Source organism: Blautia sp. NSJ-175 (assembly GCF_022867815.1).
Lineage (GTDB): Bacteria > Bacillota > Clostridia > Lachnospirales > Lachnospiraceae > Blautia > Blautia celeris.
Map to the genome: position 1 here is coordinate 230687 of NZ_JALIFQ010000006.1, position 57671 is coordinate 288357.

Below are 57671 nucleotides of genomic sequence, written 5' to 3' on the forward strand. Positions count from 1 at the left end.
AAATACTGGAAGAAAATAAAAAATTTCCAAATAAAGACTTTTTTCGACGTAAAAGTTAGAAAATATAATTGACATAAGAATGTTGTTGTGATACCATGAAATTACATTACGGAAAACGTATTCCATGAACGAGAGGAAAAACTAAAAGGAGGATGAAAGTGTATGAAAGTAGGTTTTATTGGACTTGGCATGATGGGCAGCGGAGTATGTATGAATATTGTAGATGGTGGATTTGAAACTACAGTATATGACATGAATGAGGAAGCTATGGTTCCGTTTGAAGGAAAAGCCAGTCTGGCACAAAGCATTGAGGAAGTATTTGAGCATTCAGAGATTACACTGATGTCGCTTCCAAGTTCCGTACAAGTGGAAGCAGTAACTAATACATTTTTGTCGATGGGGGTAAAAGGTAAGACCGTGCTGGATATCAGCACCAGTTTTCCGCTTTCCAGCAGGGCCATTTATGAAAAATTTAAAAATGCCGGTGGTGAATTTGCGGATGCATCCCTTACAGGGACACCGGCACAATCTGCTGCGGGGGAACTTATTGTGACTTTTGGAGGTGATGAAGCAACTTTTGAAAAAGTAACACCGGTTGTAAATACTTTTTCAAAAGCATTTCAGTATATAGGCAAAAGCGGCGCTGGTAATATTGCCAAATTGATCAATAATTATCTGGCAATTATGTACGTAAACCTGTATGGCGAAATTTTCCCTTTGGTAGAAAAGCTGGATATTGATGTGGAGAAATTATTTGATATTATTGGAGAAAGCGGCGTTGGATGCCCTATGTATAAAGGTGCCGGTAAGAAGATAGTATCGAAAAGCTACGAACATGGTTTCGCATTGGATTTGGCACTAAAGGATGCAGGGTATGTAAAACAGCTTTTTGACAGTTATGGAAGTCCTTCCTTTATACTGGATGGCGGCTTGTCTGCAATGAAAATTGCGAGGCAGAAGGGCCTGGGGAAAAAGGATATCAGCGAAGTTGCAAAGGTGCAGCGCGAATTACTGAATCTGGAAGACTGAAAAGGTAGAATTATGGACAAAGCAGATATTCAAAAAGCAGAAAAATATTATGTGAGACATTTAAAAGAGGTCATTCTTCCGTTCTGGATTCCGGATTGTATTGACCGGAAATTTGGAGGCTATTTGAACTGTTATGATAATACCGGTAAAGAGTTATTGTCATATAATAAATTTACATGGTCTCAGGGACGTTTTCTTTGGGTATTTTCGGAATTATCTATGTGTGAAGACAGTGTTGTAACAAAAGAAGAAAAAGAAGTGTTTTTGGAATACGCAAAAATCGGTGTGGATTTTCTCAGTGAACATGTATTTCTGAATGAAAGTAAGGTATGTACTTATTTGATGGACAGAGAGGGAAATCCCATACCTGCAGATGAAAGCGGTATATTATCATCAAGTATATATGCGGACTTTTTTGTAGCAGCGGGATTTGCAAAATACGCAGATGCAGCAAAAGACTATAAAATATTTGAACTTGCCGAAAAGATGTACCAGAGTATCAGGAAGAGAATAGAGCAGGGAACGTATCTTACTTTGCCGTATCCCATACCAGAAGGACTGCGTATGCATGGGATACCGATGATATTTTTGAACCTATCAACCGAGATGTATGTTTCCGCGGCTGGACTTGGATTAAAAAATGATGTTTACAGCCGGGATATGCAGATGTTTTATACGGATATACTCACCAATTTTGTAGATCAGAAACATGTATTGAGAGAAATGATAACAACAGATAATTGTCAGGTGGATAATTATTTGGGAGAGTACTGTAATCCAGGACATACAATGGAAGATATCTGGTTTATTCTAAAAGCTGCCCATTATTTGGGAGACCGGTCAGTTCTTCCGCTTTGCACAGAAATACTGAAAAATGTATATAAAATTGGATGGGATAAGGATTATGGTGGTTTTCGGTTATTTGTCCATCACGATGGAGGAGTTCCTCATGGTAAATCAGCAGGTTTAGAGAAGGAACCCATGTTCAGGCAAATTGAAGAGAATCACAATAATAAGCTTTGGTGGCCGCATTCGGAGGCCCTTTACAGTTTCCTGCTTGCGTATTTTCAATCAGGGGATGAAGAATTACTTGCTATCTACAGGGAGGTATTTGATTATACGTTTAAATTATTTCCGAATCCTGACTCAAGTGTTGGAGAATGGATTCAAATCCGCCAGCGGGATGGCAGACCGGATGACAAAGTAGTGGCACTGCCTGTGAAAGATCCTTATCATATCACCCGAAATCTGATCTTGATCATACAGCTATTAAATGAGCAGGCACATAAAGCTGATTTTGAAGGAGAGGAGGAAAATTTTGCAGATAAGAAGATACGATAAAATAAAACTTAAAATATTTGAAACAAGAAAAGAGATGGGGCTCCATGCCGCAGAAGATGCAGCTTCCTGTATGAGAAGTTTGTTGGAAAGCAAAGATGAAATCAATTGCATGTTTGCAGCAGCACCTTCTCAAAATGAGTTTTTGGAAGCTCTTGCAGGTATTCAGGATATAGACTGGGGACGTATCAATGCTTTTCACATGGATGAATACATAGGATTTGAGATTGGAGATCCGCGGTCTTTTAACGGATACCTATCTAATAAGATCTTTGGAAAGGTTCCGTTCAAGAGTGTAAATTTGATGAATGGTAAAAATGATTTCCGAAAAGAGTGTATCCGTTATGAAGAACTGATTCGTAATCAAAAATTGGATGTAGTATTTTTAGGAATTGGTGAAAACGGGCATATTGCATTTAACGATCCGGTTAATGCCGATTTTAAGGATACAAATCTGATAAAAGTTGTGGAACTGGATGACGCATGTCGTAGACAACAGGTAAATGATGGGTGTTTTCCTGATATAGATGAAGTGCCAAAATATGCGTTGACTGCAACAATTCCGTGCCTGATGGGGGGATCATTCCTGTTCTGCATAGTGCCGGGTGAATTAAAGGCAGCTGCTGTCAAACATACCCTGACAGGGCCGGTAAATGAAACGTGTCCGGCCAGTATTATGAGAAAACATGAAAATGTTGTTATGTATCTGGATGATAAGTCTGCGAAAGATTTGTAGGAGGAATTTGTATGAAGAAGAAAAGAGTTAGTCTTTTACTGGCAGTTTCTTTGGTTGCTTCCTGTGTTTTTACTGCCTGTGGAGAAAAAGAAGATGTGGATAAGGCAGATGATGTACAAGATTCAAATAATACTAAGACGGAGAGCACAGATTCGGATAAGCCGTACAGCGGAACTACCATACGAGTATTGACCGCAAATCAGACCTGTGTAGAAAAAGTACTTTATCCCAATCTCAGTGAGTTTGAAGAGAAAACAGGCATTAAAGTTGATATGGAGATTATGGGGACTGATGATTATTCAAATAAAGCTACAGTAGAGCTGGCAGCTAAAAGTGATAATCTAGATGTTATTTTTCTAAGACCCCTCAATGAGTTGAAGCAGTATACACAAAATGGCTGGCTTACAGATCTATCCTATCTAAATGAAGATACAGAATTCGATATGGGTGATTTTTTTGAATCGTCGATTCAAAGCTGTACTTATAACGATGCTTTGTATGGAGTGCCCATACTGGCGGAAAGCCAGATTATGTATTACCGGAAAGATTTGTTGGAGGAAAAAGGAATAAAAGTGCCGGAAACCCTGGAGGAACTGGAAAGTGCTGCCAGTGAACTGCATGATCCGGATCATGATTTTTACGGAATTGCACTCAGAGGAAAAGCAAATGCATGCATTACACAGTTTTCAACATTTTTGTATGCCTTTGGCGGAAGATTTAATGATGAGACAAAGAGTTTGATGGGAACGGAAGAAGCTCTTGAGGCGGTGCGCTATTACGGCGGCCTATTAAATAAATATGGTCCTGCAGGTGCTGTGAATATGACCTGGACAGAATGTGCAGCGTTATTTGCACAAGGGAAAGTGGGATTTTTTATTGATTCTGATGCGATTTATGGAAATATAACAGGAGACAGCAGCCTTGCAATTACAGAAGACCAGGTTGGATTTGCAAAAGTTCCGGCAGGTCCGGCGGGAAATACACCGTTTTATGCAACAATTGGGGCATGGGCAATTCCGTCTTTTTCCAAGAAGCAGGAGGCAGCTGCAGAATTCATTAAATGGTCGTTATCTAAAGAAATGGATCTGAGAATGGCAAAGGAGGTACAGAATGCGAGCTGCAGAGCAAGTACATGGGAAGTACCGGATGTAGCAGAATCATTTCAGCCGGAAATGCTCAAGGCTATGACGGAATCCAGAGAAGTTGCGGTTGCCGGAGACCGTCCGACGGTAATCGGTGTTTCGGAGGCGCGTGATATTCTTAGTGTTCCTATACAGGAAGCAATTATGGGTAATGACCCCGAAGATGCTTTAAAAAAGGCGGATAAAGAGTTTCAGGAGCTGATTGACAGTGAACAGTCGGATTGATTTACTATCGGGCAGTTAATATACCAGGGGTTTGAAGATAATTCAAACCCCTGAGCCATATAGCGAGGAATGATGTTATGAAAAGTAATCGAATGGAAAAATGGGCCCATTATTTTATGGTGTTGCCATTGGTCATTTTTCTTATTTCCATGGTAGCGTTTCCCTTGGTATATACCATTTATTTAAGCTTTACAGATTGGACAATGGGAACTGCATCACCTAAAATAATTGGCTTTGAAAATTATAAGGATATTTTAACAGACAGTAGATTCTGGGCCGCAACTAAAAATACACTGGTGATTGCATTTGGTTCAGTAATAATTGAAACGGTTTTGGGAATAGCGCTGGCCTTACTGCTTAATCGGAAGTTCAGGGGGGAAAATTTGGTTAAGACACTTTTTCTCCTGCCAATGGTGGCAACACCTATAGCAATCGGAATGGTTTGGCAGCTTATCTATGAACCGACCATCGGTATCGCAAATTATATGCTTAAATCTGCGGGATTATCCCCCATCATGTGGCTGGTACAGAAGAACAGTGTGATTCCATCTCTGGTTATCATTGAAGTCTGGGAATGGACACCTATGATTATGCTGATAGTTTTGGCCGGTTTATCGGGTATATCTGATGACCTATTTGAAGCGGCGAAGATGGACGGAGCCAACCGCTTTCAGATTGTACAAAAAATTACACTGCCTCTTATCAAGCCCACGGTTGTAGTTGCAGCTTTGCTGCGAATCATAGATGCACTCAAGACTTTTGATATTATTTATGCCACAACAAAAGGCGGACCTGTTAAGGCTTCAGAAACTGTGAATCTTATGGCTTATGATTCTATATTCAGTTATTTCAGAATGGGTTACGGGGCATCTACTATAGTGATTTTTTTACTTGAAATTGGTATTTGTATAGCCTTTATATTTTATCTCAGGATGAAAGCGAGGGTTGATGAATAATGGAAAAAACTATAGATCAAGCAACAAATACAAAAAGAATTAAAAGAATTAAATCGGCGGGTGAAAGATTTATTTTCTATTTAGGAATCATATTTATAACCACAGTAGTTGTTTTTCCGTTTTTATGGATGGTTCTTGCTTCTATTAAAACGAACGCACAGGTACTTGACCCGGAGCAGTTTTTGTTTTTTGAGCCTTATTGGGGAAATTATAAAGATGTTTTTGGTAGATATGACTTTGTAAAACCAATTATCAACAGTACAATAGTAGGAGTAGGATCAACATTGATCGGCCTTTTGTTGGGGCTTCCGGCTTCTTATGCTATCGCAAGAACTAAAATGAATAAATTAAGTACAATGGTTTTGATTGTACGTTTTTTCCCGGGAATTGCATTTTTGCTTCCGTGGTATATGATATTTGAAAAAATTGGCATATCTGATACGCATTTGGCATTGATTTTAAGTCATTTATTAATTAATCTGCCATTTATTGTGTGGGTTATGATTCCTGCATTTGAAAGCCTTCCCGCCGATTTGGAGGAAGCGGCCAAGATAGATGGATGCTATACATTTCAGGCATTTATACGTATTATGCTGCCTTTAGCAAAGCCTGGAATTGTGACGGCTTCCTTATTATCTGTAATTTTTTCGTGGAACAACTTCATGTTTTCTCTTGTTTTGGCTGGAGGAAAAACAAAGACGCTGCCGTTGGCACTATTGAGTTTTATCTCTTATGCGTCTATTGACTGGGGGGCGTTGATGGCGGCTGCAGTGACAATTACTCTGCCAATATTAATTGCATCGATTGTTTTGCAAAAGCATATTATTGCAGGATTGACAGCAGGAGCAGTGAAAGGATAGGCAGAAATTACAATATGAGCCCGAAGCTGATATTAGACATCAGCTCCGGGTTTTTTAGCATAATCGGAAAGTACGTTAGCCCCCATCACAATCTCCGGACTAACGCATTCCCCGTCCTCCTGCACACATAAGAATATACTCTTCCGCCCAAGAAATGGCTGCAGATTCTTTTTTGTCCTCTCCTCATCCAGCACCACCGCGCCTGCGGCTGATCCTGTACCGAGCAGGCAGATTACCAGCTTAGATCTGGCGTGGAACCGTTTCAGGGTATCTGTAAGGGTGTCCAGGGATTTATTTCCGGGCAGGGATTCATAGTTTTCCAGCCCTCTCCCAAGCTGCAGCATGGAAATTGGCACCACCTGGTTTACAAGCACCTCGTTCTCCTTCCAGTGCAGAAGGTTGAGCCGGACATTCTGGAAGACCTGGCTGTGAGAGCGGAGCACAGCGGCAATCTCTTTTGTCATGGATACGGCACATTCTTTGGAAAGCGCATAATCCAACACAAAGGTCATTTCCAGAATACCGCCTGTATAGTTATGGGGAACATGAAGCACACGTTCCACTGCATTTTTAAAATTTTTCCGGAATATCAGATTCATTTTCACAAGACCTCCCGTGCAGTTTTATGATACAGTCCGGCATGGAAATCATCCGGACAGCCAGACACTATTATACTACATTTCCTGCAGCCTGCAAGCTATATATAGATTCCATACGCCATACCGGGTCATTGCTGTCTCATTTTATAAATACCCTTGTTGTATTTATATATTACCCATCGCACATCATCTGTTAGATATCAGAGTTCTGAATTACCTGGAAAGTAAGGACACATGTCGAATTTCCGGATTTACCTATAGATTATATGGCTGTCTTTAAAATTATCTGTAAAACAAGCAGAAGACATGGTCTGGTTCTTGAAGATTACCTATAAAAACTAAAGTTTTTTAATGAATTATCTGCAGAACAAGAAGAAATCATTGTCGGGCGCCCTAAGATTACCTACGAAAGCTAAAGACATCCTTCAAATTATTTGTAAAACAGACAGAAATCATTGCCAGGAGTCCTAAGATTACCTATAAAAACTAAAGCTTTTTAATGAATTATCTGCAAAACAAGAAGAAACCATTGTCGGGCGCCCTAAGATTACCTACGAAAGCTAAAGACATCCTTCGAATTATCTGTAAAACAGACAGAAACCATTGCCAGGAGTCCTAAGATTACCTATAAAAACTAAAGCTTTTTAATGAATTATCTGCAAAACAAGAAGAAATCATTGTCGGGCGCCCTAAGATTACCTACGAAAGCTAAAGACATCCTTCGAATTATCTGTAAAACAGGCGGAAACTATTGCCAGGAGTCCTAAGATTACCTATAAAAACTAAAAATTTTAATAAATTATCTGTAAAACAAGAAGAAAGTATTGTCAGATGCCCTAAAATCACCTACGAAAACCAAAGATTTCTCTAAAATTAGCCGTAAAGTGGGGAGAACTTGCTGCCAGGCGCTTAAGACTATCTACGAAAATAAGAGATTTAGATTCCTTTCAATTTGTCTATAGAGCAAGGAAGATCAGAGTCATCCCTCGCAGTTGCCCCTCCCATGTCATGCTATCATGCAGCCCCCGCCTACGGCCATTTTCCCGTCCCCATTTTCCCGTCCCTGCGAATAAAAACATTGCGGTTTTCTACCCCGTCCCTTATAATAAAAAAGAAGAAAATAAATTGCTAACCGTTCAGCCGTATCTGTACATTTACCGTGCTGAACTTGTATAAATCAGCGGCAACATCAGTAAAAATACTGACTGCACACAGAAAGGTCTTATTGCTGCCATGAAAAGTTTTAAAGAAGAGAAATGTGAAATCTACCTTTGGGGAGAGGAGATAAAAGAACCGGTTCCTGTTATCTGGTGCCACATTTTTTCCCGGGAGGAAGGGGAGAAGATATGGCAGCAGATCACGAGGCCGTGTGTCCTTGCGGGCGTTTCGGGAAGAGACTGGAACGGTGATTTTTCTCCCTGGAAGGCAGAGAAGGCTTTTGCAAAGAGCACGGATTTTACAGGCGGAGCCGGGGAATATCTGCGGTATTTTGAGCAGGAGCTTCTTCCCCGGGCGGAACAGAATCTTTCATTTGAAGTGAAGGACAGAGGAATCGTGGGATATTCCATGGCCGGATTATTCGCCGTGTATGCCATGTACCATTCGGACAAGTTCAACAGAATCGGCACCATGTCCGGTTCCCTCTGGTTTGACGGCTGGGCAGATTATGCCATGTCCCACAGTATGAAAGCCGAAAATCCATTGATCTATATATCTCTTGGCAGCAGGGAGCATAAAGTCCGCAATGTGAGAATGGCTTCCGTAAAAGTGTGCACAGAACGTCTGGCTGCCCACTGGGGGAAATTTTGTCCGGTTATCTGTGAGAGTAATCCGGGCGGTCATTTTGATGACCCGGAGGGACGCGTGGCAAGAGGGATTTCCCGACTTTTGGCTTATGGGGGAAAATCTCCCACAGAGTGTGACGTACAGCCGGCCAAAGAAATTTTCAAACACATTCTGTAAAGTCCATAAACAGAAATACATAAGACAGAGAGGTTTTATACATGGAGAGAGAAGTTCTTGCAGAGGACTTAAAGAAATTATATAAAGCGGGAGATATGGTGAAGGCTGACTGCGGGGGCTGCCAGGGATGTTCCGAGTGCTGCCGGGGCATGGGGGACTCCATTAAACTGGACCCCCTTGATGTCTACAGGCTGGAGACAAACCTGGGCCTCACTTTTGAAGACCTGATGAACAGCCACATAGAACTGCATGTGGCAGAGGGCAGTATTCTGCCGAATCTGCGGATGACAGGAGCAAAAGAAAAGTGTACCTTCTTAGATGAAAATGGAAGATGTAAGGTCCATGCCTTCCGCCCGGGGCTCTGCCGGTTATTTCCCCTGGGGAGATATTATGAGGAAAAAGGTTTTTTCTATTACCTGCAGAATCAGGAATGCCCGAAGAAAAATAAGACTAAAATAAAAGTGAGCAAATGGCTGGATGTGCCGGATTTGAAAAACTATGAAGATTTTGCTGCCAAATGGCATTTTCTTTTGAAAGACATCCGGAATCTTCTGGAAGAAAAAGAGGAAGAGCAGCTCACGAAAGATCTGAACATGTATGTCCTGAATCTTTTTTATACACAGCCGTTTGAAAGCGGAAGAGACTTCTATGTACAGTTTGAGGAGCGCCTGGGACAGATGAGGAAGCTGCTGTCAGTGCTCAGGCAGGACTGATGCCTCCCGGAAGAAATGCTGTGTACCGTATGGGAGCTCCCGGAGCCTGGCTGCTGCCGGGCTTTTTCCGACTCTCCCGCAAAGTAAGAGAACCGAAAACCGTGATCGCATAAAATTCAGGGAGGGATGTCAGCATGAATGATGAGCTTCAAAAATGGATACCAACAGACGAGGTGGCAGGTTTTCAGGTATGCCCGGGGCTGTACGGCAACTACGGTGCCACAGTTTTACAGACTGCCGTTAATTTTACCGTGCATTCAAAGGGTGCGGCGTTCTGTGAGCTGCTGCTTTTTCACAGGACAGAGGAGGAACCGTATGCAGTTCTCAGGTTTCCGGAGCATTTTAAGATCGGTGACGTGTACTCCATGATGGTGTTCGGTCTGGACATCGGAGAATTTGAGTATGCTTACCGGCTGGGCGGTGTCTGGGACAGGGAACAGGGCCTTCTCTTTGATGAGAACCACATACTCCTTGACCCCTATGCAAAGGCAGTGACAGGCCAGAGTGTATGGGGCAAAAAGGTGAATGAAAAAGGATATCGGGCCAGAGTGGTGAGAAATGATTTTTTCTGGGGAAAAGAGCGGCAGCCGAAGGTTCCCATGGATGAGCTGATCATTTATGAGATGCACGTCCGCGGATTTACGAAGATGGCAGAAGATGTTGAGCACCCGGGGACATTTGCAGGCATTAAGGAGAAAATCCCCTATCTGAAGGATTTGGGAGTTAATGCAGTGGAGCTTATGCCCATCTTTGAGTTTGATGAGCTGCGGGAGCGGAGAATGGTGAATGACCGGCAGGTCATCAATTACTGGGGCTATAATACCGTGGCATTTTTTGCCCCCAACACCAGTTATGCGGCCTCAAAAGAGTACAACCGGGAGGGAATGGAGTTAAAGGACCTGGTGCTGGCGCTCCATGAAAACGGAATAGAGGTCATTCTGGATGTGGTGTTTAACCACACGGCTGAAGGAAACGAGGAGGGGCCTTTTATATCGTTTAAAGGATTTGACAACAACATTTACTATCTTTTGACGCCGGACGGCCATTATTATAATTTCAGCGGCTGCGGCAATACACTGAACTGCAATCACCCGGTGGTGAGGAGAATGATTCAGGAATGCCTCAGATACTGGGTTTCCGATTACCATATTGACGGTTTCCGGTTTGACCTGGCGTCGATTCTGGGGCGGAACGAAGACGGTTCACCCATGGAACGGCCGCCTCTTGTGGAGTCTCTGGCCTATGATTCCCTGTTAAGCGGCACCAGGCTGATTGCGGAGGCATGGGATGCAGGAGGACTATACCAGGTGGGGCAGTTTCCGGCCTTCTGCCGCTGGTCAGAGTGGAACGGAAAGTACAGGGATGACCTGCGGGAGTATCTGAAGGGCGGACTCTGGTCAGCCCAGGCGGCTGCCATGCGCATCGCAGGTTCTACGGACATTTACAAGCCCAAGATACGGGGGAAAAATGCCTCCGTTAATTTCCTGACTTGTCATGACGGCTTTACACTCTATGACCTGTATTCCTATAACTGGAAACACAATGAGGCCAACGGATGGGAAAACCGGGACGGTTCCGATGATAACAGGAGCTGGAACTGCGGGGAGGAGGGAGAGACAGATGACCCTCAGGTCAATGCGCTGAGAATGCGTCTGATCAAGAATGCCTGCGCAGTCCTCATGTGCAGCAGAGGGACGCCTATGTTCTACGCAGGGGATGAATTCTGCAACACCCAGTATGGGAATAACAATGCCTACTGCCAGGACAACGAGATATCCTGGATTGACTGGAGCAGGCTTGAGACACACAGAGATGTGTATGAATTCTTCCGGTTCATGATACATTTCAGGAAGAGCCATAAGAGCATCAGCGGCAATCTGGGCAGCAACCGCTTCGGCCTTCCGGAGATCAGCTTCCACGGGGAAAATCCCTGGGTGGAGAATTTCGGGCAGGAGGCAAAGGTTACGGCAGTGATGTTCACAGGCTATGATGAGGATAACGGCAGGGATGACATTGTCTATCTCCTGGTGAATGCCTTCTGGGAACCTGTTTCAGTCAGACTGCCTGAGCTTCCGCGGCCCCTGCTGTGGCATGTATCCGTGAATACCGGAGAGATCGGTTCGGAGTGGAAAAAACAGCCTGTCCGCCTGGACAGTGACAGTATACTTGCCGGCCCCAGGAGTGTCATAGTCCTGACCGGGTGTGAGTTCTGTTCGGTTTACGAAAGAAATCAATAAGGAGACGCAATATGAGATATATAAAACCCGGCTATTATGACGATTTTGTCTGTATTGCCGGAGCTTGTCCGGCTACCTGCTGCGCCGGATGGCAGATTGTCATTGATGAGGAGTCACTGCAGACCTATGGAAATGTGCAGGGAGAGTTTGGCAGAAGGCTCAGAAATTCCATTGACTGGATGGAGGGATGCTTTTATCAGTATGACAGGCGCTGTGCGTTTTTAAACGAGGAAAACCTCTGTGACCTTTACAGGGAACTGGGCCCGAAGGGGCTATGTGCCACCTGCAGCATGTATCCCAGGCATGTGGAGGAATTTGAGGATCTGCGGGAACTTTCCCTTACGCTGTCCTGTCCCGAAGCTGCCAGAATGATTCTTTCCTGCAGGGAGAAGGCGGAATTTATCACCTGGGAGACAGAGGAGGAAGATGAGTTTGAGGACTTTGATTTTTTCCTTTTTACCCTGCTTTCGGATGCCAGGGATGTGATATTTCAAATCCTTACAGATAGGGAAAAGGACCTGCGGATCCGGATGCGGGAGGTGCTTTTTCTTGCGGAGGATTTCCAGGCATGCATAGACCGGGAAGAATTTTTCGCCATAGATCAGGTGATTGAAAAATACCGCCATCCCACCGGTGCAGAGATAGAAAAGGAAGGGCGGTACGCCAGAAGAAAGCAGGAATTTTCCGTGTTCCGGAAATTGGAGCGGCTTAGGAGCGAGTGGGGCACCTTGCTTTCGGATGCCTGGAAGAATCTCTATGAAAACGGGGAGGAGCATTATCTGGATCTGTGCGGGGAATTTGAACGCAGCTTTGGGTATGAGAGCAGCGTACGCGGGGAGTGGGAACGGATGGGAGAACAGCTTATGGTGTTCTTTGTATATACCTATTTCTGCGGTGCGGTGTACGACGATGCTGTCTATTCCAAGATGGCTCTGGCTGTATTTTCCACGGAATGGATTCAGGAATTTGTTATGCTGGTATGGCTGAAAAAGGGGAAAAAGCTGGAATTTCAGGATGTGGTGGAGACTGCGTACCGATATGCCAGGGAGGTGGAACACTCTGACATGAATCTGGAAGTGCTGGAGAGATGGCTGGAGGAACATAAGACTTGAATAAGACCGGGAGGAAGACAGAAAATACTATGAGATTTTATCTTGCGCCAATGGAAGGAATTACAGGATATATCTACCGCAATGCCCTGTATTCATGTTATAATAACATAGATAAATATTTTACCCCGTTTATCATGCCGAACCGGAACCGCTGTTTTAATTCCAGGGAGTTAAAGGATGTCCTGCCGGAAAATAACCGGGGAATGTACACAGTGCCCCAGATTCTTTCAAACAACGCAGAGGATTTTGTGAAGACAGCTCTGGAACTGCAGAGTATGGGATACGAGGAGGTCAATCTGAATCTGGGATGCCCTTCCCGGACCGTTGTGACGAAGATGAGAGGCGCGGGATTCCTGGGAGAGCAGAAGCTGCTGGAAAAATTTCTTGATGAGATTTTTGACACACTGGATCTGAAGCTTTCCGTTAAGACGAGAATCGGTATGGAGGATGCAGAAGAGTTTTACGAGCTGATAGAGATTTACAACAAATATCCCATGGAGGAGCTGATCATTCACCCGAGACTGCAGACAGATTATTATAAAAACAAACCGAATCTGGATGTTTTTGCAGATGCCCTGTCCCTGAGCAGGAACAGGGTCTGCTATAACGGGGATATTTTTACGAAGAAAGACTATGAGGCATTTACAGCACGGTTTCCCCAGGTGGAGACAGTGATGCTTGGCAGGGGAATGCTCACAGACCCGGACCTTGCGGGACATATTACGAAGGGCACACTGCCGGATAAAGAGAAATTTCGGGAATTTCACGACATCCTCTGTACTGAATATGAGAAAGTCATGTCAGGAGACAGAAATGTGCTGTTTAAGATGAAAGAACTCTGGTTCTACATGATACATATGTTTCCCGACAGCGCGAAATACGCAAAGAAAATAAAAAAGGCCCAGCATCTGAATGAATACAGGGCAGCAGTGGATGCCCTCTTTTGCGACAGAGAACTGCGGATGCCGGGCGGAAATGAGGGATGACTATGAAATTGAGACTGCAGCAGGCGATACAGGAAAATGAGTATTATTTCAGAGGGTTTGTCCGCATGGCAGACCTGGCAGAGCTTTTCAGGGAATATCCTTTTGAGGAGGAGACACTGGAGAAGGCTGCCATACACAGACGCAGTATGGAGCGTGGCATATCTTCCTTTACCGTTACGCTTCGCGCCATGCCGGATACGGGCCGGACGACAGAGGGGGAAGACCTGTTTTTTGCAGATGCCATGTGGGAGATTCGGGATGGAAAAAGCAGAGTGGCCGCTTTGAGCAGAATGACAGAGGAGGAACTGGACGGTCACGAGGCAGAGGTTAAGATTTTTCTTCTCACAAAGGAAAAAATGGAAAACATGGAGCAGAACCGTTTCTGACAGAATAAACAAAAGAAAAATGTGAAATACGCCTAGTTGTACAAGGAAATATGAGCGGAGGAAAGAGTATGGTACATGTATGACGAAAAAAAGGAAACATACACGGGCAGAGCAGACACTGTGGGTGTTTGCGGTATTGGCAGTTTTTCTTGCAGTGGCAGTGCTGAATTATAATCAGAAGACAAGCCGCAGGGTGAACGAAGAGATTCACGCGACCCTGGAAAGTTATGCGCAGCAGCAGGCGGATCATGTGAGAACTGTACTTTCCGGCCAGTTTGATTCCCTGGGCGCCTTTGCCAGTTATCTGGGGCAGGCAGGGATGGAGGATACAGAGACCTTCCTGAACGCAGCCGATGCCATCCGGCAGACCCAGGAGTTTTATCGCATTACCATGGCGGATTTGGATGGAAACGGAATGACCAATGAGGGAATACAGAGGAACATCAAAAATCTGAAAGAGTTCCAGGCAGCTGTGAAAGGGGAACAGACGATCTCAGAGCCGTTTATCTCCAGTATCGAAGACGGATACCTCTGTGTTCTGCTGGCTGTTCCCATCAAAAATCCTCAGGGGGAGATCACAGGCGTGCTCTGCGGCTCTTATACGGCAGAACAGTTCGGGACCCTGTTCCTGCATGACAATTTCGAGCGAAATGATGCCAGTGTTCTCATCAACGGACAGGGAGATGTCATAGTGGCCTCCAAAGATGAGGAGATGGTGGTAGGGGATAAGAGCCTGGAAAACATATATGAAAAGACAAAGAACGAAGCCTTTCTGGACGGTCATTCCGTGGAGGATATGCAGCAGGCAGCCAAGAACCAAGAGAAACTGGTATCCCTTATACAGGAAGGGGAACAGGAGTATTATGTGACACAGACACCCTTCGGATATAACGGATGGACACTTTTATCTGCCATGAAGCGGGGGGAGGTGGATTCCTCCTATGCTTTTGTCAGAACTTATGCGGCGAGGCTCAATATTGCCTTCGCAGTCTCTTTTCTGCTTGGTTTTCTGCTGATCTTTTATCTCTTCAGAACAGAGCGGAAAGCTTTGCGGGCACAGACACAGAAGCTTCTGGAGGAGAAGGAAAAGCTGGAAGTCTCGGAGGAGAGATTCCGGCTTTTGGCCAGGGATTCCGATGTGCTGGTATTTGAACTCAACAATTTGGACCATACACTGGAGTTCAACGAAAATTTTGAAAAGATACTCGGCATAAAGCCGGATTACCAGTCATTTCTGGACGGGAAATGGGTGTATCCGGATGATGTCACCGCCTTTTCCAGGATACTGCCTCAGTTCAGCAGCAAAAAAGGGGTTATGACGCGGAACATTCGTTTCTGTAACTTTGCAGGCGTCTATATCTGGTTTTCAGTGCTCACCAGTATCTTTGCGGATGACAGAGGAAGAGTTGTGCGCATTCTGGGCAAAATGATGAACATAGATGAAAATATGAGGGAAAAAGAGGCACTCAGGCTGCGTGCCGAGACAGATTCCATGACAGGACTTTATAACAAAATGGCCACAGAGGAACTTGTCACCCATGCCCTCAGAAAATACAAAGGCAGTGTCTGTGCGCTCCTCATTGTGGATATGGACAATTTAAAACGTATCAATGACACGCTGGGGCATACCCAGGGGGACAGGGCGATCGTCCGCTTTGCGGATGCTCTGCAGAGGACATTCCGTTCCACGGACATTGTGGGCAGAATCGGCGGAGATGAATTTATGGTCTTTCTCATCAATGTGCAGAGCAGCCATCAGCTCATCCTCATCCTGGATGCCATTGTAAAGAAGTGGGATTCCCTCTATACAGGGGAAAAGGATGACTATCCGGTACACGGCAGCATCGGAGCTGTCATGACTAATGGCAGCGAGAATTTCCACGAGCTGTACCGCAGGGCGGATACGGCTCTCTACAAAGCAAAACGGAGCGGAAAGGGCGGATATGCCCTCTATGTCCCTGAAACAGAAGAGAAAGAATAATACAGGCGCCGCAGATTCACATCCTATCTGCGGCGCCTGTGTTTTAACTTTCCTGCTTTTTCCTGCTGTCAAAATAAATAAAATGGTCGACAGCATCCAGGATATCCCTGAAGTCCTCCCTGGGAGCCAGATCTATATAGCGTTTCAGAAGTTCCTGTTCCTTCTCTTTGTAAGGTCCGTAGAAGATGTCAAAGAGATTATGGCCCCGCATATAGATCTTAAATTCCTCCATATGGTTTTTCAGGTCTTCTTCTGTCTGTATCTCAAATCCGAGCTCCTCTGTCAGATGGCGCCCGCTCTTTATTTTATAGAGATAGGCTTTCCATTTTTCCAGGAGGATTCTGTAAAAATCTTCTTCCTTTTCCAGCACGCCGATCTGAACCATGACAGCGGGGTTGAGAAAATAGTTCTCAAAAGAATAGTATTTGAGGATCAGCACATTTTTCGGGGTGACTCTCGGGAGATGGTCCACATCCTCCAGATTCCTGGCCTCATAGTAGCGGCAGAGCTGTGCAGCCAGCTCTGTCCTGTTTTTGCCGTCTCCGTCGCGGATCATGAGGAACTGGTCACGGAGATAGATCTGGTTCATATATTTCAGGTTGGCATAGGTCTTGATGTTGGTGCAGCTATTGGTGGTGATGATGGCGATTCTGGACAGTCTGCCGTCCGGGGCGGTGATCTCCGAGTAATATTTCCGGAGAAGCAGGGGGAGTCGGCTTTTATCCTGTTTGCCTTCCACAATGAAGACAAAGCTGACATTCATAAGGTCGCTGGCATTGAAACCCAGATCATCCAGTATCCGGTTCATATCAGTCCGCTCCCGTAAAATGGTATAATACTGTTCGTCCAGCACAACCTGCCGTATCTGGTGGCTGCTGAAGTTAAAGATCATGTCCGGCGAGTGGGTGGAGAACAGGATCTGATTCTTTTTGGACAGACGGTACAAAATTTCCCCGGCTTTTTTCTGCAGTTCCGGGTGAAGGAACGTCTCAGGGTCCTTGACCAGGATCACACTGGGAATCCTGTTGTTGTCCTGGGTGTAAGCCTCCAGAAGAGAGAGCATATAGATGCTGCGCATACCTTCTCCCATATGTTCCACCGGGGTGTATGTGCTGCGCTTGGTGTTGTAGGCTTCTGCCGTAACGGAGCACATTTCGTCGATGTTGCAGCGCATGGTGTAGCGGATCTCATCAAATCCGCCGTTTCTGTGGAAACTGGTATTGACACGCCTTGCAAAGTCCGTCAGATTCATCTGACAGAGTTTGTATTCCAGAAGCTTTGCGGTCTCAAAGGCGGTCAGATCCTCCGGGCGTTTCTGGTTGATCAGGCCGATGCACTGGAAACAGCGGCTGCAGTGCTTGCTGCTCTCGAACAGGCAGACATCAAGGCGCATTCTCTTTAACTGTTCATCCTCCTCAAAGGCCAGCAGATCTTTCTGAAGCTGCTCCAGCCGTCTGTCGGTTCCGATGTAGTAAATCTGGGGCAGTACCTGACGGATATATTTGTTGTGCTTTTCGCGGCCGTCGCTCAGGCGTTCCTGTCCCAGCACATTGACTGTGTAGGTAAAGGTCAGACTTCCGTTTTGGTAGGAGGGGAGCTTTTTGCAGAAATCCTCATACCAGGCAGTATATCTGCGGTACACGCTCACGCGTCCGTGGTGGTGCAGCATCTGCAGGTCTTCCCTGGAGATGGACAGAGTCATGGTAATCTCTATCCTCTGCTTTTTTTCATTAAAGTCACATTCACGTATCCGGTAAGAGCCGCTCACCGCCCGGACAGCATCCAGAACGGAGGTTTTTCCCGTATTGTTCTTCCCCACCAGAATCAGGGCGTTTTCAATGTTCCGAATCTCCATATCCCGTATGTATTTAAAATTCCTGATGTGAAGGCTGCTGATCTGCATAATAAAGTCTCCTTTTGGTTACTGTTCACGGCCAATGTCACGGGAGATGTTTTCTCCAAGGGGATGCTGCGCGATGCGAAGCAAAATCCCGAGTTAGCCAGCGCCAAAATGCAATTTATTGCATTTTGTGTGCATCTGCCCGTCTCTCTATTGCTATAAATCCATTCTATCACGGGAGGAGGGGTTCTGAAAGAGGTTTTCTTTTATTTCCTTTACGCATTTGCCGGACTCTGCTAGAATAAAAAAAGACAGATAGAGGAAAGCACGAGCATGCACAGGGATGAGCAAATGGAAAAGATATGGAGTAAAACGGCAGAGAGGGACTGCAGTCTGTCAGACTTTCTGCTTCATGATATGGAACTTACAAAGCGGCAGATAAAACAGGCAAAGTTCAGGAAGGACGGAATCCGGGTAAATAGTAACAGGGCGAGAGTTACCCATGAACTGAAAGCCGGGGATAAAGTGGAAGTAAAGCTGGAGGAGGCGCACACAGGCTCCTCCCAACTGGTGCCGGGAAAGGGAATACCGGATATTTTGTATGAGGATGAGGATCTGCTCTGTGTGAACAAACCGGCAGGTCTTGTGGTGCACCCCTCCCATGGGCATTACGCGGATTCCCTTTCCAATATGCTGGCCTTTTATTTCCGGGAAAAAGGAGTGCAGGCCAGGGTCAGAAGCGTGGGGCGGCTTGACAAGGACACCTCAGGCATTGTGGTGTTTGCCTTAAACCAGGCGGCAGCAGGGAGACTGGCAAAGCAGAAACAGCAGGGGGCATTTGAAAAAGAGTATCTGGCCCTTGTGGAGGGCGTTCCCAAAATGGATGAGGGGATCATTACGGAGAAGATAGACAAAGCGGAGGGAGAACTGATGCGCATGTGTGTCTCCCCTCAGGGAAAGACCGCGGTGACCAGATACCGCGTTGTGGAAAAAATGAGGGACTGTGCTCTGGTACATCTCTGCCTTGCAACAGGGCGCACGCACCAGATCCGGGTGCATATGGCCTGGATGGGGCATCCCCTTTTGGGGGACCGTCTGTACGGAGGAAATACGGAGCACATGAAGCGGGCTGCCCTGCATGCCTTCCGGGTGACACTTATCCAGCCCTTTACCGAAGAGGAGATACGGATACAGGCTGCCTTTCCCGACGATATGCAGAAGTGCCTTGAGGCAAAGAGGAGTGAGATAAAATGAGTGTTACGGTGGAAGACCTGTTAAAGCTGCCCTCCCTTGGAGGTGCCAGGGTGGCAGCGGGGAAGTCAGGACTTAAAAAAGTGGTCACATCCATTTCTGTCCTGGAATACGCCAATCCCCAGATGCTGAATGATGACCTGTTCCCCGGCGATTTTTACGGCGGTGAGATTGCCATTACGGGATTTATCAACGCAAGGGAGGATGTCCCGCTGCAGCTTGCCACCATACGGAGGCTATATGAGGGCGGGGAAGTGGGGCTGATCTTATACTATGTGGGAATTTTCTTAAAGGACATTGCTCCTGAGGTTGCGGCACTTGCGGACGAACTGGGCTTTGTCCTTATCTGTATGCCGAAAAACCGCATGGACCTGCGCTACAGTGAGGTGATCACAGAGGTTATGCACGCCATCATCAGTGAGCAGAAGCGGGATACCTATCTTGTGGGGGAGATGTTAGAGCGGTTCGGTTATCTTCCCGAGAGCCAGAGAACCGTGGAATCTGTGGTCAGGATGCTGAGTGACAGGCTGCGCTGTTCCCTCTTTTTAGTTGACAGCCGCTTCCGCCCTGTGAATCTGGCTGTGTGGCCTCAGGCGGGAGAATCCTCTATGGAGGAGCTGGAGCAGTTTTACGGCGGGGAGGCACCGGGCGCGTCAAAGGAGATGGAGCGGCTTCCCTCCGGGCGCTGGGTGTTCTGCGCGCCGGTGAAAGACGCTGACAATGCGGGGCTTACTCTTTTCCTTGTCCGTGAGGACAAAAAACTGCATGCCCAGCTCTGCCTGCAGGCCGCTGAGGCGGTAAGGCTGTTCATCGGTGTCTGGAGCAGAGGTTACGGCAATGTGGGAACTGGAGAACTTTTGAAAGCTATTTTAAATGACGAACCGGTGAAGATGCGCAGGCTGGCGGAAATCTTCCGGATTGATGTGAAATCCATTCACCACATGCTTCTCCTCCTGCCCAGGAAAAAGAAGGCGGAGCGGAATCTGGAAAAGGAAGTGAGGCACGCAAGCACATTTCTGGAACAGTATTATGATATCTGCATAGCGGGCATCCATCAGGGAAGGGGAGTTGTCTTTACGGGACAGGAGCGCACCAAAATGGAGCAGGAACAGATTCTGGAGGCTTTCTATGAGGAGGGGGACAAAGAGATACGCCTCATAAGCTGCCCCGGGCTTGAAAATACGGCACAGGTGCGCAGCGCTTTTCTTCTGTGCACAGAATACGCGGAGGAGGCGGGCTGCATCTTTCCCTGCCGCCATATTTTGACGGGGAGTGAGCTGGAGTTTGCAGGCGCCTGCAGGCAGATTCTGGACGCAGGGGAGAAAGCAATACTGGAGAAGACCGCCTGTCTGAAAGGACTGGAAGAGCAGGACGAGGAGCTTTATAAGACACTGGAAACTTTTCTTCTGGATGCAGACAGCAATATTGCCCGCACGGCTGACCTGTTATATGTACATAAAAATACCATCAAATACCGGGTGGGAAAGCTCCACGAGTTCTTCCGCTTCAGAATACAGAAAATGCCGGAAGCGGGGCGTCTCTATGAGGCGGCGGCAGTTCTGCGCCTGCTCCGTGACTCTTCTTTGTCCAAAAGGACAAAAGAGAGCGGGGAAGTTTAACCCAATCCATAATTACAACGGCAGAAAAAGCGTTTATAATAGAAAAAAACAAAACGCACGGCAGGTGATATGTGTGCCGCTGGATTGGAGATGGGATTTTGAGAAAAATAGGATTAGAAGAGATTGAGGATATCGCCATGGGTGCTGCCCTTTTAGGCGCGGGCGGCGGCGGAGACCCCTATATAGGCAAGCTGGTGGCTATGGGTGCGGTGAGGGAATGCGGCCCGGTCACACTGTTAGACCCCGGGGAGGTGCCGGATGACGCGCTGGTCGTGCCCATTGCCATGATGGGAGCCCCCACCATTCTGGGGGAAAAGGGAATCGGCGGCAAAGAGTACCGGGTGCTCTATGATATGGTTTCCAAGTTCTTCGGAAAAGAAGTCTATGCCTTTATGCCTATCGAGGCAGGCGGTGTGAACAGTATGCTTCCCATCGCGGCCTCCGCCAGAATGGGGCTTCCCATGGTGGATGCGGACGGTATGGGACGGGCTTTTCCGGAACTGCAGATGGTGACATTTACCATGGGCGGCATGAGCGCCAGCCCTATGGCTCTCACAGATGAGAAAGGAAATTCCGCAATTTTCAATACGATCACCAACAAATGGACAGAAGAACTGGCCCGGTCAGTGACCATGAGCTGCGGCGGTTCTGTTTCTGTGGCCCTGTACTGTATGAGCGGCGCGGAGCTTAAAAAATATGCTGTAAAGCATATCGTCACCAGAAGCCAGAGGCTGGGGGAGGCAATCCGCTGCGTAAAAGATATGGAGCAGGGGACTCCGGAGGAAAATTTCCTGCGGTTTTCAGAGGGCTTCAAACTTTTTAAAGGAAAGATTGGTGATGTGCTCCGGGAGACCAGGGGGGCATTCAACTTCGGAAAGGTGTGCCTAGAAGGGATTGGGGAATACAGAGGCAGACAGGCCTATGTGGAATTCCAGAATGAGAACCTGACAGCAGTGGTGGACGGGGAAATCCTGGCTACCGTGCCGGACCTTATCTGCCTTGTGGACACGGAAACTTTTGCCCCGGTCACCACAGATGCGCTGAAATACGGCAAGAGAGTCATGCTGGTGGGGCTGAAATGTTTTGAAATGTGGAGAAGCCAGGCCGGACTGGAGCTGGTGGGACCGCGGTATTTCGGCTGCGATACGGATTATATTCCACTGGAAGAACGCTGCAAAGGAGGACGCACAGATGTATAAGCTGGGAATAGATGTGGGCGGAACCAATACGGATGCGGTTCTGATCAATGAGGATTTACAGGTAAAGGCAGAGATCAAGCATCCCACTTCGGAGGATATCTACGACGGCATTGTGTGTGCCGTGCGTGAGATCTTACAGGTCTCCGGTGTGAATAAAGAAGAGATATCCATGGCTATGCTGGGAACTACCCAGTGTACCAATGCCATTGTGGAGAGAAAGCATCTGGCGCCTATCGGCATTCTGCGCATCGGAGCGCCAGCCACACTGGGGATTCCCCCTATGGTGGACTGGGCGGAGGATATCAGGGCCATTGCAAAGTCCGTGGCAGTCATAGGCGGCGGATTTGAGTATGACGGAAAGGAATTGGCTCCTTTTGATGAGGAGGCAGCAGCAGAATTTTTCCGTAAGATAAAGGGAAAGGTGGAGTCTGTAGCTATTTCCTGCGTATTTTCCACTGTGCGCAATGACCATGAACTGCGGGCGGCGCAGATCTGCAGGGAGATCATGGGGCCTGATGTCCGCATTTCCATATCCAGCGAGATCGGTTCCATGGGCCTTATTGAGAGGGAAAATGCCACGATCTTAAACGCGGCGCTCTGCAGGGTGGCGGAGCGGTTTACCGATGGGTTTGCCAGAAGTCTGAAGGAGGAGGGCGTGACAGGCGCGGCACTCTATCTGTCCCAGAACGACGGTACCCTGATGACCATGGAATATGCCAAAAAGTATCCGATCCTCACAGTGGCCTGCGGACCCACCAACTCCATCCGGGGCGCCAGTTATTTGAGCCGGATCCAGAATGCGGTGGTGATCGATGTGGGCGGTACGACCACGGATTTAGGCGTTATCCAGAACGGATTTCCGCGGGAATCCAGTGTTGCCGTGACTATCGGAGGCGTGCGGACCAACTTCCGTATGCCGGATGTATTTTCCATCGGCCTTGGCGGCGGTTCTGTCGTACATGAGAAAGAGGACGGCACGGTGACGGTAGGGCCTGACAGTGTGGGGTACCGCATTACGGAAAAGGCCCTTGTGTTCGGCGGTGATGTGATGACAGCCACGGATATTGCCGTGCGGCTTGGAATGGCCGAGATCGGAGACAGGGAGAAGGTATCCCATATTGACCCGGATTTTGCGAAAAAAGCTATGGATGTCATCAAAGAAATGGTGGAGGAAGGCATTGATGCCATGAAGGTATCCAGTCAGGATGTGGAGGTCATCATGGTTGGCGGCGGCTCCATCATTCTTCCAAAGGAGCTGGAGGGAACCAGCCGCAGTGTAAACCCGGAACATGCCCAGACAGCCAATGCCATCGGCTCTGCCATCTCTAAAGTGAGCGGAACCTATGAAAAGCTTCTGGACTTTGATGTGGTTCCCAGAGAGGAGGCGCTTGCACAGGCCAGGAAAGAGGCCATAGCCATGGCTGTGGATGCGGGCGCTGTGGAGGAGACTGTGGAGATCATTGATGTGGAGGATGTCCCTCTTGCCTACTATCCGGGAAATACCAACCGGGTGAAAATAAAGGCGGCAGGAGATCTGGGTTAAAGCTTCTGTACCTGTGAGCATTCTTTCATAATGCGTATAAAACTGCGCAGCACCGGATTATTCTGGAGGGTTTTGTAATAAAGCCCAAAGGAAGCCGGTGCTGCATTTTTTACGGGAATATAGCAGAGATCATCACTTCGCATGAGAGGCATATCCGGCAGAATGGTAAAGCCCAGGCCGGCCTTTACAAAAGCCAGGGCACACTCTATATTTTCACAGAAAAACATCTGGGAGGGAGGCCGTGTGCTGATGAGGCTTCCCTGCATTTCCGTGATCACGGGGGAGGATTTGTGAGGATCGCAGAGAACCAGGCGGCCTTCGTGCAGTTCGTCCAGGGTGACCGCGTCTTTTTTTGCCAGGGCGTGGTCACCTGCTGTCACGCACACCACAGGCGCTTTGATCAGTTCCACATAAGTGCCTGTTTTTTTCTTTTCTTTATCCTCCCCGAAGCCCAGCATCACATCCAGGGTTTCCTCCTGCAGAAGGTTTCGCAGGGCCTGAGAGGGGACCATCTTAATGTCAGGATGCACCTGGGGATATGCCTTGGTCAGCCGCCGCAGCGCCTCCGGGAGCATAGTCAGTTCAAAAGAGCTGTGGCATCCTATGATAAAAGGCTGTATCTGATCTTCAAAATGTCCGGCAAGTCTGTTTTTGGCCTGGGCTGTCTTTGCCAGGATATCCCTGGCGTATCCGAGAAAAACCCATCCCGGGGACGTGAGCTCCACTGTCCTGGTGGTCCGCTTGAACAGTTTGACATCCAGTTCGGTTTCCAAAGAATTGATCTGATGGGTTACGGCGGGCTGTGTTATATGAAGCTGTTCGGCGGCTCTGGCAAAGTTCAGGTTCTCCGCCACTGCCATATAGCATTCTAATTGTACGGTATTCATAAAAATTCCTTTCTCTGCAGATATTTCCCGTGTTACAGACCGGACAGATGTGTCTGCGTGTACCGGTCCGGCGGGCTGTGCTTCTTATAATAAAAAGAACCCAGATATATTAATTAATATACTTTATTAATGATAACATTTTTCTAATTCACATACAAGGAAAAATGGTGTAAAACTAGTTTGTAAGGAAACAGTCAGCAAGCGAACTTGTTTCAGATAAGGAGACAAAATATGCAGAAGGTAAAGGACGAAAATGTGATGCGTCTGCTGAAAAAGCTGAATCTGACGATGGAGTCCATAGGTAATTCCATGATGGTCAGGCACGGGATGTCGGCGGCTCAGTGCAATGTGCTGTGCTACCTGACAGACCATGCGGACCAGGATATCTGCGCCAGGGATCTTCATATCTCCCTGGGGCTGTCAAAAGCCAGCGTGTCATCTCTCCTGAAAAAGCTGAAAAATGCCGGATACATAGGTTTTGTGCCGGACCCTGCGGATGAGAGACTGAAACATATCCGTCTTACAGAGAGGGCAGATGAACTGAAAGGAGAGATCGATCAGGGGTTTCGTGACCTGGAGGAATGTATGTACCGGGGTTTTACAGAGGGAGAAAAACAGCTTTTGACGGAACTGCTGGAACGAATGCTGAGTAATTTAAAGCAATAAGGAGGCTTACAACATGATCAAGACATTACTTGCGCAGGTGAAGCAGTATAAGAAGGCTTCCCTGCTGACACCGCTTTATGCCGCCCTGGAAGTGGTGATGGAGGTTCTGATACCATTTATCACAGCGGCAATCATTGATAAGGGGATTGAGGCCGGCAGCATTGCCAAGGTATATCAGTACGGTGCACTCATGCTGGTGTTTGCCATGCTCAGTCTGCTCTTCGGAGTTCTGGCAGGCCGCTATGCGGCAAGCGCTTCCTCAGGTCTGGCCTGTAATCTGAGAGAAGCCATGTATGACAATATACAGACCTTTTCTTTTTCCAATATTGACAAATACAGTACAGCAGGTCTGGTCACCCGTATGACAACAGACGTGACTAATGTGCAGAACGCGTACCAGATGATCCTGAGAATCGCGGTGCGCGCTCCCTTTACCCTGATCTGCAGTATGTTCATGTGTTTTTTCATTAATGTAAGGCTGAGCCTGATCTTTGTGGTGGCTATTGTGATTCTGGCTGCAGTCCTTATCTTTGTCATGAGCAGGACAACAAAGATATTTGATGTGGTATTTAAAAAATACGATGCATTAAATGCCAGTGTACAGGAAAATGTCTCTGCGATCCGTGTGGTGAAAGCCTATGTGCGGGAAGAATATGAGAATGAAAAATTTACAAAAGCTGCAGACAATCTGTACCGTCTCTTTGTAAAAGCTGAGAAATTCCTTTCTCTGAACGGTCCGGTGATGATGTTTGTCATCTATTTCTGTATCATTGCGCTTTCCTGGTTCGGAGCAAAATTCATTGTTGTGGGGGATCTGACAACAGGTGAGCTGACTTCCATGTTCAGTTATATTATGGGAATCCTCATGTCCCTTATGATGCTCTCCATGATATTCGTCATGGTGACTATGAGTGCGGCAAGCGGCAGACGTATCGCCGAAGTCCTGAATGATCAGGCGGATCTGGTCAATCCGGAGAATCCTGATCCTGTGATACCGGACGGCAGAATTGATTTTGACCATGTGAATTTTTCCTACAAACACGGCAGCGGCAAAGAGACACTGACAGACATTGACCTGCATATCAAAGCAGGGGAGACCGTGGGAATCATCGGCGGAACCGGATGCGGAAAATCAAGTCTTGTGAATCTCATAAGCCGTCTCTACGACGTGACGGGAGGGACTGTATCCGTAGGCGGCAAGGATGTGAGGAGCTATGACATGGAGGAGCTGAGAAATCAGGTGGCTGTGGTGCTTCAGAAGAATGTCCTCTTCTCAGGCACCATACTGGATAACCTGAGATGGGGAAATGAACAGGCCACTGAGGAGGAATGCGTGGAAGCATGCCGCCAGGCCTGTGCAGATGAATTTATTGAGCAGTTCCCTGACAAATACGAGACCTACATCGAACAAGGAGGGACCAACGTGTCCGGCGGCCAGAAACAGAGGCTCTGTATTGCCAGGGCGCTGCTGAAAAAACCAAAGGTACTGATCCTGGATGATTCCACCAGCGCCGTGGACACTGCCACAGACGCGAAGATCAGAGATGCTTTTGCCAAGGCAATTCCGGGAACCACCAAGCTGATCATTGCCCAGAGGATTTCCAGTGTGCAGGACGCGGACAGAATCCTGGTCCTGGATGACGGAAGGGTAAACGGATTCGATACACACGAGAATCTGCTGGCCAATAACAATATTTATAAGGAGATTTATGAGACACAGATCAAAGGCGGCGGAGACTTTGACCAGGCCGGAAAGAAGACAGGAGGTGCAGCATAATGGCAGAAAATGTAAAGGCAGTAAAAGGCCCGGGCATGAACGTCCGCGGTCCCAGACCCAAGGTGGACAATGCGGGAAAGATCCTGAAGCGGACGCTGGGATATATGATGAAAAATTATAAATGGCTTTTCGCTGTGGTAGTGGTCTGTATTGTAGCTACAGCGCTGGCTACCCTGAGCGGAACCCTGTTTATGCAGAAATTGATCGATGAATATATCATTCCCATGACCAAAGCATCGAATCCTGATTTCGGGCCGCTGAAAAAGGCGCTTCTTACGCTGATCGGGATCTACGCGGTGGGGGTGCTGTGTGCATTTGCCTACAACCGGATCATGGTATACATCAGCCAGGGAACTTTGAGACACCTGCGTGTGGATCTGTTTACACATATGGAGTCTCTGCCCATCAAGTTTTTTGATACCCATGCCCACGGGGATATTATGTCTGTCTATACCAATGACGTGGATACCCTCCGCCAGCTGATCAGCCAGAGTATTCCCCAGGTGGTCAACTCAGCGGTGACGATCGTGATCACATTTACCAGCATGATCGTGTTGGATATCCCCATGACCCTCTTGACACTGGTGATGGTCGGGATCATGATGGTCACCACGAAAAAGTTAAGCGGCAAATCCGGCAAATATTTCGGTGAGCAGCAGAGGAACCTGGGCCGGGTAAATGGTTATATTGAGGAAATGATGGAGGGCCAGAAGGTAGTAAAAGTGTTCTGCCATGAGGAGAAGAGTGTAAAGGACTTCAGAAAGCTGAACGAGGAGCTTCGTGACAGTGCAGATAAGGCCAACACATTTGCCAATATCATGATGCCGGTGAACAGCAACCTGGGCAACATCAGCTATGTGCTCTGTGCCGTACTGGGCGCGGTCCTGGCCCTGAAGGGATTTACCGGGCTGACGCTTGGAACCCTGGTATCCTTCCTGTCACTGAATAAGAACTTTACACAGCCTGTCACACAGATCAGCCAGCAGATGAACAGTATCGTTATGGCCATGGCAGGCGCGGACCGTGTCTTCAGGCTTTTAGACGCAGAGCCGGAGGTGGATAACGGTTATGTGGAGCTGGTCAACGCAGAAGAACAGCCGGACGGCAGCCTTACAGAGAGCGAAAAGCGGACCGGTATATGGGCATGGAGGCATCCGCACAAGGCGGAGGGGACCGTGACATATCAGAGGCTTGAGGGGGATGTCACCTTCAACGATGTGGATTTCGGATATAATGACGATAAGATTGTGCTGCACAATATCAAACTCTTTGCCACACCGGGACAGAAGATTGCATTTGTGGGAAGCACCGGTGCCGGTAAGACGACGATTACCAACCTGATCAACCGTTTCTATGATATACAGGATGGAAAGATAAGATATGACAATATCAATATCAATAAGATCAGAAAATCCGACCTGCGGCGTTCTCTCGGCATGGTGCTTCAGGATACCCACCTGTTCACAGGAACCGTGATGGAAAACATCCGCTATGGCCGCCTGAAGGCTTCGGATGAGGAGTGCAGGGCAGCGGCAAAACTGGCAAACGCAGATGGTTTCATCCGACGTCTGCCGGATGGATATGACACCATGCTCACCGGGGACGGCTCCAATTTAAGCCAGGGCCAGAGGCAGCTTCTGGCGATCGCGCGGGCCGCTGTGGCTGACCCGCCTGTGCTTATACTGGATGAGGCAACTTCCTCCATTGATACCAGGACGGAGACACTGGTGCAGCAGGGTATGGACCGGCTGATGAAAGGCAGAACTACCTTTGTCATCGCCCACAGGCTGTCAACGGTGCGGAATTCTGACTGTATTATGGTCCTGGAACAGGGAAGGATCATCGAGAGAGGAACCCATGACCAGCTCATGGAGGAGAAAGGGAAGTATTATCAGTTGTACACAGGGAATTTTGCGGAGGAGACGGCATAAAGAATAGATAGAAGGGGCAGCATTTGACGTATCTGTCTTTGCTAACAGACGGATAGGGGATGTGCGGTGCACATCCCCTTTTGTAAGAAAGTCAGATAAGATGACTGCGGACTTCATCGAGCATTGTTGTCATCCGGCGAATATCATCCTCCTGTAACTGCAGTTCCAGGGCTTTGGCATTATCAAGAATCTGTTCCGGTTTCCGGGCGCCGCACAGGATGTTCAGGTTATTTATAGCAGAAGCGGTATAACGAATGACCAGGTTTGCCGGGGAACAGCCGTATTTTTCCGTAAGGGGCGTCCATTTCTCCATCATATCAAGAATGAGCTTTCTGTTTTCAGGTTTCCAGAAACGGTTTTTATTTCTCACATCCGTGGAAGAGAGCACTGTATCCATAGTCACCTTACCGGTCAGCAGTCCCTGTTCCAGAGGAGAGTAGGCCTGGATGGACACCTGGTTTTCTTCACATACAGGGACCAGTTCCGAGGCAATGCGGGTATCCACAATGCTGTATTTTTCCTGAATCACATCAAGCTGCCCAAAACGGCAGTATTGGCGGACGATATCCGCGTTTACATTGGAAGCTCCGATGGCACGGATTTTCCCTTCTTTTTTCAAATCCATCAGTACGCCTACGGTCTCTTCCAGAGGATAGAGGGCGAAGTCCGGAGACTGCCAGTGGGTGTAGTAGATATCAATATAATCTGTCTGCAGGCGGCGCAGGCTGTCCTCCAGATTTTTGCGGATGCCTTTGGGGGACAGGTCCCGGTATACCTTACGGCCTTCCATGACTTTGTGGAAACAGGGTGTTTCATAATCCCATTCCAGTCCGCATTTGGTAGAGAGCAGAACTTTGTCACGTTTTCCCTTCAGGGCTTTTCCCACAACCTCCTCGCTGTGGCCGATGCCGTAGACCGGAGCTGTATCAAACCAGAGAATCCCATGCTCCATGGCCTCCGAAATGGTACGGATGGAGAGGGCATCATCGTTTTCACCCCACCAGGTACCGCCGCCGATGGCCCAGGTTCCCATGGCGATGTATGGAGAGCATATATCTGATTTTCCAATAGAGAGTGTCTTCATATTTTCCTTCTTTCCCGCTGTGTGAAGCAGCGTATTGTTATATCTGTGCATCGGGGAGCGTATTGCCGGGCACAGTGTAAACAGTAACGTTATTATAAAAATTTCCTGAAGTCCTGTCAATGGGTATGGCTTTTCCGGTGAAAGAAAAGTATAATGGAGATAGTCAGCTGCAGGGCTGTTTTACGGAAATCCTGTTTACAACTGATAAAAAGTTTCAGTGATGATTGGGAGGAAAAAACATGTATAAAGCATTTAAAATGAAACTATATCCCGGCTTTGAGGAGGAATATGAGAGACGCCATAATGAACTCTGGCCTGAAATGAGAGAGATGATCCACACCCATGGAGGTAAGAATTACTCTATTTTTCTGGACCGTGAGACCCTTACCTTATTTGGGTACATAGAAATTGATAATGAAGAACTATGGGCAAAAGGGGCAGACACTGTGATCAATCGGAAATGGTGGGATTTTATGGCGGATATTATGGAGACAAATCCTGACAACAGCCCGGTTTCCGTGGACTTAAAACCTCTGTTCCATCTGGACTGATACAGCCTGCCGAAAGCGATTTTTTAAACACGCTCCGGAAGAAGCAGAAAATCCTGAAATCAGGGAATCATAAATGCGGAGGACACGCCAATGAATAACGATAAAGTATATCAGATGAGTTTTTCAAAGATTTATTCGCTTCTGGTCAATAAAGCACTGAAAAAAGGACGGCAGAAAGAAGAAGTGGATGAAATCATCTGCTGGCTCACAGGATACAGTCATGACGAAATCGATGCGATGACTGAGAATCCCATAACTTATGCCGCCTTTTTTGAAAATGCGCCGAATATGAATCCGAACAGAAAATTGATCAAAGGAACCGTATGCGGTATCAGAGTGGAGGAGATTGAGGAACCCCTTATGCAGGAAATCAGATACCTTGATAAACTGATCGATGAACTTGCAAGAGGAAAGGCAATGGATAAAATATTAAGAACATGAGGGGTTCTGCTGATCCCAAATGCCATACGGGAACTTTTGAGGTACAATTAGATATAATTTAAGGAGTTCCAGTACCCGCACATCAAATTTAACAAAAGGAGAAAACAGATCATGGCTTTTATCCAAATGAATTTATTATCACAAAATTTAATGCGTACAGTTCCGGTGAATGTGATCCTGCCGGCAGACAAGCAGCAGATGCCGGGAATGCCGGCCAGAGAGGAGAAACCATACAAAACGCTTTACCTGCTCCACGGAATCTTCGGAAACTATATGGATTGGGTGACAGGGACTAAGATCATGCGGTATGCGGAAGAGCACGATCTGGCGGTGGTCATGCCTTCAGGAGATAATTCTTTTTATGTGGATCACCCGGAAGCCATGAACAATTACGGGAAGTTTGTGGGAAAAGAGTTAGTGGAGATGACCCGGAAAATGTTTCCTCTTTCACGAAAAAGGGAAGATACCTTTATCGGCGGGCTGTCAATGGGCGGAGCCGGAGCTTTGCTAAACGGGCTGAAGTATCATGAGACATTCGGATATATTGTGTCTCTTTCCGGAGCGTTCCTGATAGAGGAGCTGCCCCACAGGACAAACGATACCGTAAATGTGCTTGAAAGAAGGGATTACGCGGAGAGCATCTGGGGAAATCTTGATCAAGTGGCTGAAAGTGAGAATAACCCCAAATATCTTGTCAGGCGAATAAAAGAAGAGAATGCAGAGTTTCCTGAAGTGTACATAGCATGCGGAGAACAGGACGGCTTGAGAGACGTTAATCTGGATATGTATCATTTTCTGAAAGAAAACGGGGTGAATGCAGTATATGAAAGCGGTGCAGGAGCTCATGAATGGGATTTCTGGGATACTTATATCAAACGTGCCATGGAATGGCTTCCCACAGAGAATACAGGGTTGGGAAGAAACAGCGGGAATGTCGGTATATAGCTGGCAGGGATAAGAAGATTTTTCTATTAAGAAGAAGCATGCCGGGAAATACCTGATGATACAGGAATCCTGACATGCTTCTGTTTTCGTTTGCGGACAGCCGTTCCTACTTATCTGTGAAATCCACATGCGTGCTGTAAAGGGCATGTTCCTCTAAATATTCCGCAAAAGTTTTCGTTTTCCGTTTTGTTTCGTAGTCCTCAGCCCAATAATACTGCACCAGCCCTGACCAGAATTGTTCGTTTTCAAAGAGAAAGATTGAGACCGTATCCGTATTCCGCTCATAAGTCTGGTATGTATTTCTTGTATTTTCTCCCTGGAAATCCAGGAAATCGCCGTTGGCGTCACAGATGACAAGAGCATAGTCGTATGCTTTCGTACCTTCCGGATGAACGTAAGTGGCAGTTATCTCGAAGGGCGTTTTAACAACCTCCTTAATGCCGACTCCTTTGTCATTCACGTCATTTAAAGTGACTGTCTGTATCTGTGCCGGGTCGATTTTAAGATCAAATTTGAAGTTCCAGTTACCCTTGTAAACTTTGGATTCCTGTCCGTCTAAGTGTCTGCAGATCCCTTCCTCCCCTGTCACGGGATCGATGTAGGTATCCTCGACCCAGCCACTGTAAATATAGCCGGATAAACTGCTGATATTCAGTTCATACTGGAAGGTTTCAGGCACCTCAGTATCCTGTTCCAGGCGGAAATTGGCAGCTCCGGTCTCTGCACGTATGATTCCTATAAAGGTATGCGCATCCTTATAATTCCCCTGTATCTGAAACGGTTCATAAGAACTTTTGGGACTGTCGAAACTGAAGGTGTCAATGCTGTCCATACGAAGTACATCATATCCGTCAATATAGTTTTCATCATATTTTGTAGCCATAAAGTCATCGGGAAATGCTTCTTCATTATAAATCTCCACAGCCAGGTAGACGGCCAGATTATTGCAGTATGTCTCAGTGACGGAGATGGTGATTCCATTGGATTCCTGTATATAAGGGGAGTCTGTCCGGCTGCCTTTATCCTCCGGCAGCAGAATATTGGCCTTGGAGCTGAAATTTCCTTTGTAGCTGACGTCCTTCTCGATTTGGGAGAACAAATGTCCGATGGCAGGCAGCTTACTGGCCATTACAGGATTTTTGAACCCCCATACAAGCAGAAGCGTAATGGCAGCGGCACAGGCACCGGCGGTGAGACAGACTTTGCAGAATACCTTTCGCCTGTGAATTTTCTTGACTTTCCGGAGACTGTTTTCAACAACCTGCCCCAGTTCTTCCGGTATTTTTATTCTGTTATCTTCATACATACAGGTAGTCCTCCTTCAGATATTGTCTGAGCTTTTCCTTAGCCCTGTGGGAATAAGCTTTTACGGAGCCTTCCGGGATGTCCAGGGCAAAGGCAATCTCACTTATTTTCAGGTTCTCAAAATACTGCAGGATAATGATCGTTTTGTAACGCGGCGGAAGAGCGTCCACTGCCTGGTATAAATCTATTTTTTCCTCCGGTGATATGCCCATATTCGGGCTTTCTGTTATTGCCAGACAGGCGTCTTCATATACGGCGCATACTGGGTTTTTCCTGTAATAGTCGTTTATGGCATTTAACAGGATTCTTGTCATCCAGGTTCGGAAGTATTTCGGTTCCCGCAGACGGCCTATGTTTTCGTAGCCTTTTATGATACATTCGGAAACCATGTCCAGTGCAGTCTGTTCATTTTTTACATGCAGAAAGGCGACACTGTATAAATATTCCTGATATAGATGAATCAGCTCTCCATAGGCTTTTGTATCTCCGCGCATGGCTTTTTTCGCCATTTTTTCTTTGTCCACACATTTTCCTCCCACGTCAGTTTTCATTCATGCATGATGATTATACTGATTAGACTTTAATATAACATAAATGGTTACAACAAAATAAGAGTTAAATCTTGCAAATGCTTTTAGTTAGAGATATGTTTTATCTGCATTTCCGAAAATACATTATGGACATTAGACTTAATTGGAATATAGATATAAAATATAGGTGTCCTCTAAAGGGATGCCTATATTTTTTCCAAAACGAAAATTTAAGACAAGGGCATTAACCTCTAAATAGAAATAATATCGTATAACTGCGAAGGGAGAAAATGATGCAATACACCAAATTGGGAAATTCGGATTTGAATGTATCCCGTATCTGTATGGGTTGTATGGGATTTGGCGAAGCGGGAAACGGTCAGCATTCCTGGACGGTTGATGAAGCGTATTCCCGCCAAATCATTAAGCGGGGATTGGAATTGGGTGTTAATTTTTTTGATACAGCCATTGCCTATCAAAACGGCACCAGTGAACAGTATCTCGGACGTACGCTTCGGGACTGTGCCAGACGGGATGAGATTGTCGTTGCGACAAAATTTCTACCCCGTACACAGGAGGAAATCGCCGCGGGCGTCAGCGGCCAGCAGCATATTGAGAAAATGCTGGATGCAAGTTTGACAAATCTGGGCATGGAGTATGTAGATCTGTATATTTATCATATGTGGGATTATCAGACCCCTCTTTTTCAAATCATGGAGGGCCTGAACCGTGTAGTAAAGGCAGGGAAAGTCCGCTATATCGATATTTCCAACTGCTTTGCCTGGCAGCAGATTGTCAAAGCGTCCGGGAGAAACCTCCAGGCGTCTTGCCGAGGACCATTACGCCCATTTTAAGTATGACAGGACAGCGCAGCAGGATCAGAAGATCATAGACCGTGTTGCAGAGCTGGCAGAAAAGCGAAACGTTTCCATGACGGAGATTTCCCTGGCGTGGCTGCTGACAAAAGTGGCAGCTCCCGTAGTGGGCGCTACCAAACTCCACTATATAGAAGGGGCAGTCCGAGCAGCAGAACTTGTCTTGACGGAGGAAGAAACCGCTTATTTGGAAGAACCCTATGTGCCTCATGCGCTGGTCGGAGTCATGGCGCAGAACACATAAGCTTTTCAGGAACTTTTTTCAGGGTGCTCCGTGATATCCCGGACAAAATGGCATTTGGGGTAATTCGAGCACCCGTAAAAATGGCTGCCGGCCTTGGCTCCTCTCTTTGCTGCGCGCATTACAAGATTCCCGCCACAGCGTGGACAAATGAGAGGATTTAAAGAATTCTCCTGTGTTCCGGCAGATACATCTGTCTTTTTGTATTTTGTATTAATATTCTCTACGTGAGCTTCCTTTACAGCATTATCAACATGGGTTAGTGCTTCAAGCCTTATGTAAATTTCACCGACTTTTTCCTCATTGAGCTTATCTTCTGCATGGTCCCAGATATTACGAACAGTAGCGTAGATTCTGTCTCTTTTTATTACATGGATATCAGGACTGTCAACGGTTACTTTTTTTAATTCACATCGTTCTGAAAAAGCGACGATTGAAAATAATGGAATATCCTCATTAAGATATTGCCCAAGCCATTTTATGTGGGTCCTGTTTTGCTTGATCGGATTATAAAACTTGTTTTTCTCCCTGTTCGGCAGCATTGCTGTCCAGTATGAGGATTTTTCATCACCGAATATCCAGCCGGAATAGTTCTTACTCTCTATAACAAAAATGCCCTTCTGTGTGATAAATATTACATCAATCTCAGAGGTCTCATTGTTATCCTTTGGTACATAAATATTTCTTAGAACCTTACCGCGGCGGCCTAATAGTTTTACGAGATTAAGTTCTCTTTCCGTTAATTTTTCACCGCGGCGGCCAGTCCAGTTTGCATCAAATATGTTATCCAATACGAAATCTATAAGTCCCTTTGCCATTTTTTTACCTCATATTCAGAAAAAGTCTGTTGTTTCTACAAATCAGTATAGCAAAATAAGGCTGCCGTTTCAATGTGTTTCAGATTTCTGATCAGACGTATCTAAGATATAGTACGTCTGTATTTCTTAGCCGAAATATCGGCTTCTTTTTTAAACACCCTGCAAAAATAATTATAATCACAAAACCCCACTTCATCCGCAATAGCTGTCACCGGATTGATACAGCTTTGTTTTGCTGATTTCGAGGGCGGAGCAGATGGCATTTTTCAAAAGAACATAAAAGGTACAAGCTTCCATGATCTTGGCAGTAGCCTTTATCTGTGCATTTGATTTGAGCGGTATATCTGTAGCATATTCTGCTATTTCGTCCGGGGAGGACAAGGTGAGGTGTGCATTTTCTCTGAGGACATTTATCAGTCCGTCCATATCTTCCTGAGTGGTATAGGATAAGCTCGCTTTTCTGCTGGCATATCATGAAAGATGCACGGTCGCTTTCATCGCATAGTATCCGGGTATCCTTCTGTGATTTCATCTTACTGCAGAACTTACAGTGATGCTTTGGATATGAGTAGAGTTCATGGTAGTCGTGGTCAAAGGCGGGGCACATTCCCGTGAGTGGATGCAGATGAAAGCAGGTATTTTGATTTATATCAGTGGTTCAATAGATATTTTTATTTATACGATACTGCTTCCAAACATTTTCAAAAAATGCCTCTTCATCAGGCAGTGGGCGGGGATTTCGCCAGGTGATAGAGGTTTGATTGTTTTGACAGGTGATTTCCTGTATCTTTTTTTCCGCCTCTTTGTGTTCAAGAGTAAACATAAAGGAATCAGGCAGAGAATCATAAGGTTTGTGTCCCCGAAAATCCTGGTATAGGGCACTTCCGCGGCTGTGACCTCCATGTCGGATATAGTCTGTCATGGCATGGAGATAGGTTTGCTGGCATAGAAGAATATCTCTCAGAAGATAAAAATTTTGTATGTCTTTTCGGGTTTTGGCGCGGCAGAGACTGGGGAGCATATTTAAATTACTGGTGACAGTTTCCAGCAGGTTTTCCATGTCTTTGAGATTCCGAAATGCAGCTCCATAACGGCTCATTTGTTTTTGCGCGTCTTTTATAAGAAAACTGATATTCTCAGGTCCTTTTTGGAAAATATGTTCGATCATATCAATGATCCGGGTTATCTGCGGTTTCAGCGTTTTCAAAGAACAGTATGGGCTGGGAGCGTGTTCATCAGAAGTACGAGCAATATACTGAGCAGCCCGAAGCGCACCTACCTGGCCTGCATTCAAGGCTGTTCCTCCGGGGCGGTAGATGCCATGACTGGCACTTGCTTCACCGATGCAGAACAATCCGCTGATATTGGTCTGCCACCACATATCAACAGAAAGGCCGCCGTTATTGTGCTGTGCGCACAGTGCGATTTCCAGCGGTTCTTTGGACAGGTCAATACCTCTGTGGCGATAAAAATCTATGGCAGGCTCGTTCATCTGCAAAAGTCTTTCATAAGGCGTTCCGAAGCATGCGTGTCCCCGCTGCAGATAGAGTCTTGATTCATCCGGCAGGCTGTCAAAATCAATGCCGCCACAGGGATTCTGTGTGTAATCCAGATAAACCCTGCGTCCTTTTTGTGTCTCCAGATAAACCAGAATATCAATAATAGAAGAGCCGCCTTCTATTTTCCGGACATCAAAAGGCCACTGATATCCTTTCAGAAATACCTTATGCAACAGTTCATATCTGTCAGTGAAGAAATCTAAAAGAAATTCCCGTTCGTCTTCCCCATCCGGTGTTCTGGAGATAAAGCGTGGTAATGCCTGCATATACGTACCCGATACGTTCCAGCGGGGATGGACAGAGGCAAGACCATACTGCCACTCTGTCAGATTCTTACCGACTGCCCCCGCTTCAAAAGCCAGTCCGGTAGAACCGTGATGTCCGTGAGGATAAACACTGTCATAGTACATCCCGGCAGGGCCTCCGGTGGCGTAGATCAGATTTCTGCATTGAAAAATTGTAAACAGAGGCGATTCATTTTCCGAATCTGAAGCTGTATTCAGACACAGGATGCCCTGAACTTTCTTCTGTGAGGTTAATATACGGATGACCTGCATCCTGTTGAAGATGGGGATATTCTTCTGAAGAACACTCTCCTCAAGGGCTTCTGTCATCATTTTGGAAGTATAGGGACCTGCACTTGTTGCACGCTTTCGTGGGTCATGGTCTGTCTTATACCCGACATATTCGCCGTACCGGTTGCATGGAAACGGCACTCCCAGTTCTACAAGGTGATAGAAGCACTGTGTGGATAAAGCTGCTTCACAAAGTGCCAGGTCACCGTCAACGCACCCCACGGACATGAGGGTTTCAGCCATTTCTTTGATACTGTCTGCACAGTCTCCCGACAGGGTAAGCTTATAATAAGTCTGTTTATCTGAGCCTGTATTGCGTGATGTTCCTGACTTGATATGTTCTGTAACCAAAGCTATGTTTCTGTGATTCAAAAGAAAAAGGCGCTCTGCGGCTGAGAAGCCGGCAGCGCCGCTTCCTACAATGATAGTGTCAAAAACATAGACAGGAATCATCTGATTATTAACTTCAAATATGTAATCCATAAAATTTCCTCCTAAGACAACATGAATTTTCAGCGGCGCAATAAGCGGCCGGTATCATAAATCTGTTATAGCATAAAAGAAATAAAAAGTAAATCACCATATGAATTTTAAGCGAAAAACAATGAAATGCACAAAAAACACATAGAAATATTGTGAAAAAACATGGATTGACGAAAAAAACATGATATGATACGGTAAAAAACATATGATGAATTGTGAAGTAGGAGGATGAATATATGCCCAAAATAATCGGAGCAGATGAAGCGGTACGTTTAATCAAGGATAACCAGACAGTCGCGGTCATGGGGTCAGGAGGTGCACTGAATGAACCGACACTACTGCTTAAGGAAATAGGGAAACACTATGTAAAGGAAAAATCCCCCAAAAATCTGACGTTGTTTCATGCATGCGGTCTGGGAGATAAGGATTCCTGCGGGACAGACGCACTGGCTTATGAAGGACTGGTAAAAAGGGAAATTGCAGGGTACTGGGGAATGGCTCCTAAAATGGCCCGTCTGGCACTGGAGGAAAAGATAGAGGCCTATAATTTTCCTCAGGGCGTTGCCGCCCAGATGTACAGGGCAGTAGCTGCCAACCAGCCGGGGGTGATTACAAAAACCGGTCTGCATACTTTTATTGATCCGCGTATAGAAGGCGGGCGCATGAACAAAAGGACTACAGAAGACCTGATAAAAGTCATAGAGCTGAATGGGGAAGAATGGTTGTGGTATCCTGCAATAAAGTTTGAACTGGGACTTGTCCGCGGTACGACTGCAGACTGTAACGGCAATATAACATGCGGGGAAGAGGCGGCGCTGTTGGATGGATGTTCTTTGGCGCAGGCAGTGCACAATTGTGGCGGTACAGTGATTGCACAGGTTAAGTATCTGTCTGAACAGAAAGCCCATCCCAAGTCCGTAACGATTCCGGGAATCTATATAGACTATATTGTTGTGGATTCAGAGCAGAAGCAGACATGTGAAACAGATTACTCTCCTGTTCTGGCGGGAGACCTAAAAAGCCCATTAGACAGCGTGCCCAGAATGGATATGGGGCCCCGAAAAATTATAGCCCGCCGGGCGGCAAAGGAACTTCCCGAAGGTGAGTCAGTCATCAATCTGGGAGTAGGTATGCCTGATGGGATCGCATCAGTTGCTGCGGAGGATGGATATCTGGAGAGACTTCATCTGACAGTGGAATCCGGGCTGATCGGAGGAATGCCTATGCCGGGAATTATTTTCGGAACTTCCCGCAATCCGGATGCCATGATTGATATGGCTTCCCAGTTCGATTTTTATGATGGAGGCGGTTTGGACGTTTGCTTTCTGGGAATGGCACAGGCGGACAGAACCGGCAGCGTAAATTCTTCAAAAACCGGCAGAATGCTGACTGGCTGCGGTGGTGCAATTAATATCTCTCAGAATGCAAGAAAAGTGGTGTTTTGCGGGACTTTTACTGCAAAGGGTCTGGAAGCGGAGGTCATTGGGGGCAGACTGAAGATTGATCGGGAAGGGGAGATCAGGAAGTTTGTACCTTACGTGGACCAGATTACATTCAGTGGAAAATACGCGGATAGTGTGAAACAGCCGGTGATGTACATAACGGAGCGGGCAGTTTTTGAACTGCAAAATGGTGTTATGACGCTGACGGAGATAGCGCCGGGGATTGATCTGGAGCGGGATATTCTTCAACAAATGGATTTTGTTCCGCGGATTTCGGAAAACCTGTGTTTGATGGAGGAAGATTGTTTTATAAAATGATAAAAGGACATATGAATTTTTTTGATGCTCTTTTCAAGATGTAATACATATGGTGAATTTATGTAGAAATTTGTAAAAAATATACAAAAAACTAAGCGTATATTTGACTGTAAATGCGATTGACGTTAAAATATTAGATGTGATATCATTTAAACACCGGATGAATTTGGATAAAATCAAAGTAAATTTATCTGATGAAATTATCAGGAGATAGCACCGCGGGCTATCTGTAAATCGAAAAGAAAAGGAGAAATTGTAAATATGAAGGCAGGAAGGATTTTAGCAGCATTCGCATTATGTACAGCTGTGATAGCTTCCATGAGCGGATGCAGTATTGCGGGAAACGGGAAAAAAATCATTCATATCTCAAACGGACAGCCAATGTCGCATCCGGTTAATATTGGGCTGCAGGCATTTAAGGAACATGTGGAGGAGAAGCTGGGGGATAAGTATGAAGTCAAAATTTATCCAAATGAACTGTTAGGCTCAACATCGAAAGCAATCGAGCTGGTCCAGACAGGTGCGATTGAGTATGTGGTGGCTAATACAAGTAACCTGGAGACGTTTGACAATATATACCAGATATTCAGCCTTCCGTACCTGTTCCATGGACAAGAGGGGTTCAAGACAGTTGTGCAGGATGACGCGTTCATGAATGGCATATATGAATCAACAGACAGGGCAGGATTCCGGGCTGTGACATGGTACGATTTGGGAGTCAGAAATCTTTATACAAGAAAGCCGATCCATTCCCCCGAGGATTTAAAAGGAATGAAGATTCGCGTTCAGCCAAGTCCCACAAATGTCAGCATGATTGAGTTAATGGGAGCTGCGGCAGTGCCTATGAGTTACAGTGAGGTATATTCAGCGCTGCAGCAGGGCGTCATTGACGGCGCTGAAAACAGTGAAATGGCATTGACCACCATGAAACATGGGGAAGTCGCGCAGTATTATACATATAACCAGCATCAGATTATGCCCGATCTATTGGTATGTAATTTGAAGTTTTTAAATGGCCTTTCACCGGAAGAGCGGAAAGTTTTTGATGAGGCCGCAAAAATCAGTACAGAGGTAGAGGTGCAGGCATGGGCTGAACAGATTGAGGTTGCGAAGCAGCAGTCAGAAGAGATGGGAGTGGAGTTCATCGATGTAGATGTTGAGGCGTTCCGTCAGGCTGTGCTGCCGCTTCACGAACAAATCCTGGAATCCAATCAAAAACTGCAGCCGATTTACGAGGAAATCCAGACAATCCAGGAAGGAGTGGCTGATAATGGGGAAGGAGAGACGCAGCATGAATAAAATCCGTAATATCATGGATAAAATTTTGAGCACTATGTGTTCAGTTATGTTCAGTTTTATGACAATCCTGGCTGTATATCAGGTGGTGACCCGATATGTATTTAATAATCCCAGTTCCTTTTCAGAGGAACTTCTGACCTATAGTTTTGCGTGGATGGCTATGTTCGCAGCAACGCTGGCGTTCGGAGAGAGGGACCATTTAAAACTTGATTTTTTCGCAAATAAAATAAAAGGGAAGAAAGCGGTGGTTCTGGCCATAGCAACGGAATGCATCATTTTTGTGTTTACGATATTGGTGTTGATTTATGGTGGTATTGCACTTACAAAGCTTACCATGACACAGCTGACAGCATCCCTGGCGATTCCTATGGGATATGTATACTGCATTATGCCTGTCAGCGGTGTACTCACAAGTATTTATTGTATTCTAAATATTTCAGATTTGTACAGCAAACTGAAGGGACAGGAAAATCTCAGTAATAACACAGAGGAAAGGAAATAGCTGATATGAGTACAATCTTATTAACAGGACTGATTATAGCAGTGGTATTGGTTGGAATGCTTTTGGCAGGTATTCCGATTGCCATTTCGTTGGGAGTGTCATCCATACTGGCAATTCTGCCAACACTTGATTTTGAAGCAGCTGTGCTGACAGCAACACAGCGTATTTTTTCAGGAATCTCCATCTTCACACTTTTGGCCATACCGTTTTTTATCCTTGCAGGAAATATTATGAATAAAGGCGGCATTGCCATTCGTCTGATCAATTTTGCAAAGGTTCTCACCGGGCGCGTGCCGGGTTCTCTTGCCCATACAAACGCAGTCGCCAATATGCTCTTTGGGGCAATATCAGGTTCGGGAGTTGCGTCAGCTTCCGCAATGGGAACGATCATAGGCCCCATTGAAAAGGAAGAAGGCTATGATGAAAATTTTTCGGCAGCAGTAAACATTGCAACAGCGCCTACCGGCCTTCTGATTCCGCCGAGTAATGTCTTGATCACATATTCACTGGTAAGCGGGGGTACTTCTGTGGCAGCTCTTTTTATGGGAGGCTATATTCCGGGGATTTTATGGGGGCTTTCCTGTATGGTTGTGGCCTATTTCTATGCAAAAAAACGCAGATACAGAACCTCAGAGAGAGTAAGTCTGAAAGAGGCCCTGAAAGTTGCTCTTCAGGCCCTGCCAAGCCTGATGTTGATTATTATCGTCATCGGCGGAATTATCACAGGTATTTTTACTGCAACGGAAGGTTCAGCGATTGCGGTGGCATACAGCCTGATTCTTTCCCTGTTTATATATAAAACCATTACTTTAAAGGAACTTTGGAAGATACTGGCTGAGAGTGCTAAGATGACAGGAACAATAATTTTCCTGTGCGGTACCTCCAATATTATGGGATGGGTGCTGTCATTTACCGGGATTCCGGAAGCCATATCATCAGCACTCCTCGGAATCAGCAGTAACCCGGTTATTATCCTTTTGATCATCAATGTTTTTCTGTTATTCGTTGGTACATTTATGGATATTATCCCTGCAATCATGATTTTTACACCGATTTTCCTTCCGATTTGTCAGTCTTTCGGAATGACTTCCCTGCATTTTGGAATTATGATGACTTATAACTTATGCATCGGATGTATTACACCACCGGTAGGAAATATTTTGTTTGTTGGTGTCAAGGTGGCAAAATTGAAATTGGAAACAGTCATTAAACCATTGCTGACATATTATGTGGCGATTTTTGCAGTATTGATGCTTGTTACTTTTGTTCCGGCTATGTCTACCTGGCTGCCGGGATTATTGGGATATTAAGGAAAGGAAGATAAAAATGGCTAAGATTATCAGTGCAGAAGAAGCTGTAAATTTAATTCAAAGTAATCAGACAGTGGCGATTCTCGGTTCAGGAGGATGTGTATGTGAGCCTTCACTGGTCCTTACAAAACTGGGAGAACGTTACCAGGCAGAAGGACAGCCCCAAAACCTGACGCTCTACCATGCGAACGGAATTGGAGACAAGGATTCTCTGGGAACAGACGCTCTGGCTTACGAAGGCCTGGTGAAACGTGATATCGCCGGACATTGGGGGATGGCTCCGAAAATGGCCCAGCTTGCTCAGGAGGAAAAGATAGAAGCTTATAATTTTCCTCAGGGAGTGCTTTCCCAGATGTATCAGGCAGTTGCGGGAAACAAACCGGGAGTGATCACCAAGATTGGTCTGCATACCTTTATTGATCCTCGTGTGGAAGGCGGCAGGATGAACCGGAGCGCAAAAGAAGATTTGGTTCAGGTAATAGAACTGAATGGGGAAGAATGGCTGTTCTATCCTTCTATGAAATTTGATGTGGGATTGGTACGGGGTACTGCTGCTGACTGTAACGGTAATATTACCTATGAGGAGGAAGCGGCTATTCTGGATGGAATGGCACTGGCTCAGGCAGCCCACAACAGCGGAGGTATTGTCATTGCACAGGTAAAATATCTCTCCGAACAGAAAGCACATCCGAAAGATGTGGTGATTCCGGGCATCTATGTGGACTATATTGTAGTGGATTCGGAACAGAAGCAGACTTGTGAACGTGTCTATGATCCTGCATTGGCAGGCAATATAAGAATTCCATTTGACCATGTCCCGGATATGGAAATGGGACCACGGAAAATTGTAGCCAGACGTGCCGCAAAAGAACTGCCGAAAGGAGAGGCGGTAGTTAATCTGGGAGTCGGTATGCCGGATGGTGTGGCAGCCGTGGCAAGGGAAGAGGGATATCTGGATTCCCTGCACTTTACAGTGGAACAGGGGATCATAGGAGGTATGCCTATGCCGGGTATTATCTTTGGCGTATCACACAATGCAGACGCAATGGTGGACCAGACTGCCCAGTTTAATTTCTATGATGGGGGTGGGCTGGACGTATGTTTCCTCGGCATGGCCCAGACAGATAAAAAAGGCAATGTGAATTCTTCAAAAACAGGCAGACTGCTGGCAGGCTGCGGTGGAGCTATCAATATTTCCCAGGGGGCAAAGAAGGTGGTATTCTGCGGAACATTTACAGCAAAAGGGCTGAAGGAATCTGTAAAAGACGGGAAACTGGTAATTGAGCAGGAAGGGCAGATCTGTAAGTTTGTAGAAGAAGTAGACCAGATTACGTTCAGCGGAGAGTATGCCAAAAGTATAGATCAGCCGGTACTGTATGTTACAGAAAGAGCTGTATTTGAACTCAGAGATGGGAAGGTTGTTTTGACAGAAATCGCCCCTGGTATTGATTTGGATAAGGATATACTGGCACATATGGATTTCGAACCGGAGATTTCTGAGAATCTGTCTGTAATGGATGAGAATATTTTTAATGCATAGAATGCGGAAAGGAAAAAAGATATGGCAACATTAATTCAGTATGAAAAAAAAGGATTGATTGGTTATATTACAATTATGGAGGAGATAGAAAGGCATCCTTGCACTCTGGACTGGGATTCCCTTAAAATGTTGGAGAATACTGTCAAAGAGATAGAAAAAGACCAGGAGCTGCGTGCAGTTGTGCTGCAGAGTGCATCTCCGAAATCTTTTGTTGTAGGTGCAAACATAAATGTGCTGAAAACAATGAATGAGGAAAACATTCAGGACTGGGTAAAGAACGGACATCGGATTTTTAACCGCCTGCAGTCCCTTCCGGTCCCGGTCATCGCCAAGGTAGAGAGATACGCTCTGGGCGGAGGTCTGGAACTGGCAATGTCCTGTGACATGATCATCGCATCAGAAGAAGCCAGATTCGCACAGCCGGAGGCAAGTCTCGGTGTGATGCCGGGATGGGGAGGCAGCTACCGGCTTCCAAAATTGATTGGGCCGAACCGGGCGAAAGAGATGTTTTTCACAGGTGAACAGATTAGTGCAAAACAGGCATATGAGTGGGGGCTGGTCAATCATGTATATCCGGCAGACGAGCTGGAAGAAGGGCTGAATTCTATTCTTGAAGGTATTTTGAAAAATGACAGGAAAGTTTTACAGCTGACGAAAGAGATAGTCAATTCTCATAATCTGCGTGAAGTAAACCAGAGTGCTTATGAGGAAGCCGCCACATCAGCAGTAGTCATGTCCTCGCCTTCAACACTTGGAAGACTCAAAGCTTTTTTCGACTCACGGAAGAAAAAATAGATGATTGACGATTAAGAGTGCGCAAGGTTATAATTAAAACCAGATAAAAAACAGGAGTGTGACCTTATGAAGAAAAGTGCCAGCGACCAGGTAGTAGAATATATTCAAAGCAGGATTCAGGCTGGAATCTGGACTCAGGGAATGAAGATTTCCACAGAGACACAGCTTCAGCAGGAGACGGGTTTTGGGAAAGCCACTGTTCGGGAAGCGGTTGAAAAGCTGGTTGCCATGGGAATCCTGAAAAAACGTCAGGGTGACGGAACCTATGTGGAAGAATACGATGCAGGTTCTTTGCTCAATCAGTTAAAACCAGAGATGATGCTGAATCAGCATGATATTATTACTATCCTGGAATTCCGGGAGATTGTGGAACCTGCCTGTGTGAGCATGTTTATAGAGCATTGCGATGAGAAGCAGCTGGAGAAACTGACGGAATTGCTGGAAACTATGCGGGAGCATCAGTTAGATCAGAATAATGCAGTGTTTTATGAAGCAGACCGGGATTTTCATATGGAGATTGCCAAAGGAACGGGGAATTCGATTCTGATTCGTGTGATGGAGATTCTAAATGAAGAAAATACGAAGTATCACTATACGGCAAACAAGACAATCGGAGCCAAGAGCGGTGTAGAAGAACATGAATGGGTATTGAATGCAATACGGAAAAAGGATGCTGAGCTGGCTGGCCTGCTTATGAAACGGCATATCCAAAGGTCAAAACGGGATATGCAGAAATACTTGGAAAAATGATGAGGTAACGGTTCAAAAGTGACTCCTTTTTGGTAAGGATTAAGATATTATAATTCTTATCAAAAAGGAGTATTTTTATGTTTTTTTTACTTTCTATATTCTCTGGGAGAAACCCCATAATATTCCCGAAACAATTTTGTGAAATACGATACGTCTTTTTGTCCGCAGCACTCTGCGATATGTGCAACCGGAAGAGACGTGTTTTTCAAGAGTTCCGCGGCGTGTCTGAGCTGGCATTCATGAAGGCATCTTGTGAAGCCTTTTCCGGTCGTTCTTTTAAAAAGGGAACTCAGGTATTGTCTGGATACAAAATGTTTTTCAGCCACATAGGAGAGAGAGGGATTGTCTGCGTAGTGCTGTTCCAAATATAAAAGGCAGTTCTGAATCAGCGCAGGGTAATTTTTAAAAGAAAATTTCCGGACAGCTTCGCAGTATCCCCGGATCATCTGTTCAGGTATTGCTTCCAGCTCTGCCGGGGAAGCCGACGCCACACGGATAGCGAAATTGGAAGAGATGGAGTCTATATATACAGGATGAACGCCACCCTTTTCAATCGCTTTGCGGCACAGTACGTTTAGGATGATGTAACGTCTGCGCAGGTTTTCCACAGGGTCGCCCGGACGAGGGGCAAATGTCAGATTGTTTTGCTGGGAATATGCAGACAGGGCTTCCTGTGCATTGCCGGAAGAGATGGCATCCATCATCAGGTTCTCCAGGCGATAGAAGCTTTCAACCGTATCGGCCACCTTGGAAGAGAGAAGTGACGGCTCTGTAAAATCTTGCTTTTCGTAAGAAAGGGCATTGCCGGAAAGTTCTGAAAGTATGAGTTCTCTGCCAAAAATACCGGAATATACAGCCATAATTGTCTGTTCAAAAATATGGATGTCCTGTTTCACGGGAAGCTGGTCATAAAATTTTATAAGCTCAGGCGTAAGCAATCTGGAAAGGCTGTTTTCCTCAATAATATCCAGGATATGTTTTTCCGAGATCCTGTTATCGAGTACAGGGCCGATACAAAAGAAAAGTGTACCGTCATCATATGGATAATCTGTTTTATAAAAGTAGTAATACATTTCAAATGAATCCTTGATTTTCAGAAGATGCGTGGAGGAGACGTGCTTACGGAACACTTCTTGAAATTTAACATACGCTTTGGCAGAAATAAACCTTTTTCTGAATTCACAGTCAATTTGAGAAAGATTTTTGTTGTTATTGCCAAAATCAGAGCAATTCACACCAAGAAATCGGATGACCTGCCGATAAGTATATATATCTCTTTTCAAACTCTGATCCCCCTTGTTTTTTTTTATTATAAGATGATATTATAAAAATGTAAATAAAAAATATAAAAATATTAATATGCGGATACTTATTAAAACTATATTAAAAAAACTGAAGAACCATCCCTGTTTTATGTAGAATTTCCAAATGCTAGAATCTTTCTAAAGGAAAGAAAAGGAGAAATGCTTATGCGTGAAGTCAAACTATGGAACGAAAACTGGAAGTTTCGGAAGATGGACTGGGATGAGGCAGACTGCGGTGCTGTACTTCAGGGAGCTGAAGATATCTCACTGCCCCACACGTGGTATAGGGACGGCGAATATTATCAAGGTGACGCCGTATACCAGAAGATATTCCGTATGAGACCGGAAAAAGACAGACATGTGTTTTTACTTTTTGAAGGGGTGGAAAAGATATGCCGGGTTCTGGTCAATGGCCATTTGACAGGCAGCCACAAAGGTGGGTACAGCAGTTTTGCAGTAGAAATCGGAATGTATTTGAATCCGGATGCGGATAATATCCTGACCGTACTCGTCAACAATGAAAAAGGAGATACTGTGAATCCGATTTCCGGCGATTTTGCAGTTTTTGGAGGAATCTGCCGTTCCGTAAAGATGATCATAACAGAACACGAGCACTTTGATATTATGTATTATGGTACAAAGGGTATCATTCTCAGAACAGAGTTAAAGGATACTGCCGGAGTTCTGAGATTACAGCCGCATATCTGCGGTTGTGGGAGCAAAAAGCCTGTAGTCCGGTATCAGGTTTTTGATATGGGCGGTATGAGAATGGCCGAAAAAACAGTCTGTGGAGAGACGGAGACAATAATTCCCATTCCTTCGCCACACCTTTGGAATGGGAAGGAAGATCCCTATCTGTACAAGGTATCCGCTCAGCTTGTCGTTGGGGGTGAGATAAGGGATGAGGTGACTCTCCATACCGGATTCCGGGCAATGGAACTGGATGCGCAGACAGGATTTTATTTGAATGGAAAACATATGAAGCTGAACGGAGTTGCAAAACACCAGGATACAGCAGAAGTATTCTCCGCCGCTTCCAAAGAAAATTGGGACACAGATTTCCGCCTGATTATGGAAATTGGAGCAAATGCCCTAAGGCTTTCCCATTACCAGCACCCACAGGAAGTTTATGACCTGTGCGACAGAAACGGCCTTATTGTGTGGGCTGAGATTCCCATGCTGAAAATGAGCATGGACAAAGAACTGCTGGAAAACGCAGATCAGCAGCTTCGGGAGTTGATCTTACAGAATATACATCATCCATCTATCTGCTTCTGGGGGATCCAAAATGAAATCGCAATCTTTGGTGAAGACGAGGAGATGTATCCCGAAGTTGAAAGGCTGAACCAGGCTGCAAAGAGACTGGACGATGGAAGGATTACCGTATGCGCGAATCTGAATACCGTCAAAAGCGACAGCAGACTGAACCGTATCACAGATGCCGTGGGGTATAATCTATATTACGGATGGTATTATGGAGAGTTGGAAGATTACGATATATCTGCAGAAGAATTTCACCGGGTAAATCCAGATGTTCCACTTGGATTGTCAGAATACGGAGTCGACTGTAATCTCAGTTTCCACAGCAGCAATCCCGTCAGAAAAGACTATTCTGAAGAATATCAGATGCTGTACCACGAAACAGTGTATCCTATTATCAGAGATAAACAGTATATCTGGGGCAGTTTTGTATGGAATATGTTTGATTTCACCAGCCCTGTGCGTGATGAGGGCGGAATTAAATACAGAAATAATAAAGGTCTGGTCACTTATGACAGGCAGATAAGAAAGGACGCCTTCTATTATTACAAAGCGCAGTGGTCAGAAGAGCCCTTCGTACATATTACGGGGAAAAGATTTCGCAAAAGGAAACAGTATGTTATTGATATCAAAGTATATTCAAACTTAAAGGAAGTTAAACTCAGCGTGAACGGGAAAGAATACAGCGTCAGTTCAGGCAGCGGCATTTTTCTTTTCCAATCCGTAGAGCTGAAAGACGGTGAAAATAGAGTGACCGCCTCAGCAGGGAATATCACAGACCGGGCAGTATTCCTGCGCACAGATGAAGACACACCAGAATATGTGTTTGTAGATCCATATCCCGGCCTAAATGTAAAAAACTGGTATGAAGATGAGCTCGAGAAAGAAAAACTGTTTCCGCAGGATGCATATTCCATCCTGGATACGATCAATGATCTGATGAAATGCGGGCAGGTTATGTCAGTGATCGATAAGGAATACCGACAGGTCGGAACTTATATGCGCGGCACAATCGGCAGTTTTACACTTGAACAGATGTGTGTCCATGCTAAGACTCTGGTGGAAGCGGATGAACTCAAAACACTTAACAATAGACTGATTCAGATAAAAAAAAGAACAAACTCGATAGATTAGGAGAAAATTATGAGAAACGAAATGAAAAAATTCGGTATAAAAGATCAGGTGGGTTATCTGTTTGGTGATCTTGGCGGAAGCATGATCAACCTTTATATCTCAGCATATATTCTGACATTTTGTACATATGTATTGGGAATTTCGCCGGGGTGGATGGCAGGATTATTCCTATTCGCAAAAATATGGGATGCTGTGAATGATCCGATTATAGGATCTTTTCCTGACCGGTTCAGGATCGGCAGAACCGGAGACAAGTTTAAACCATATATCAAGATAGCAATGCTCCCGCTGGCCGTATCCTGTTTAATGATCTTTGCAGATATATCTACTTTTTCATCTCTGATGAAACATGCATGGATTGCTGTGTGGTACATTATCTACGGAATGAGTTACACAGGCACCTCTATGCCTTACGGTGCAATGGCTTCTGTCATTACCCACGATCCGGTAGAACGCACAAAACTTTCACGGGCAAGAAGTATTGGCGGAACAGCAATGGGACTTTTCTTCATGCCGCTTGTTCCCATGTTTATCTGGAAGGAAGACCAAAGTGTAAACCCAGGAGGCTTTTTTATCCTGGCGGTTGCCGCGGCCGTACTGAGTATATGTTTTTATCTCATTATGTTAAAATGTACCACTGAACGCTACAGTCAGGTTGAAAAAAGCATACAAGAAAATGTAAATGAACCTCAAAATACAGATAAAACTGAGTACAAATTTTTGGATGTTATCAAAGGAGCGGCTCATAACAGACCACTGATTGGTCTTATGATAGCATCTCTCGGAGCGGCTCTTGCCTCAAATGCGACTATCACATTATCTACTTATGTATTTAAAGAATATTATAATGCGCCAAAGGTAATGTCCGTAAGTTCAATTATCAATATCCCGATTATGCTTCTTTGTTTTGCTCTGGTGCCAAAGATTGCAGAGATTATTGGGAAGAGGAAGCTTATTGTCATTGGATGTATTTACAATGCGGTTGTTTCGTTCCTGCTTTTCTTATTTCCGATTGCCAATCCTTACGTCTATCTTGTGCTGAGCACACTTGGCAATGCTGGTCAGACTGTTTATATGATGCTGACATGGGCCATGGTGACAGAGGCTATCGACTGGCAGGTCTTTAAGACTGGCATGAAATGTGATGGTACTGTGTATGCCATCTATACCTTCAGCAAAAAGGTGGGGGATTCCATTGGGGCAAGCGGTATTACGGCGTTTCTGGCTGCGGTAGGATTTGTCTCAGGAGTTTCCGCTCAGGCAGCGGGAGTTGGGGACGGAATCCGCACGCTTGCAACACTTACCCCGGTGGCTGCATGTATCATAGAAATTATAAGCGTGGGACTGATCTATAATCTGAACAAAGCAAAGACTGAGGAAATGTATGCAGTTTTAAATAAAGATATTTAAGAAAGGAAACGGATCAGATATGGAGAATATAGTATTGGATATTCCTTGTGGAAAGATAAGAGGCCTTGTACACGAGGATGGCACAAAGGCATTCCTCGGTATCCGGTATGCGAAAGCTGAACGATGGAGATATCCAGAGGAGATCAAAGCCTGGGACGGAGTCTATGACGCATCCAAATTTGGAGACGCTTGTGTGCAGAAGCGCACCTTCTGTCCGGAGACAGAAGAATCCTTCTACTACAGAGAGTTTCGCAGAAATGACTGCTTTACTTATAGTGAAGACTGCCTTTATCTAAATCTGTGGATTCCCCCAAATGCCCGGAAAGTGCCTGTTATCCTGTATATACACGGTGGGGCATTTCAGAATGGATGTGGAAACGAAGCTCCTTATGACGGAGCTGAGTATGCAAAAAGAGGAATTCTTTTTGTGACATGCAATTACCGTCTCGGTGCATTCGGTTTCTGCTGTCATTCAAAGCTGGCAGAGCGGGACGGGCACACAGGAAATTATGGATTATATGACCAGCTTACCGCGCTGAAATGGATCAGCAGAAACATTGAAGCTTTTGGCGGGGATCCTGGGGCAGTTACTCTGATGGGACAGTCTGCCGGAGCTATGAGTATACAGCAGTTATGCCAGTCAAAACTTGCTTCGCCTTATATCGCCAGAGCCATTATGACCAGCGGCGGAGGGGTAGGCAGAGAATTTGCCCGTTTTGTTCCGGCTGAAGAAGCCTATTCTTTCTGGGAAAAGGCATTTGCAAAGCTGGGCCGCGGCCCGGAAGAATGGGAACGTGCAGAAGCCGGACAGGTGTTTTCAGTAGTTGATGAACTGCTGGCGGAGGATATGCAGAATATAAACTATGTTATGCCCGTACAGGATCACGCCATGATTTTGTATACGGGTGAGGATGTGATTGAGCGGCAGATTCAGGCAGATATCCCTTATCTGATGGGAACTACCAAAAATGATATGCTGCCGGAGGTTCTAAAGGCAATGGCAGAAGAATGGGCAGTGCTCCAGTATCAGCAGAAAAAGAAACCCTCCTATTGCTTTTTGTTTGCAAGGAATCTGCCAGGTGATGACAAGGGCGCATGGCATTCCAGCGAGTTATGGTATACCATAGGCAATCTAAAAAAATCATGGCGGCTTTTCCAGGAGTGGGATTATTATCTGTCAGAAAAAATGATGGATTATTTTGAAAATTTTGTAAAAACAGGAAATCCAAACAGAGAAGGGCTTGTTTCATGGAATGCCGCAGAGAAGCCGGGGGATCCGGTCATGGTATTTTCAGACACGGAGATTAGGATGGCGGTCCCGGAACCCTATATGAAGATGTGAAAAGCGTGGAAAGGAATCAAAAAAATGAACGTAAACAAATTTCTTGTGGGTGCTGCGACTGCAGCACACCAGGTGGAAGGAAATAATATTTATAATGATACTTGGGTGGAGGAAAACCTTCCCCACTCTTTGTATGACGAACCATCTCTCAATGCAGTAGATCATTACCACTGTTTCCGGGAGGACATCCGGCTCCTTGCATCTGCGGGAATGAACTGTTACCGTTTTTCTATCGAATGGTCAAGGATTCAGCCTGAACCGGATGCATGGGTAGAAGCAGAGGTGGAGCATTACAGAGAAGTGCTGAAATGCTGTCATGAAAATAGCATACTTCCCATTGTAACCCTCCTGCATTTTACGACACCAAAATGGATCATTACCCAGGGAGGATGGGAAAATCCCCAAGTGATTGACAAATTCGCGGCTTTCTGTCGGCGGATCACAGAGGAACTGGGAGATTTGATGAGCATTGTCTGCACCATAAACGAAGCAAATATGCGTATGCAGATTGCCGAGATCATGGCTGCCCTTGGGAAAGGATCTGCGGCAAAGGATTCTGACATACAGGCTGGGATTCATTTTGCGGATGATGATGAATATCTGCGGCAAAAAGAGATGGCAGAAGCATTTGGGCTGAAAGAAGGCGAAAAAGCCCATCCTTTTGTTTCGCCCTGTACTCCGGAAGGTGACCGGATTGTTATGGAAGCTCATGCAGCAGCTCGTGACGCAATTAAAGAAGTTCGTCCTGAATTAGAGACAGGAATAACCCTTACGGTACATGATATCCAATGCCTGCCCGGTGGAGAACAGTTTGCCGCATCCGAATGGGATAAGGAATTTTTGCACTATCTTCCCTGGATTGAGGAAGATGATTTTCTTGGAGTACAATGCTATAGCAGAAAAGTCTTTGGCGCTCAGGGGGCTGTCTGGGAAAACGCAGATACTCCAGTGACACAGATGGGGTATGAGGACTATCCGGCGGCGCTGAGCGGCGTACTCAGAAAGATTGCAGAGTCATACCATGGCGATCTGCTTGTTACGGAAAACGGTATTGCTACAGCAGATGATGAAAGACGGTGCGCATTTATTCGGGAGGCCGCAGACAGCGTAAAAGCATGTATGAAGGATGGGATCCCCGTAAAGGGATATATCTACTGGTCTCTGCTGGATAACTATGAATGGCAGCTGGGATATTCCGTCACCTTCGGTCTGATTGCCGTAGACAGGAAAACGCAGAGAAGAATCCCTAAAAAGAGCCTCTATGTGCCGGGTACACTTTATCATACACCATGACCTTCTGCTCTGTCTTCGTGATACGGGGAACGTAAAGGCAGAGACTGCACGCCCAGATCTGGCTTCCGGGTGGAATGACGGCAGGGGCAAATACCATTTTTGTCATTATCATATTGCTGTGCGAACGAATGTTTGGTAAGATAGTAATGATGAGTTAAGACGGTTCGTTTACGGAGGTACAGGTGATATGGAACAGATGACATTATTTGACGACAGAGGGCAGACGGCTCCCCTTGCAAGCCGCCTGAGGCCGGAGCGTCTGGAGGATTTTGTGGGGCAGGAGCATCTGCTCGGAAGAGGGAAGATGCTGCGTCAGCTCATAGAGCGGGACCAGATCTCTTCCATGATCTTCTGGGGGCCGCCCGGAGTGGGGAAAACCACGCTGGCCAGTGTCATTGCGGGAAGGACAAAAGCTGATTTTATTAATTTCAGCGCGGTGACCAGCGGCATCAAAGAGATCAAAGATGTGATGAGCCATGCGGAGACCAGCCGGAGAATGGGAATCCGCACGGTTCTTTTTGTGGACGAGATCCACCGCTTTAACAAAGCCCAGCAGGATGCTTTTCTCCCGTATGTGGAGAAGGGCAGTATTACGCTCATCGGGGCCACCACGGAGAATCCTTCCTTTGAGATCAACGCGGCTCTTTTGTCACGGTGTAAGGTATTTGTGCTGAAGGCACTGGAGGAAAAGGATCTGGTGAAGCTTTTGGAACATGCCCTGGTAAACCCGGCAGGGTTTGGCGGGCAGAATGTCCGTATCACAGAGGAACAGCTTACGGCCATAGCTGCTTTTGCAAACGGAGATGCCAGAACTGCCCTCAACACCTTGGAGATGGCGGTCTTAAACGGAGAAATCACGGCAGAGGGCATTACCGTGACCCGAGAAGGGATGGAGCAGTGCATCAGCAGGAAATCCCTGCTGTATGACAAGACCGGGGAGGAGCATTATAACCTGACATCCGCCCTGCATAAATCCATGCGGAACAGTGACCCGGACGCGGCTATTTACTGGATGTGCCGGATGCTGGAGGGCGGGGAAAATCCTCTCTATATTGCCAGGAGGCTGATACGCTTTGCCAGTGAGGATGTGGGGATGGCGGACAGCAATGCCCTGCAGGTGGCAGTGGCAGCATACCAGGCCTGTCATTTTCTGGGAATGCCGGAGTGCGATGTGCATCTGACACATGCAGTTACATATCTTGCCATGGCGCCGAAATCCAATGCCCTGTATGCTGCCTGCGAGCACTGCAAGGAGGATGTGAAGAATAAAAGAGCAGAACCGGTTCCCCTCCAGCTGCGCAACGCGCCCACAAAGCTTATGAAGGAGCTGGACTACGGACAGGGATATGTCTATGCCCATGATACACAGGAGAAACTGAGCACCATGCAGTGTATGCCGGATTCTCTAAAGGACAGACGCTATTACCACCCCACAGAACAGGGGGAGGAAAAAATTGTCAGAGCGCGTTTGGAGTCTGTTCTGCAGTGGAAGAGAGAACATTCCGAAGAATAGAAGAAAAAACTGAAAAATCAAAAAGAAGCTTTGTAAAAATCAGGAAATTCGTTTATAATAGAAATATAAAGTAACTGTCCCGTCAGATCTGCGCATTGACTGCGCTGACCGTGTATAAGAGCAGTTATGTATAGAAACCATGAATACAAGGAGGTAATTGTGTATGAAACATTATGAACTGATTCATGAGATTTATAATCTGTGTGACGGACATCCGGATTCCCAGATCAAAGAAGTGGATACCGATGATCTGGACACTTACATGAAGGGTTTGACCAGCAAAGTTTCCACCTGTGAGAAGACAGAGCGTGAGGACGGTTCCGTTGTGTACGAAGTTGTGACCAACGGCGTAAAAGAGAGGTATACCTTTACAGAGGCGTGAGAACAGGGGAGATGCGATTTTTCGCATCTCCTTTTCACACGGAGAATAAAGAGAAATACAGATGCGCATCCTTACAGATAGGAAAGAAAAAAGGAGGGCTTATGTGCGGCAGATATTATATTGATGATGATACCATCAGGGAAATAGAAAAATTGGTACGCCAGATTGATAAAAAACTGCTGGAAGAAAAGAGCCGGGATGTATTTCCCTCCCAGAGTGCACCTGTGGTCACGGGAAGAGAGGGAGAGCTGTGCGGGGAGGAGCTTATGTGGGGATTTCCCGGATTTGAAAAAAGCCGGGTGATCTTTAACGCAAGGCAGGAGACAGCACTGGAAAAGAGAACATTTCGTGACAGCCTTCTTCTTCGGAGATGCGTGATTCCGGCCAAAAATTTCTATGAGTGGGATAAAAAGAAAGAAAAGTACACATTTACAAGACCTGACGGCAGAATTTTATTTTTTGCCGGCATTTATAACCGGTATGGAGAGGAACAACGGTTTGTGATCCTGACCACGCAGGCCAATGACTCCATGCGCCGGATTCATGACAGGATGCCCCTGATCCTGGAGGAACGGCAGGTTAAGGACTGGATCTTCAGCAGACAGAAGGCGGAAGACCTGCTTGGGCAGACACCGGTCATGCTTTATAATAGTACAGAATATGAGCAACAGACACTGGACCTGCAGTAGCGGGTCCTTTTTCCATGAATCACCTATTTAAAACAGAACATATGTTCTGATATAATTCTTACATGAATAGAATGTAATGAGGTGATGAAAATGGAGAAGGTCATTTTTCATGTGGATGTCAACAGCGCCTATCTGTCCTGGGAGGCGGTATACAGAAGGAAATACAGGGGAGAAGTTCTGGATCTGCGGGATATTCCTTCCGCGGTGGGAGGGGATGTAAACCAGAGGCATGGAATCATTCTGGCGAAATCCATGCCGGCAAAAGCATACGGAATCCGTACCGGTGACTCGATCTGGGAGGCCAGGCAGAAGTACGGCCCCCTTACCATTGTACCTCCCGATTACAGCCTCTATGACAGGAGTTCCCATGCCCTGCTGACTCTTTTGAGGGAATATTCCCCGGATGTGGAGCAGTATTCTATTGACGAGGCATACGTGGATATGAGCGGCACGCAAAAACTTTTCGGATCCCCGGAACAGGCGGCTGACCGTATCCGTGAAAGAATCCGGGAAGAGCTGGGATTTACCGTCAATATCGGTATCTCTGAGAACAAGCTGCTGGCAAAGATGGCTTCTGATTTCAGGAAGCCTGACAGGACGCACACCCTTTTTGCGCAGGAGATTCCGCTGAAGCTGTGGCCCCTTCCTGTAAGTGAGCTGTTTTTTGTGGGGAGGGCTTCGGCAAAAAAGCTCTGTAATCTGGGTATCTATACCATAGGGGATCTGGCGCGGACTGATGTGGAGATACTGAAACGGCACATGAAGAAGCAGGGGGAGCTTATCTGGAATTTTGCCAACGGAAGAGACTTTTCCCTGGTGGAGGCTGTGCCGCCGCCCAACAAGGGATATGGAAATTCCACCACCATTCCGGTGGATGTGACATCTGCGTCTCAGGCATCCCTGGTGCTTCTGGCTCTGGCGGAAACGGTGGGAGCCAGGCTTAGAAAGGACGGAAAGAAGGCAGAAGTGCTGTCTGTGAGTATCAAGGATTATCTTTTTCAGACTG

Annotated in this window: 49 protein-coding genes and 1 pseudogene (1 of these 50 cut by a window edge); 39 read left to right on the top strand and 11 right to left on the bottom strand. The window is 46.2% G+C overall.

Going from position 1 to position 57671, the window contains the following annotated elements:
* Window positions 1–162: 162 nt before the first annotated feature.
* From MUB35_RS11920 to MUB35_RS11945, 6 genes are all read left to right on the top strand, one after another.
* Entirely contained in the window at window positions 163–1029 is an 867-nt protein-coding gene (locus tag MUB35_RS11920; RefSeq protein ID WP_244806257.1) for an NAD(P)-dependent oxidoreductase, read from the top strand.
* 12 nt (window positions 1030–1041) lie between these two features.
* The gene (locus MUB35_RS11925; RefSeq protein ID WP_244806258.1) at window positions 1042–2370 is read left to right on the top strand and encodes an AGE family epimerase/isomerase; all 1329 of its coding nucleotides are present in this window, start codon (window positions 1042–1044) and stop codon (window positions 2368–2370) included.
* Window positions 2348–3103, top strand: coding sequence for a glucosamine-6-phosphate deaminase (locus MUB35_RS11930; protein ID WP_244806259.1), 756 nt, complete (start codon window positions 2348–2350; stop codon window positions 3101–3103). Before MUB35_RS11925 ends, MUB35_RS11930 begins: the two co-directional genes overlap by 23 nt.
* 11 nt (window positions 3104–3114) lie before the next feature.
* Complete coding sequence (locus MUB35_RS11935; RefSeq protein WP_244806260.1) at window positions 3115–4470, top strand: ABC transporter substrate-binding protein; 1356 nt, start codon at window positions 3115–3117, stop codon at window positions 4468–4470.
* Window positions 4471–4547: 77 nt separating this feature from the next.
* Window positions 4548–5426, top strand: a complete 879-nt coding sequence (locus MUB35_RS11940) for a carbohydrate ABC transporter permease (protein ID WP_244806261.1) — start codon at window positions 4548–4550, stop codon at window positions 5424–5426.
* Window positions 5426–6286 carry a carbohydrate ABC transporter permease gene (locus tag MUB35_RS11945; RefSeq protein ID WP_227243464.1) on the top strand — a complete coding sequence of 287 codons (861 nt, stop codon included), beginning with the start codon at window positions 5426–5428 and terminating at the stop codon, window positions 6284–6286. Before MUB35_RS11940 ends, MUB35_RS11945 begins: the two co-directional genes overlap by 1 nt.
* Window positions 6287–6318: 32 nt before the next feature.
* Here MUB35_RS11945 and MUB35_RS11950 read toward each other — a convergent pair whose 3' ends face one another.
* Window positions 6319–6885 (bottom strand): hypothetical protein, encoded by a 567-nt coding sequence (locus MUB35_RS11950; RefSeq protein WP_244806262.1) that lies wholly within the window; start codon window positions 6883–6885, stop codon window positions 6319–6321.
* A gap of 1233 nt (window positions 6886–8118) precedes the next feature.
* Here MUB35_RS11950 and MUB35_RS11955 point away from each other — a divergent pair.
* The 7 genes from MUB35_RS11955 to MUB35_RS11985 all read left to right on the top strand — a co-directional run bounded on the left by MUB35_RS11955 (window position 8119) and on the right by MUB35_RS11985 (window position 16262).
* A complete protein-coding gene (locus MUB35_RS11955; protein WP_052099280.1) occupies window positions 8119–8847 on the top strand; it encodes an alpha/beta hydrolase in 729 nt (242 codons plus the stop codon).
* A gap of 41 nt (window positions 8848–8888) precedes the next feature.
* The gene (locus tag MUB35_RS11960; protein WP_033140514.1) at window positions 8889–9560 is read left to right on the top strand and encodes a YkgJ family cysteine cluster protein; all 672 of its coding nucleotides are present in this window, start codon (window positions 8889–8891) and stop codon (window positions 9558–9560) included.
* 134 nt (window positions 9561–9694) lie between these two features.
* Complete coding sequence (glgX, locus tag MUB35_RS11965) at window positions 9695–11797, top strand: glycogen debranching protein GlgX (RefSeq protein WP_033140513.1); 2103 nt, start codon at window positions 9695–9697, stop codon at window positions 11795–11797.
* An 11-nt stretch (window positions 11798–11808) separates the two neighbouring features.
* Window positions 11809–12909, top strand: coding sequence for a flagellin lysine-N-methylase (fliB, locus tag MUB35_RS11970; protein WP_033140512.1), 1101 nt, complete (start codon window positions 11809–11811; stop codon window positions 12907–12909).
* Between the two features lie 29 nt (window positions 12910–12938).
* Window positions 12939–13895, top strand: a complete 957-nt coding sequence (locus MUB35_RS11975) for a tRNA dihydrouridine synthase (RefSeq protein ID WP_054351233.1) — start codon at window positions 12939–12941, stop codon at window positions 13893–13895.
* Window positions 13896–13897: 2 nt separating this feature from the next.
* Window positions 13898–14281, top strand: coding sequence for a hypothetical protein (locus tag MUB35_RS11980; RefSeq protein WP_244806263.1), 384 nt, complete (start codon window positions 13898–13900; stop codon window positions 14279–14281).
* A 79-nt stretch (window positions 14282–14360) separates the two neighbouring features.
* Window positions 14361–16262 carry a sensor domain-containing diguanylate cyclase gene (locus tag MUB35_RS11985; RefSeq protein ID WP_244806264.1) on the top strand — a complete coding sequence of 634 codons (1902 nt, stop codon included), beginning with the start codon at window positions 14361–14363 and terminating at the stop codon, window positions 16260–16262.
* Window positions 16263–16305: 43 nt separating this feature from the next.
* Here the strand turns inward: MUB35_RS11985 and MUB35_RS11990 are convergent, their stop codons facing one another.
* A complete protein-coding gene (locus MUB35_RS11990; protein WP_033140509.1) occupies window positions 16306–18165 on the bottom strand; it encodes an ATP-dependent nuclease in 1860 nt (619 codons plus the stop codon).
* A 288-nt stretch (window positions 18166–18453) separates the two neighbouring features.
* Between MUB35_RS11990 and MUB35_RS11995 the strand changes: the two genes are divergently transcribed.
* From MUB35_RS11995 to MUB35_RS12010, 4 genes are all read left to right on the top strand, one after another.
* Entirely contained in the window at window positions 18454–19356 is a 903-nt protein-coding gene (locus MUB35_RS11995; RefSeq protein ID WP_158587336.1) for an RluA family pseudouridine synthase, read from the top strand.
* Window positions 19353–20972: a PucR family transcriptional regulator gene (locus MUB35_RS12000; RefSeq protein WP_052099273.1), complete on the top strand. Its 1620-nt coding sequence runs from the start codon at window positions 19353–19355 to the stop codon at window positions 20970–20972. The genes MUB35_RS11995 and MUB35_RS12000 overlap by 4 nt, the downstream gene beginning before the upstream one ends.
* 98 nt (window positions 20973–21070) lie before the next feature.
* Window positions 21071–22171: a DUF917 domain-containing protein gene (locus tag MUB35_RS12005; protein ID WP_033140508.1), complete on the top strand. Its 1101-nt coding sequence runs from the start codon at window positions 21071–21073 to the stop codon at window positions 22169–22171.
* On the top strand, window positions 22164–23714 hold the full coding sequence (locus MUB35_RS12010; protein WP_244806265.1) for a hydantoinase/oxoprolinase family protein: 1551 nt from the start codon (window positions 22164–22166) through the stop codon (window positions 23712–23714). Before MUB35_RS12005 ends, MUB35_RS12010 begins: the two co-directional genes overlap by 8 nt.
* Here MUB35_RS12010 and MUB35_RS12015 read toward each other — a convergent pair.
* A complete protein-coding gene (locus MUB35_RS12015) occupies window positions 23711–24601 on the bottom strand; it encodes a LysR family transcriptional regulator (RefSeq protein WP_103731686.1) in 891 nt (296 codons plus the stop codon). The genes MUB35_RS12010 and MUB35_RS12015 overlap by 4 nt on opposite strands.
* 231 nt (window positions 24602–24832) lie before the next feature.
* Here MUB35_RS12015 and MUB35_RS12020 point away from each other — a divergent pair, with 231 nt between their 5' ends.
* Genes MUB35_RS12020 through MUB35_RS12030 form a run of 3 tightly spaced genes read left to right on the top strand, consistent with a single transcriptional unit; the run spans window position 24833 to window position 28975 of the window.
* Complete coding sequence (locus MUB35_RS12020) at window positions 24833–25267, top strand: MarR family winged helix-turn-helix transcriptional regulator (RefSeq protein ID WP_103731687.1); 435 nt, start codon at window positions 24833–24835, stop codon at window positions 25265–25267.
* A 13-nt stretch (window positions 25268–25280) separates the two neighbouring features.
* Window positions 25281–27044, top strand: coding sequence for an ABC transporter ATP-binding protein (locus MUB35_RS12025; protein ID WP_033140505.1), 1764 nt, complete (start codon window positions 25281–25283; stop codon window positions 27042–27044).
* Window positions 27044–28975 (top strand): ABC transporter ATP-binding protein, encoded by a 1932-nt coding sequence (locus MUB35_RS12030; RefSeq protein WP_081960236.1) that lies wholly within the window; start codon window positions 27044–27046, stop codon window positions 28973–28975. The genes MUB35_RS12025 and MUB35_RS12030 overlap by 1 nt, the downstream gene beginning before the upstream one ends.
* Window positions 28976–29066: 91 nt before the next feature.
* Here the strand turns inward: MUB35_RS12030 and MUB35_RS12035 are convergent, their stop codons facing one another.
* A complete protein-coding gene (locus MUB35_RS12035; RefSeq protein WP_033140617.1) occupies window positions 29067–30059 on the bottom strand; it encodes an aldo/keto reductase in 993 nt (330 codons plus the stop codon).
* Window positions 30060–30298: 239 nt separating this feature from the next.
* On the opposite strand from MUB35_RS12035, the gene rhaM reads away from it, so the two are divergent.
* The 3 genes from rhaM to MUB35_RS12050 all read left to right on the top strand — a co-directional run bounded on the left by rhaM (window position 30299) and on the right by MUB35_RS12050 (window position 31996).
* Window positions 30299–30610: an L-rhamnose mutarotase gene (rhaM, locus tag MUB35_RS12040; protein ID WP_033140504.1), complete on the top strand. Its 312-nt coding sequence runs from the start codon at window positions 30299–30301 to the stop codon at window positions 30608–30610.
* 90 nt (window positions 30611–30700) lie between these two features.
* On the top strand, window positions 30701–31051 hold the full coding sequence (locus MUB35_RS12045; protein ID WP_103731688.1) for a DUF2200 domain-containing protein: 351 nt from the start codon (window positions 30701–30703) through the stop codon (window positions 31049–31051).
* Between the two features lie 111 nt (window positions 31052–31162).
* On the top strand, window positions 31163–31996 hold the full coding sequence (locus tag MUB35_RS12050) for an alpha/beta hydrolase (protein ID WP_244806266.1): 834 nt from the start codon (window positions 31163–31165) through the stop codon (window positions 31994–31996).
* A gap of 106 nt (window positions 31997–32102) precedes the next feature.
* Here MUB35_RS12050 and MUB35_RS12055 read toward each other — a convergent pair whose 3' ends face one another.
* Together MUB35_RS12055 and MUB35_RS12060 are read right to left on the bottom strand one after the other, a co-directional pair.
* Entirely contained in the window at window positions 32103–33302 is a 1200-nt protein-coding gene (locus tag MUB35_RS12055; protein ID WP_103731690.1) for a DUF4179 domain-containing protein, read from the bottom strand.
* A complete protein-coding gene (locus MUB35_RS12060; RefSeq protein WP_244806267.1) occupies window positions 33295–33825 on the bottom strand; it encodes a sigma-70 family RNA polymerase sigma factor in 531 nt (176 codons plus the stop codon). The genes MUB35_RS12055 and MUB35_RS12060 overlap by 8 nt, the downstream gene beginning before the upstream one ends.
* A 299-nt stretch (window positions 33826–34124) precedes the next feature.
* On the opposite strand from MUB35_RS12060, the pseudogene MUB35_RS12065 reads away from it, so the two are divergent.
* A pseudogene (locus MUB35_RS12065) lies at window positions 34125–34950 on the top strand (aldo/keto reductase).
* Between the two features lie 5 nt (window positions 34951–34955).
* On the opposite strand, the gene MUB35_RS12070 reads toward MUB35_RS12065, so the two are convergent.
* From MUB35_RS12070 to MUB35_RS12085, 4 genes are all read right to left on the bottom strand, one after another.
* Window positions 34956–35765 carry an NERD domain-containing protein gene (locus tag MUB35_RS12070; protein WP_244806268.1) on the bottom strand — a complete coding sequence of 270 codons (810 nt, stop codon included), beginning with the start codon at window positions 35763–35765 and terminating at the stop codon, window positions 34956–34958.
* 101 nt (window positions 35766–35866) lie between these two features.
* Complete coding sequence (locus MUB35_RS12075; RefSeq protein ID WP_244806269.1) at window positions 35867–36028, bottom strand: helix-turn-helix domain-containing protein; 162 nt, start codon at window positions 36026–36028, stop codon at window positions 35867–35869.
* A complete protein-coding gene (locus tag MUB35_RS12080) occupies window positions 35958–36191 on the bottom strand; it encodes a hypothetical protein (RefSeq protein ID WP_244806310.1) in 234 nt (77 codons plus the stop codon). The genes MUB35_RS12075 and MUB35_RS12080 overlap by 71 nt, the downstream gene beginning before the upstream one ends.
* 232 nt (window positions 36192–36423) lie before the next feature.
* Window positions 36424–38382 (bottom strand): FAD-binding protein, encoded by a 1959-nt coding sequence (locus MUB35_RS12085; protein WP_244806270.1) that lies wholly within the window; start codon window positions 38380–38382, stop codon window positions 36424–36426.
* 236 nt (window positions 38383–38618) lie between these two features.
* Between MUB35_RS12085 and MUB35_RS12090 the strand changes: the two genes are divergently transcribed.
* From MUB35_RS12090 to MUB35_RS12120, 7 genes are all read left to right on the top strand, one after another.
* Window positions 38619–40142: an acyl CoA:acetate/3-ketoacid CoA transferase gene (locus tag MUB35_RS12090; RefSeq protein WP_244806271.1), complete on the top strand. Its 1524-nt coding sequence runs from the start codon at window positions 38619–38621 to the stop codon at window positions 40140–40142.
* Window positions 40143–40403: 261 nt separating this feature from the next.
* The gene (locus MUB35_RS12095; protein WP_227243417.1) at window positions 40404–41441 is read left to right on the top strand and encodes a TRAP transporter substrate-binding protein; all 1038 of its coding nucleotides are present in this window, start codon (window positions 40404–40406) and stop codon (window positions 41439–41441) included.
* Entirely contained in the window at window positions 41434–41943 is a 510-nt protein-coding gene (locus MUB35_RS12100) for a TRAP transporter small permease (protein ID WP_227243414.1), read from the top strand. The genes MUB35_RS12095 and MUB35_RS12100 overlap by 8 nt, the downstream gene beginning before the upstream one ends.
* 5 nt (window positions 41944–41948) lie before the next feature.
* Window positions 41949–43253 carry a TRAP transporter large permease gene (locus tag MUB35_RS12105; RefSeq protein ID WP_227243412.1) on the top strand — a complete coding sequence of 435 codons (1305 nt, stop codon included), beginning with the start codon at window positions 41949–41951 and terminating at the stop codon, window positions 43251–43253.
* A 16-nt stretch (window positions 43254–43269) separates the two neighbouring features.
* Window positions 43270–44793 (top strand): acyl CoA:acetate/3-ketoacid CoA transferase, encoded by a 1524-nt coding sequence (locus tag MUB35_RS12110; RefSeq protein ID WP_255785692.1) that lies wholly within the window; start codon window positions 43270–43272, stop codon window positions 44791–44793.
* Window positions 44794–44814: 21 nt separating this feature from the next.
* Entirely contained in the window at window positions 44815–45588 is a 774-nt protein-coding gene (locus tag MUB35_RS12115; RefSeq protein ID WP_244806272.1) for an enoyl-CoA hydratase/isomerase family protein, read from the top strand.
* A gap of 66 nt (window positions 45589–45654) precedes the next feature.
* Complete coding sequence (locus tag MUB35_RS12120; RefSeq protein ID WP_244806273.1) at window positions 45655–46338, top strand: FadR/GntR family transcriptional regulator; 684 nt, start codon at window positions 45655–45657, stop codon at window positions 46336–46338.
* Between the two features lie 86 nt (window positions 46339–46424).
* Here MUB35_RS12120 and MUB35_RS12125 read toward each other — a convergent pair whose 3' ends face one another.
* Entirely contained in the window at window positions 46425–47411 is a 987-nt protein-coding gene (locus MUB35_RS12125; RefSeq protein ID WP_244806274.1) for an AraC family transcriptional regulator, read from the bottom strand.
* A gap of 396 nt (window positions 47412–47807) precedes the next feature.
* On the opposite strand from MUB35_RS12125, the gene MUB35_RS12130 reads away from it, so the two are divergent.
* The 8 genes from MUB35_RS12130 to MUB35_RS12165 all read left to right on the top strand — a co-directional run.
* Window positions 47808–50036: a glycoside hydrolase family 2 protein gene (locus MUB35_RS12130; RefSeq protein WP_244806275.1), complete on the top strand. Its 2229-nt coding sequence runs from the start codon at window positions 47808–47810 to the stop codon at window positions 50034–50036.
* 9 nt (window positions 50037–50045) lie between these two features.
* Window positions 50046–51446 (top strand): MFS transporter, encoded by a 1401-nt coding sequence (locus tag MUB35_RS12135; RefSeq protein ID WP_244806276.1) that lies wholly within the window; start codon window positions 50046–50048, stop codon window positions 51444–51446.
* Between the two features lie 19 nt (window positions 51447–51465).
* Window positions 51466–52788 (top strand): carboxylesterase family protein, encoded by a 1323-nt coding sequence (locus tag MUB35_RS12140; RefSeq protein WP_244806277.1) that lies wholly within the window; start codon window positions 51466–51468, stop codon window positions 52786–52788.
* A 24-nt stretch (window positions 52789–52812) separates the two neighbouring features.
* Window positions 52813–54081: a glycoside hydrolase family 1 protein gene (locus MUB35_RS12145; RefSeq protein WP_244806278.1), complete on the top strand. Its 1269-nt coding sequence runs from the start codon at window positions 52813–52815 to the stop codon at window positions 54079–54081.
* Window positions 54082–54268: 187 nt separating this feature from the next.
* On the top strand, window positions 54269–55594 hold the full coding sequence (locus MUB35_RS12150) for a replication-associated recombination protein A (protein ID WP_244806279.1): 1326 nt from the start codon (window positions 54269–54271) through the stop codon (window positions 55592–55594).
* 163 nt (window positions 55595–55757) lie between these two features.
* Entirely contained in the window at window positions 55758–55976 is a 219-nt protein-coding gene (locus MUB35_RS12155) for a hypothetical protein (protein ID WP_033140498.1), read from the top strand.
* A gap of 101 nt (window positions 55977–56077) precedes the next feature.
* Window positions 56078–56665: an SOS response-associated peptidase gene (locus MUB35_RS12160; RefSeq protein WP_244806280.1), complete on the top strand. Its 588-nt coding sequence runs from the start codon at window positions 56078–56080 to the stop codon at window positions 56663–56665.
* Window positions 56666–56755: 90 nt separating this feature from the next.
* Window positions 56756–57671 carry the 5' portion of a Y-family DNA polymerase gene (locus tag MUB35_RS12165; RefSeq protein ID WP_330641548.1) on the top strand. 332 nt of this gene lie beyond the right edge of the window, so 916 of the gene's 1248 nt are visible here — the first part of the coding sequence; the start codon lies at window positions 56756–56758; its stop codon lies beyond the right edge, outside the window.

Excerpts from the sequence above, each read along its gene's own strand:
- MUB35_RS11920 (WP_244806257.1), top strand. The coding sequence starts at position 163 with ATGAAAGTAGGTTTTATTGGACTTGGCATGATGGGCAGCGGAGTATGT.
- MUB35_RS11925 (WP_244806258.1), top strand. The coding sequence starts at position 1,042 with ATGGACAAAGCAGATATTCAAAAAGCAGAAAAATATTATGTGAGACAT.
- MUB35_RS11935 (WP_244806260.1), top strand. The coding sequence starts at position 3,115 with ATGAAGAAGAAAAGAGTTAGTCTTTTACTGGCAGTTTCTTTGGTTGCT.
- MUB35_RS11940 (WP_244806261.1), top strand. The coding sequence starts at position 4,548 with ATGAAAAGTAATCGAATGGAAAAATGGGCCCATTATTTTATGGTGTTG.
- MUB35_RS11945 (WP_227243464.1), top strand. The coding sequence starts at position 5,426 with ATGGAAAAAACTATAGATCAAGCAACAAATACAAAAAGAATTAAAAGA.
- MUB35_RS11950 (WP_244806262.1), bottom strand. The coding sequence starts at position 6,885 with ATGAATCTGATATTCCGGAAAAATTTTAAAAATGCAGTGGAACGTGTG.
- MUB35_RS11955 (WP_052099280.1), top strand. The coding sequence starts at position 8,119 with ATGAAAAGTTTTAAAGAAGAGAAATGTGAAATCTACCTTTGGGGAGAG.
- MUB35_RS11960 (WP_033140514.1), top strand. The coding sequence starts at position 8,889 with ATGGAGAGAGAAGTTCTTGCAGAGGACTTAAAGAAATTATATAAAGCG.
- glgX (WP_033140513.1), top strand. The coding sequence starts at position 9,695 with ATGAATGATGAGCTTCAAAAATGGATACCAACAGACGAGGTGGCAGGT.
- fliB (WP_033140512.1), top strand. The coding sequence starts at position 11,809 with ATGAGATATATAAAACCCGGCTATTATGACGATTTTGTCTGTATTGCC.
- MUB35_RS11975 (WP_054351233.1), top strand. The coding sequence starts at position 12,939 with ATGAGATTTTATCTTGCGCCAATGGAAGGAATTACAGGATATATCTAC.
- MUB35_RS11980 (WP_244806263.1), top strand. The coding sequence starts at position 13,898 with ATGAAATTGAGACTGCAGCAGGCGATACAGGAAAATGAGTATTATTTC.
- MUB35_RS11985 (WP_244806264.1), top strand. The coding sequence starts at position 14,361 with ATGACGAAAAAAAGGAAACATACACGGGCAGAGCAGACACTGTGGGTG.
- MUB35_RS11990 (WP_033140509.1), bottom strand. The coding sequence starts at position 18,165 with ATGCAGATCAGCAGCCTTCACATCAGGAATTTTAAATACATACGGGAT.
- MUB35_RS11995 (WP_158587336.1), top strand. The coding sequence starts at position 18,454 with ATGGAAAAGATATGGAGTAAAACGGCAGAGAGGGACTGCAGTCTGTCA.
- MUB35_RS12000 (WP_052099273.1), top strand. The coding sequence starts at position 19,353 with ATGAGTGTTACGGTGGAAGACCTGTTAAAGCTGCCCTCCCTTGGAGGT.
- MUB35_RS12010 (WP_244806265.1), top strand. The coding sequence starts at position 22,164 with ATGTATAAGCTGGGAATAGATGTGGGCGGAACCAATACGGATGCGGTT.
- MUB35_RS12015 (WP_103731686.1), bottom strand. The coding sequence starts at position 24,601 with ATGAATACCGTACAATTAGAATGCTATATGGCAGTGGCGGAGAACCTG.
- MUB35_RS12020 (WP_103731687.1), top strand. The coding sequence starts at position 24,833 with ATGCAGAAGGTAAAGGACGAAAATGTGATGCGTCTGCTGAAAAAGCTG.
- MUB35_RS12025 (WP_033140505.1), top strand. The coding sequence starts at position 25,281 with ATGATCAAGACATTACTTGCGCAGGTGAAGCAGTATAAGAAGGCTTCC.
- MUB35_RS12030 (WP_081960236.1), top strand. The coding sequence starts at position 27,044 with ATGGCAGAAAATGTAAAGGCAGTAAAAGGCCCGGGCATGAACGTCCGC.
- MUB35_RS12035 (WP_033140617.1), bottom strand. The coding sequence starts at position 30,059 with ATGAAGACACTCTCTATTGGAAAATCAGATATATGCTCTCCATACATC.
- rhaM (WP_033140504.1), top strand. The coding sequence starts at position 30,299 with ATGTATAAAGCATTTAAAATGAAACTATATCCCGGCTTTGAGGAGGAA.
- MUB35_RS12045 (WP_103731688.1), top strand. The coding sequence starts at position 30,701 with ATGAATAACGATAAAGTATATCAGATGAGTTTTTCAAAGATTTATTCG.
- MUB35_RS12050 (WP_244806266.1), top strand. The coding sequence starts at position 31,163 with ATGGCTTTTATCCAAATGAATTTATTATCACAAAATTTAATGCGTACA.
- MUB35_RS12055 (WP_103731690.1), bottom strand. The coding sequence starts at position 33,302 with ATGTATGAAGATAACAGAATAAAAATACCGGAAGAACTGGGGCAGGTT.
- MUB35_RS12070 (WP_244806268.1), bottom strand. The coding sequence starts at position 35,765 with ATGGCAAAGGGACTTATAGATTTCGTATTGGATAACATATTTGATGCA.
- MUB35_RS12075 (WP_244806269.1), bottom strand. The coding sequence starts at position 36,028 with ATGCCATCTGCTCCGCCCTCGAAATCAGCAAAACAAAGCTGTATCAAT.
- MUB35_RS12080 (WP_244806310.1), bottom strand. The coding sequence starts at position 36,191 with ATGGACGGACTGATAAATGTCCTCAGAGAAAATGCACACCTCACCTTG.
- MUB35_RS12085 (WP_244806270.1), bottom strand. The coding sequence starts at position 38,382 with ATGGATTACATATTTGAAGTTAATAATCAGATGATTCCTGTCTATGTT.
- MUB35_RS12090 (WP_244806271.1), top strand. The coding sequence starts at position 38,619 with ATGCCCAAAATAATCGGAGCAGATGAAGCGGTACGTTTAATCAAGGAT.
- MUB35_RS12095 (WP_227243417.1), top strand. The coding sequence starts at position 40,404 with ATGAAGGCAGGAAGGATTTTAGCAGCATTCGCATTATGTACAGCTGTG.
- MUB35_RS12100 (WP_227243414.1), top strand. The coding sequence starts at position 41,434 with ATGAATAAAATCCGTAATATCATGGATAAAATTTTGAGCACTATGTGT.
- MUB35_RS12105 (WP_227243412.1), top strand. The coding sequence starts at position 41,949 with ATGAGTACAATCTTATTAACAGGACTGATTATAGCAGTGGTATTGGTT.
- MUB35_RS12110 (WP_255785692.1), top strand. The coding sequence starts at position 43,270 with ATGGCTAAGATTATCAGTGCAGAAGAAGCTGTAAATTTAATTCAAAGT.
- MUB35_RS12115 (WP_244806272.1), top strand. The coding sequence starts at position 44,815 with ATGGCAACATTAATTCAGTATGAAAAAAAAGGATTGATTGGTTATATT.
- MUB35_RS12120 (WP_244806273.1), top strand. The coding sequence starts at position 45,655 with ATGAAGAAAAGTGCCAGCGACCAGGTAGTAGAATATATTCAAAGCAGG.
- MUB35_RS12125 (WP_244806274.1), bottom strand. The coding sequence starts at position 47,411 with ATGTATTACTACTTTTATAAAACAGATTATCCATATGATGACGGTACA.
- MUB35_RS12130 (WP_244806275.1), top strand. The coding sequence starts at position 47,808 with ATGCGTGAAGTCAAACTATGGAACGAAAACTGGAAGTTTCGGAAGATG.
- MUB35_RS12135 (WP_244806276.1), top strand. The coding sequence starts at position 50,046 with ATGAGAAACGAAATGAAAAAATTCGGTATAAAAGATCAGGTGGGTTAT.
- MUB35_RS12140 (WP_244806277.1), top strand. The coding sequence starts at position 51,466 with ATGGAGAATATAGTATTGGATATTCCTTGTGGAAAGATAAGAGGCCTT.
- MUB35_RS12145 (WP_244806278.1), top strand. The coding sequence starts at position 52,813 with ATGAACGTAAACAAATTTCTTGTGGGTGCTGCGACTGCAGCACACCAG.
- MUB35_RS12150 (WP_244806279.1), top strand. The coding sequence starts at position 54,269 with ATGGAACAGATGACATTATTTGACGACAGAGGGCAGACGGCTCCCCTT.
- MUB35_RS12155 (WP_033140498.1), top strand. The coding sequence starts at position 55,758 with ATGAAACATTATGAACTGATTCATGAGATTTATAATCTGTGTGACGGA.
- MUB35_RS12160 (WP_244806280.1), top strand. The coding sequence starts at position 56,078 with ATGTGCGGCAGATATTATATTGATGATGATACCATCAGGGAAATAGAA.